Source organism: Aeromonas sp. 602658, from assembly GCF_049173005.1.
GTDB classification, from domain to species: Bacteria; Pseudomonadota; Gammaproteobacteria; order Enterobacterales; family Aeromonadaceae; genus Aeromonas; species Aeromonas veronii_A.
In genome coordinates, this window is record NZ_JAAKRF010000007.1 from 1 (window position 1) to 55,754 (window position 55,754).

Below are 55,754 nucleotides of genomic sequence, written 5' to 3' on the forward strand. Positions count from 1 at the left end.
TATAGCTCAGCTGGGAGAGCGCTTGCATGGCATGCAAGAGGTCCGCGGTTCGATCCCGCGTAGCTCCACCAAATTCTTGTCACAAGAAGCAAAAAGGCCACCGCATCGCGGTGGCCTTTTTGTTTTCTCCATCATTTATTTTCTCCATACGTCCGCGCCTTTCATTTGTAAATCCAATGACCTGAATGAAAAAGCCCGCGAGAGTCGCGGGCTTTGCTTGCACTATTCAAATGCGCCTGTGGTTAACGGCGACGTCGCCAGGCCAGTGGCAACAGGGCCAGCAGGCCGAGTCCCAGTGCACCACCGCCTGAGGAGGTGTCCGGTTTGGTGGCATCGCTCTCCAGTCTCAGGTCGACGATGATGGGATCATGGTCGGAGGCACTGAAGGGGTTGTCAGACTTGAGCAATGTGCCGGTGTACTGGCTGCCGTATTCGAACAGGGAGCTCTCGAAGGAGTTGATGTGCCAGTCGGCGACACCTGCCACCTTGCTGGCCAGCGCCGGGTTGGCGAGGGCGTAGTCCAGGGTGCCCAGCTCCCCGTCGTAGCTGTAGGAGATGGCTTTCTCCTTGTTGAATTTGACGTTGAGATCGATCAGGCCGTAGCTGCGAGTCACTTCGCGACCGAGCTGTTCATAGGACTGATCACCGATAAAGGTGTGGGAGGCCGATACGATCTTCCGCTCGCTGGTGGCCGGGTTGTAGTCGGTCAGTACCCGGATCGGATCTTCCTTGGCGTAGGAGTTGAAGTCGCCCACCAGCAGCACCTGGCCCGGCAGTTTGCTGACTGCCTCACCCAGCACCTTGGTGGCAGAGACCCGGAACTCGGTGCACTTGCCCTGCAGGTCGGCCGGTTCTGTCTTGCCATCGCCATTTTCGTAGCAGCCTGACCCCTTGGATTTGAGGTGGTTGACCACCAGCGTCAGCGGCTCCTTGCTCTTGGCGAGGGTGAAGGTCTGAACCAGAGAATCGCGCTGACCGGCTGTCTTGGCCACACCACCTGTGGTGTAGCGCTGCTCCGGCAGCTTGATGACGCTGGCATCTCCGCTGGGGGTGAGCAGGGCAGGACGGTAGATCATCGCCACCATGATGGCGTCTCCGCCGAAGAACTTGCCATCGGTAAGGGCAGTGACCGGCAGACGCACATAGGCGTAGTGTTTGCTCGCATCCTTCTGCTGTTCGTTGAGGCGGGTCACCAGATTGTTGAGGGCCGAGTTATCCTCGAAGCCGTTGTTCTCCATCTCCATCAGGCCGAGCAGATCGGCATCCATTGCGGTGATGGCATTGACGATCTTGGTGCGCTGCTTCTCGAACTCGGGCTGGCTCTTGGCACCCCGGTTGCAACCTTTGGCGTTGTCGGCATCCGCCTGATCCTTGCACAGGATATTGAGTGCGCCGCCAATGCTGGAGTGACTGGTGAAGTAGTTGAGTACGTTGAAGCTGCCGATCCGCAGATCGCTGCCAGCGAGGCGAGCTGGCGCGTCTTGACGATCCTCTTCAGGGCTACGCAGCAGAGCACCGGCAGTCAGGGTGATATCGCTCGGTACTACCAGACGGAAGGCATCCTTGTTGTATACGATGACCCCCTCCAGCCCGGTCAGTTGATCACCGATGCGCAGATATCCCTGATCGGCATCCCAGCTCGGGAACCAGGGCAGTACGCCATCCGGTGCTTTGTAATCAGACTCAACCACCAGACGGTTGCTGCCATTTTGGGTGGCCAGTGCGACAGCGTCCGCACTGTTGGCAACATGAAGTTGGGTCGGTTTGATCAGCGGGGTTTTGTGGGCCAACTCTACGTTGTTGCGATAGACCTTGTAGTCGAAGCCATAGTTGCGGGTCAGGTGCAGGTCACTGCTGCTGTCGAGACGTACCCGCATCCCTTCGTGGCGATTGAGCGCTTGAGCCAGCGTCTCCCCTTCATTGACCTGCAGTACGCTGGTCGGCACATTCAGCCCTTGTGCGGTGACTTGCAAGTGGGCTTTTTTGGTGGCCTTGTCGACTAACGGGGTCAGCTGGGTGCCGCCGTAAAACTCTTGCACCTGTGCTTCCAGACAGACTTCGCTCCCCGGTTTGACGTCTTTATATTTGGTCGCGAAGTCCTTGTCGTTCAGATAGACAAAGATGCCATCAGAGGTGGCTGGATTGCCATCGCCCACCGGGTCGGTCAGATAGAACCCCTTGGTCAGACTTTGGCCCAGCGTCGTCACGATACCGCGAACGTTGAAGGTGCCCGGGCTGATTTTACCGGTCACGTTACCGTTTTTGTCGGTCACGGTCTGGGTGGCCAGCGCGCTGGCGGAGCCTGTGCCCTGAATGGTCGGGATGGGAGTGAGTTGAGCCGGATCGGACGGGCAGACAAATGCCGCATGGGCGCCTGAGGATGCAAGTGCCAGCCCCACGGCCAGCGACAGCAGGGTACGAGTACCTTTCATAGGTGTTCCTTTTTTATTTTTGCCAGTGATTCCATAGCCTTGGCTCGTTGACCAAGGGCGCGCATTGTCACATTTCTGGCATGTCATACCAGTGAGCCAACGCACATTCCAGGGATACAAACGAGCGCAAAGCAGCTTTTTTTGACTTGGCTAACATCTTGAAGTTACTGATAAAAGACCTATCAAGTGCGTCGGTGAGAAAGTGTGATCCTGCCGGCAACCACATATTTTTCTTCGAGAATGAAGATTGAGACTCAGCTGGTTGATTCCTATACTCGGCTTGTTCCTCACGGAACCCAGGTAAAGGGCAAACCGGTCGAGATGCCGGGACGCAATGCCTCCGGTCTTCAGAGCGTGCGATCCAGATAGCGGGGCTTCCCAGGGTGAGGGTGACGTTTGTGGCAGGTCCATTGCCAGTTGTCTGCGCCCATCACGCAGGTTGCGCTTGTTCTTTGCCTTGGTGACCAATGCCAAGACAAAACAAGGAAGATAACAATATGCAACAGACCCTAAGGCCCAGCAGGCTTGCCATGCTGGTGGCTTTGGCTGCCATGCCCGCCTGGGCACAGGCCGCCTATCCCGCCTATCCCGCCTATCAGGCCGGTACTGCCTACAAGGCCGGCGACATCGTCAGCAACGTCGGCAATCTCTATGAGTGCAAAGAATTTCCCTACTCCGGCTGGTGCGGGGCCTCGCCCTATCACTACGCTCCCGGAGTGGGTGTGGTCTGGGCCGATGCCTGGAAGCTGTATGGCGGGGACGTGCCGCCACCGGCACTCGGCGTAGCCGTCAGCTCGCCAGCTGCCGGCGCCAGTTTCAACGAGGGGGCCAGCGTCGCGCTGGCGGTGACCCTGAGCGGCCCGGTGACGGCGCTGGTTCGGGTGGAATACCTCATCAACGGCAAGCTGGTCGCCACGGCGAGCGCCTCGCCCTGGAACGGCAGCTGGAGTGCCGCCGGTGTCGGCGCCCATGCCCTCAAGGCACGGGCACTGGATAAAGATGGCAAGGTGCTGAGCGAGGCGGATTCGAGCTTCAACGTCGCCGCCGTGGTGGCGCCGGAGGCGCCCAAGGTGAGCATCAGCAGTCCGGCCAGCGGCGCCAAGGTTACCCTGGGTCGCAGCGTGGCGGTGAGCGGCAACGTCACCGATGCCAACAACGACGTCGCCAAGGTCGAGCTGTTCGTCGATGGCAAGAAGGTGGGCGAAGACACCAGTGCCCCCTGGCAGGTGAACTGGACGCCCCAGAGCAAGGGGCTGGCCGGCCTCAAGCTGGTGGCGACCGACAAGGAGAACCTGAGCGGCGAATCGAGCCAGGTCGACGTACAGGTGGAAGAGGCAGCCCTGCCGCCCACCGGCGGCAACCTCTCCTGCGACATTCGCCAGATCTACCGCCCGGACGGCTACGAGTGCATGGGGGATGACCACGCCCGTCGGGTCATCGGTTATTTCACCTCCTGGCGTACCGGCAAGAACGGCTTGCCCTCCTATCTGGTGAGCGACATTCCCTGGGACAAGATCACCCACATCAACTATGCCTTCGCGGCGGTGGACGAGCAGAGCCACACCATCAAGGTGGACGACTCGGCGACCAAGATGACCTGGGACGGCGTGCCGGGTGCCGAGATGGATCCGGAGTTTGCCTACAAGGGCCACTTCAACCTGCTGTCGAAGTACAAGAAGCAGTATCCGGACGTGAAGACCCTGATCTCGGTGGGGGGCTGGGCCGATACCCGCGGCTTCTATACCGCTACCACCAAGGGTGACTGCTCTGTCAACAATGACGGCATCAACGCCTTTGCCAACTCGGCGGTGAGCTTCATCCGTCAGTACGGCTTTGACGGGGTCGACGTCGACTACGAATACCCCACCTCCATGAAGGATGCGGGCAACCCCAACGACTTCCCGCTCTCCAACCAGTGCCGTGGCAAGCTGTTTGCCAACTACAAGGTGCTGATGCAGACCCTGCGCAGCAAGCTCGACAGCGCCGGCAGCGAGGATGGTCGCAAGTACATGCTGACCATCGCCTCGCCGGCCTCGGCCTACCTGCTGCGCGGCATGGAGAACTTCCAGGTCACCCAGTACCTCGACTACGTCAACCTGATGACTTACGACTTCCACGGCGCTTGGAACAACTTCGTCGGTCACAACGCCGCCCTGTTTGACAACAAGGCGGATGCCGAACTTGCCCACTGGGGCGTCTATACCCAGAGCCAGTTTGGCGGTATCGGCTACCTCAACGCGGCCTGGTCTGCCCACTACTTCCGTGGCGCCCTGGCGGCCGGCAAGATCAACGTGGGCGTGCCTTACTACACCCGCGGCTGGCAAGGGGTCAGCGGTGGCACCCACGGCCTAGCCGGCAAGGCAGCCCTGCCGAGCCAGAGCGATTGTCAGCCGGGCACCGGTGGCAGCACCATTCCGTGCGGCAACGGGGCGGTCGGCATCGACAACATCTGGCACGATCTCGACAAGAACGGCAAGGAGATCGGCGGTGGCGCCGTGCCCATGTGGCATGCCAAGAACCTGGAGAACGCCGCCAGCCTGGGTATCACCACCATGCCGAGCTACGGCCAGGCCTGGGGGCTGGATCCCAACAACCCGGCCCACGTGATGCAGGGCAAGTACGTGCGTTACTACGATGACAAGGCCCACGCGCCCTGGCTGTGGAATGAAGAGAAGAAGGTGTTCCTCTCAACCGAAGATGAAGAGTCCATGGGCCACAAGCTCGACTACATCATCAAGCGCGGTCTGGGTGGCGTGATGTTCTGGGAGATGGCGGGTGATTACGCCTTCGATCCGGCCAAGAACGAGTACGGCATGGGCAGTACCCTGACCACCCTTGCTTATGAGAAGTTTGCCAAGGCAACCCCGTACAACACCAAGCAGAATGATCTGGCCACGCCGAGTGCCCAGCTCGATATCCAGGTCAGCCTCTCCGGCTTCAAGGAAGGGGACTCCAACTACCCGATCAACCCGAAACTCAAGCTGGTCAACAAGTCGACCCAGACCATTCCGGGCGGCGCGCGCATCGAGTTTCTGGTGCCCACTTCCACCTCTGACACCATCACGGATCAGAGTGGCATGGGCCTGAAAGTGGTGGAGAGCGGTGGCAACGACAATTCGGAAGGCATTGCCAATGAGAAGGACTTCCACAAGGTCGCCATGAACCTGCCGGGCTGGCAGACTCTGGCGCCGGGGGCCGAGATTGAAGTCGCCATGACCTACTACCTGCCCGCCGCTGGCGTGCCGAGCGGTATGCGCATCATCAGCGGCAGCCAGACCATTGGTCTCAAGGCCGAGTTCCCGACCCTGCCGGAGGCTGTGCTGGGCTCGGGTGGCGGTGAGAATCCGGGCACCAGCTGCAGCAGCCAGAACGTCAATCCGGCGGCCTACAAGGCCTATCCGAGCTGGCCGCAGGGGGATCATGCCAATGGCGGTGATCGCATCACCCATAACAAGGTGGTGTGGCAGGCCAACTGGTGGACCAGCAGCGAGCCCAAGGCAACCGATGGCAGCTGGAAGTCTGTCTGTAGCTATTGATTTTAAAATCAATGAGATAAGTGAGGCTTCGGCCTCACTTTTTTTATCTGGTTGGTCACTCTGGTTGAAAATGCGCCTGCCTTTCCTGGCGGGCAGCCTCTATACTAGAGTCGATTAATAATCAGATGGATATCAGCGTATGGCGAGTATATTGGATTCCGTTGATCAACGAACTCAACTGGTGGGTGAAAACCGCCTCGAGTTGTTGATGTTTCGTCTCGGCACCCGTCAGATGTTCGCCATCAACGTCTTCAAGGTGAGGGAAGTGGTGAAGTTGCCCCATCTCAGCAAGATGCCGGGCTCCCATCACAATATCAGCGGGGTGGCCAATATCCGCGGCACCTCGATCCCGGTGATCAACCTGCGCAGTGCCATTGGTATGCGCCCCATGCCCATCGACAGTGAATCAAACCTCATCATCACCGAATACAACCGCACCATTCAGGGCTTTCTGGTGGGGCAGGTGGCCAATATCGTCAACATGACCTGGAAGGATATCTTGCCACCGCCGCGCTCCGCCGGGCGCGCCAATTACCTCACCGCCATCACCCGCATTCCGGAAGATGGCGTCGATCAGATTGTCGAGATCATCGATGTGGAGAAGGTGTTGGCGGAGATCATCACCTATGACATCCGCATCTCCGAAGAGGTGCTGGATCGGGAGATCCTGCCCGAGATGCACGGCCGCAAGGTGCTGATCGTCGATGACTCCAGCACCGCCCGCACCCAGGTGCGTGAGACTCTTGGCCAGCTGGGACTCGAGGTTATCGAGTGTCAGGATGGCTTGCAGGCGCTGACCCTGCTCAAGGGGTGGTGCGATGCTGGCAAGAAGGTGACCAACGAGATCCTGCTGATGATCACCGATGCCGAGATGCCTGAGATGGACGGCTACCGGCTGACCCACGAGGTGCGCAGTGATCCGCGCATGTCCGATCTCTTTATCACCCTCAATACCTCCCTGAGCGGCAACTTCAACGAAGCCATGGTCAAGAAGGTGGGTTGTGATCGCTTTATCTCCAAGTTCCAGCCCGACCTGCTGGTGGGCGTTGCGCAGGAGAGGTTGCGTCAGGTGTTGGGAAACTGACCGATACCAATCCACTGGTGAACCATAACAACGGGAAGCTCGGGAGATGCCGTAAGCGCCGGTAACTCTCTGGCACCTATTCCAATACTGCCAAATCCCCATTCTGGATGTTAAACGGCGAATATTTGTTCTGGCTGCTGATGATGGCGCCATCGTCGAATACCTGCACCACTTCGAACAGGCCGTCGGCTGGGTTGCGCATCATGCGGGACTTGCCGTAGGGGTCGATGAAGTCGGCGTTGTGCTGGATCCTGAACTGGTCGCCGAGTTTGACGCCGTTGCGCCGCCCCAGATTGATGTAGGGGCCACGTTCGTTCTGGCCTACCACCCGGGCGGTGACCGGGGCGCAGGTGAGCTGGGCTACCAGATCTTGAGCCGCCTGCTGCAACTGGTAGTTGACCTCCTGGCCATAGCTCGATTGCCAGAACTGGCCGCTGCTGCTGCCCACCTGTTCCCGCTTGCCAAAGGTCCAGGTGGCACGTCCTTCGTAGACCTTGCGGTTGATCAGACTGCCGTTAATACCGTCGAACAGGTAGAGCTGCATGCGAAAGTTGCGCACCGGATCCTCATACCAGCTGGTCAGCTGGTTGCCCTGCGGCTCTATGGAGAGATCGTCGATGCTGCCGAGCACCAGATACTGGCTGTCGGTACGCAGGCTGAGCGCCTTGATCTCCTCGAGGGCGCTGCGATCCCCCTGTTGCAGATGGAGCGGATCGATGCGCAGGTTTTCATCCAGCCACTGGCGCACCGCGACCCCTTGCGGCGCATTGGCGAGGGTCTCGAACAGTCGTCGCGAGAGGTTTTCCGGCATGTCGTCCATGGCGCCGTAGCTGGCTTGGTCCGGATAGCGCATTCGCAGCCTGACCAGTGTCAAATCCTTGGCGAAGTGCTGGGTCTGGCAGATCTGGCGTTCGGCCTGAATGTCGGCCACTAGCGTGATGTACATGCGGCCGTTGCGCACCTCTTCCCGCTTGAGCCGGTATTGGCGAATGTCGCCGCCGGAGCGGATCTGGATCTGCTCGGATCGCAGGCTGCCATTTTCCAGACGCTGGACGCTGGAAACGGCCGCGCCGCTGGCCAGCAGCGCCTGACGCAGGGCGTCGCGGGTCGCCTGCTCGCGGGCATAGACCTCATCGCCCCCCAGAATGGCGGCGCTGCCCTGCGCTTCGATAAGCTCGGCTCGGGCGCTCAGGCTGGCCAGCAGCAGGGTCAACAGCAGCGGTAATTTCATAGCAGATACCTTGAGTTGGCGGGCAGCCGCGCCATTTTGAGGAAATGGCGCCTGCTGGCCGACATGGATCACAACACGTTCCAAGTGGCAGCGCACGTTGGCGCTGACGATGTTCATTAAAAAAGCAAGAATCATGCCTCATTCCCGGCTCAAGCTTTGTCCGGCGCGTCCGATAACAAATCAGGTGCAGATACAGGAAAGGTATCCATGAACAAACTCATCACGGCGTTGGCGCTCGCCCTGGCATTGACCGGATGCGGCTCCGACCCTATCAATCGAGATCAGGGTGACCCCCGCCAGGCGGCGCAGGGGATGGAGCTCAACTGGCTGGTGGCGCGCATGACCGATCAGTTGATGGAGCGCAAATCACTGACCACCCTGACCGAGCCCATCGCGGTGGCCTCTTTCGTCGATCTCGATACCCTGCAGGATACCAACTGGATGGGGCAGCAGATTGAGGAGAGCTTTATCTACGAGCTCAACCGCCGCGGCGAGGTGGTGGTGGACTTCAAGCTGACCGGTAGCATCAAGGTGACGCCGCAGGGGGACTTCGTGCTGAGCCGCAACTATAAGGAGCTCTCTTCCCGTTTGCCGATCTCCCGCATTCTGGTCGGCACCTTCAGCCGCAATAGCAAGGGGATCCTGGTCAACGCCCGCGTTATCGACATGCGCACCAAGATGGTGGAGACCACAGCCCAGAGCCTGATCCCGCAAAAATATCTGTTCGGTGCCAACAACTCGTTTGGTCGGGCATCGATCAATCGCGGTTATTTGATGCGTGACAGTCAGGCTAGGCCGGGCGGTCATCTAGTCAACCTGACCCCGTGAGGAGCGAGTCATGAAGATCCTGTTTGGTTGCCTGTTGGCTCTCTTGCTCACCGGTTGCAGCGGTAACCGGGTGGTGGATTACACCCAGGGTGGCAAGCCCGATGATTTTCCGGTGCTCAAGGCGGTGGGTTATGCGGTGATCGACATCCAGCCCGGCCCCTCCCAGCCGGAGAAGATGCTGCAAGCCATTCGCGCCTCCAAGATGGATGCCTATCGCGAGCTGGCCGAGCAGCTCAATGGTCAGCAGGTGCGCGGCCAGAGCAGCTACCGCGACTTGACCCAGACCTCCAACTCGCTGGATGTGTCGGTCGCCGGTGTGGTGCGTGGTGCCCGGGTGGTTGCCTCCTATCCGCGCGGCAACACCTATGCCACCGAGATGGAGCTCGATACCCGTGCCCTCTACAACATCAACCAGCTGATGGCCGGTCAGTTCTGAGTTGATGGGCTTGCCGTGAAAACCGGCATCAAAACAAAAGGCGAGCAGGATGCTCGCCTTTTGTCGTTGTGGGCTGGTTAGCTCCCCATCAGCACCGGCGGCACTGCGGTGGGTTTCACATCCTCACTCGGGTAGCAGCCAAGCACCTTGATATAGCGGGTGATCTTGGTCAGCTCCACCAGTGCGGCCTGCATCGCCGGGGTCTGCAGGTTGGCGGAGACGTCGAGGTAGAACATCTCTTCCCACGGGTTGCCCTGCACTGGACGGGACTCCAGTTTGGTCATGTTGATCTCGTGGTTGCGCAGCACCAGCAGCGCCTCGACCAGCGAACCTGGTTTCTGGGAGGTGGACATGATGAGGGTGGTCTTGGCCGGGATCTGCGGCGCCACGTCGATGGGCTTGCGCGCCACCACGATGAAGCGGCTGTAGTTCTCTTTCTGGTTGGCGAGCTGCTCGGCCAGCACGTCCAGGCCATAAAGCTCGCCACCGGCGGCGCTGCCGATGGCGGCGGCCTCCGGGCTGGCCAGTTCTTTCACCTTCATCATGGCACTGGAGGAGGAGTCGCAGATCTCGTGGCGTGCCCCTTCCAATTTGCTCAGATAGTGGGAGCACTGCTGGAACACCTGCGGGTGGGCATAGAAGGTTTTGATGCGACTCAGCTCGGTCGGCACGGCGGTGAGGATGCAGTGCTCGATGGGGTAGGTGAGCTCGCCGACGATGGAGAGGCTGGTGTGTTGCATCACGTCATAGACTTCGTTGATAGAGCCAGAGCTGGTGTTTTCGATGGGCAGCACGCCGAAGGCGGCGCGACCCGACTCCACCGCATCCAGTACTTCACGGAAGTTCTGGCAGTTTACTTCGATCACCTGATCCTTGTAGCGCGCCAGATATTTGCGGGCGGCCAGGCTGGAGTAGGAACCGCGCGGCCCAAGATAGGCGACGCTGGTCATCGGCTCCTGCTGCTCCGGATTGAGCAGGCTTTGCAGATAGGCCTGCTGGGAGAGCACAGAGTCTTCGATGATGGTGTGGTAGATGCGGGTGATGTACTGAGCATCAAGCCCCAGCACGCGCCCTTGCTGGATCAGGGCGACCAGCAGCTCCTGCTCCCGCTGATGGTCACGGATGGGGCGTGGGTTGGCTTGCTTGGCTCGGGCAACCTCGATGCTGAGGGTCTTGCGTTTTGCCAGCAGGGCAAGCAGCTCCTGATCCAACCGGGTGATGTCTTGTCTGATCTCGTCGAGCGTTGCCATGATTGTTCCCTATCCAAGTAATCGATTGATATTAATGCAAAAAAAAGCCTCCGCTAGGGGAGGCTCGATTCGTCTTTGCTTTCTGTTCACACGACGACAGGCCTTCCCTCAAGCGGGCCGGATAAACGAGAAAGCAAAGAAGAATGGTGCGTGCATAGGTGTGTCCTTGAAGTAACGTCATAACCATTAAGGGATTTGCCGGTCTGATGCAAGTAAAACTTGCCCGCGGGCGGGGATGGGGGCAGGGTATCCGGTTAAGAAAATGGCGTATGAGCGATCTTCTATTGACTCTGTTTTGATGACTGACACCCAGTGGGGGAGGTAAAGACGATGGCGATTATTTTCGATCTGGGACGGGTGGTGGTGAGCTGGGATCCGGTAGGCATAGTGCATTCGGTGCGTGGCCCGCAAGGAGCCGAACAGTTGGCTGAGCTGCTCTTTAACCACCCGGACTGGCTGGAGGTGGACAGAGGCACCATGTCGCTCCACACCATGGCCCGGGAAGCGCAAGCGCGCACTGGCCTCTCGATGGCGGAGAATCTGGCCATTTTACAGGCAGTTCCCGCTTCCCTGCTGCCAGATCCCGCTATGCTAACCCTGATAGCCGAGCTGCACGGGGCGGGGCACACCCTGTATGCCCTCTCCAACATGGGTCATGCCAGCATCGACTGGCTGGAGCAGCATCAGGATTTCTGGCGCTTCTTCAGCGGCAAGGTGGTCTCGGCACGGGTGCGGATGATGAAGCCGGAGCCGGATATCTACCGCTATCTGCTGGTGTCGTTCGATCTGAAACCGGCAGAGTGCATCTTCATCGATGACAGTCCCGCCAACATCGCGGCCGCCGAGGCCCTCGGTATCAGGGGGATCGTCTTTACCGACGCGGCGAGTTGCCGTCAGCAACTGGGTGAGTTGGGCTGTTTGCCTGTCACCGACAAGGGGTGATATCCCTCCAGGAGTACTATGGAGCATGGCCGGTTTCGCAATTGGCTCAGTCACTATCCCGAGGCAACCCTGATTATCGCCTGCAAGGATGGCAGCGGTTATCAGCTCTGTATCGAAGCAGAAGGGGAGTATCTCTGTCTGACCGACAGCGAGGGGGAGCACCTGACCTTCACCTCGCTGGATCAGGCGCAGGGCTTTTTGCGAGCCCATCGGGTACATCAGGCCAGATTGCGAGTGTATGACGCTCAAGGTGTTGATTTTACGGATGAATCACGCGAAATAATCATCAAGTTTTAATTTTAACCTGACTCTGTAAGGGCCTATTCAGCTTGTTTCCCGCACAATAAGCCACCTGTTTATCATCCGGAGCTGTTTAATGGATGCCAATGTTGTTGTCTTGAATCAGGGATATGATCACTCTTTTCAAGCCAGGGAGCTGCAGCTGATTGAGCGACTGGCAAATTTTGACGAGCTGATAGTCTCTTTTTCGGGGCGGTTGGAATCCTGTTACAGCATCGATTTGTGCCGTGCCAGCGGGATCAAGATCCGCGCCATCACCCTCGATAATCCGACCCGCAGCCGCAGTGAGGTGGCTCGGGCCCGCCGTTATTGCCAGCGTTATGGCATCGATCACTGGGTCATCAAGAGTGACGAAATCATCTTTTGCGATCGCCTGCCGAATATGGAGGGGTTGATCGATCCGGTTCGCCGCATTGGTGAGTATGTGCAGGCTCGTCCGGAATGGGCTCATCTGCCGTTGCTGGTTCCGGCCGCGGTGGAGGAGCGTGATGACTATCTTGCCCAGTTCGGCTCACTGCCTGTCAACACCATCTGGTTTTTTGCCGATAACGGGGTGATGAGCCGTGATTTTCGCTATGGCTTCAACAAGCGTCAGCTCGGTCGTTGGGGCAAAGGGAGCAACGGTTGTCTCAGCAATCGCTTCACCAATCCACGGCAGTTGAAGCAACGTTATCTACGAATGGTGGATCAGGCCGAACAGATGCTGGCCGACATGGGGCTGGATGAGGCGCAGGTCTTTTTCCATACCCTGTGCGACTGCTCTACCACCCTGGCCCGGGTGCGTCTGCCCGAGCATCAGCGTGCTCAGGCCTTTGATATGCAATCGGATATTCTCTCTGCCCTCAAGAGGACCGAGTTCGATCTGGTGACTCTGGATATGGCGCACAAAGAGCGGCACGATCTTGCCATCTAGCCCGTGGGCAAGCGACGCCGGAGCCAGAACGTGAGTGCTGTCATAGGCAAGGGGTGGCGGGACTGTTTATACTGTCGCCCTTTCACCTGTTGCCGAGCTTCGCCCTATGAAACCCTTCTCCCGTCTGCTGATTGCCCTGTGCCTCTCCCCCGTGTTGGCGCAGGCTGCCCCTCTTTCTCAGGTGACGCTGCCCGATGGTCGGCAGGTTCAGCTCAACGATGACTTTACCTGGGAGTATCTGGTGGTCAAACCGGCCGAGTCCGTACAGGGCGTGGCTGCTGATGGGAAGGCTGGGGCCGTGGTGGCCGTTGCTGCTCCGGTGCTGACCGATCAGGCCAAGGCCAACCCCGAATTGCTGTCACAAGCAGCACGCGACGGTGTGGTGGTCAAGCTGGACAAGATCGAGGGATCTGACCCGCTGGTGCTGACCTTTATGGTGAGCAATACCGGCACCCGCAATGTGGTCGGGGTGCGTGGCATGGTGACCCTGTTCAGTGCTGACGGAGTGCAGCTGAGCCGTCAGGAGGCCCGTTTCTGGGTTGCCGAGAACCGCCTGCCGGAAACCTATCTGCGCAAGGGGCAAGTCCGTCCGTCGTTGGCCCTCGAGATCCCCCGTCCTGCCGGATTGACCGGGCAGCCCTTGGTCAGGGTCGAAATTGATGAGGTGGTCTTCCGCTGATTTGGTGTTGTCCGGCCCATGCAAACCGATTGGGCCGGCAATTTGTTACCCCTGACATCTCGGGAAATATCTGCTTACATCTGACATGGTTTTGCAACAGCTTGCCGCTCGGCAAGCCGGGATGCTGACCGCACAATGACTCCATACCAGCTCGCTAGCAACGGGCCCAATCACATGGAGTTATCATCATGAAAAAAGCAACTGTATCTCTTCTGGTTCTGGCCGGTTTCGCCTCTACTTCCGCTCTGGCACAGGATGCGTTCAGCTACGCAAAGGGCGGTTTGACCTGGGCGCACACCAAGTCTGATTACCTTAGCCAAGACAGCGCTGCATTTCCCCGTGATGCTGCCAGCAAAGGTACCCGTGATTTTGGTGGTCTGAGCCTGGACCTCTCAAAGAGCTTTGGCTCCAACTTCTACGGTCGTGCCGGAACCGAATTCACCTCCCGCAACGACGGCAATGACAGCATGTCCATCTCCAGCCTGGGTATCGGTGTCTTTACCCCGCTGAGCACAGGACTCAATCTCTATGGCGAAACCGGTTTGATGGGCTATCAACTTGAGCGTGAGCTGGCCAAGAACAACAAGGGATGGGACGAAGTGGCTCGCAAGGATAGTGGCAGCATGTACGGTGAAGTGGGTCTGCGCTACGACATCGGCGACATCGAGCTTTCCACGGCTTACCGTTACGCCAACATGACCGACGATATGCATGACTTCAAGGTAGGCGGTGCTTACAAGCTCAACCAGAACTGGGCGCTGACTGCCGACTACACCTATCGCAGCTGGGATCTGCAGAAAGGCTCCATCTCCAGCCTGGGTGTGAAGTACAGCTTCTGATCCTCCTTCCAGTAGTCCGTAGTGTCTTGATTTTTACCCATGGCGTTCGCCATGGGTTTTTTCGTTTTCCGGTGATCTCTTTTTTCTCCTTGTGTCGTATCAGTCGGCAATAGTTATACAACTTCCATTTTTTTGTATAACTGCTATAACTGAATCAAGACTTATACAAGGAGTGCCATCATGTACAAGATTAAAGTCGGTATCAGTGCTTGCCTGCTGGGACAAGAGGTGCGTTTCGACGGGGGCCATAAGCGCTCCAGCTTCTGCGAACGGGATCTTGGCGCTCACTTTGACTATCACCCCGTCTGCCCCGAGATGGCTATCGGTCTGGGGGCGCCCCGTGCCGCCATCCGGCTGGTCAAGCGCAACGGCGAGATCCGTGCCGAGGCGAGCAACGGTAGTTTCGATGTCACCCAAAAGCTGATTGCCTTCAGCGAGCAGAAGGCCCGTCAGCTCGACTTCATCTCCGGTTATATCCTCTGTGCCAAATCACCCAGCTGCGGTATGGAGCGGGTCAAGGTCTATGGCGCCAACAACGAGGGGAGCGCCAAGGAGGGGATCGGCCTCTTTGCCAAGGCGTTGATGGAGGCCAACCCCCTGCTGCCGGTGGAAGAGGATGGTCGGCTCTGTGATCCCATCCTGCGGGAGAACTTTGTGCTGCGGGTCTTCGCCTACCACGACTGGCAGCAACTCTGTGCCCGCGGTATCACCGCCTCTGCGCTGATCCGCTTCCACTCCCGCTACAAGTATCTGGTGCTCTCCCACGCAACCACCCACTACCGGGCGCTCGGCAAGCTGCTCGGCAATCTGGGCAAGTCCACCAATTTGCAGGAGGTGGCTGACAACTACATCAAGGGATTGATGACCGCGCTGACCCTGCGGGCCAACCGTCGCAGCCACACCAATGTGCTGATGCACCTGCAGGGCTACTTCAAGCGGGTGCTGACCCCGGCCCAGAAGCAGGAGCTTGCCGATACCATCGACAAGTACCGCACCGGCATCTTCCCCTTGCTGGTGCCGCTCACCCTGATCCGCCACTACCTGCGCGAGTACCCCAATCCCTATCTCGCCGAGCAGGTTTATCTCAATCCGCACCCCGATACGCTCAAATTGCGTTACGGACTCTGAATCCGTTCTGTTGCCCCGGTGCATGATTTGCACCGGGCGCTTTACACCTCTGTTTGATGGACGTTGTATGTCTGATTTATCGCAAGAAGTTGCTCATCTCGCTGATGAGGGGATCTACCCCATTCGCGAGGTCTCCCGTCTCACCGGCGTCAACGCCGTGACCCTGCGCGCTTGGCAGCGCCGCTATGGTCTGGTGCAACCGGCCCGCACCGAAAAGGGCCACCGCCTCTACAGCGAGCAGGATATCCGCCAAATCGGCGAGATCCTGAGCTGGCTGGAGCGGGGAGTGAGTATCGGGCAGGTGAAGGGGCTCCTGAGCGAACCCCATTCCGAGCCGGTGAGCGATCACTGGCAGCAGACTCTGGAGCAGTTCAGTCAGGCGTTACTCGCCTTCAACCAGCGCAAGGCGGAGGCTGAGCTCAACGATTTGCTGGCTAGCTACCCGTTCGAGCTGGTGCGCAGCCGGGTACTGCAACCGCTGGTGGAGCGGCTGCTGGGGTTGTGGCGCGAGCGGCCCGATGGCGAGCTGCTGCAACAGGTGTGGCTGGGCTGGTTCCATACCCGCTTCGCCCGCCACCTGATCGAGCAGGAGAAGGGCGTGCCGATCACCTTGGTGAGCTGGGGACAGGTCGGCCCCCTCGATCTGGTGTGGGCCGCTTACGAGCTGATCGGTCAAGGCTATGAGGTGCAACTGCTGGGAGCGGTAGAGCCTCGCCATGCCAGCTTGCTGGAGGGGCGTGCCGTTACCCCCTGGCTGGTACTGCTGGGAGCTGGTCTTGGCAAACCGGAGCTGGCCGCCGGGTGGCCTGCAGGCACGTGCCTGTTTGGCGAACTGGGCCGTCTCTACGATGATGAGTGGCTTAAAGCACACGGCTGGCAGGCGAGCCTTGCCGAGCTGATGGCGAACGCGCCTGCTGCGGCTGGCGCCAGCGGACGCGGGAGGAAAACGTCATGAGACTGGTCTGGTTGCGCAACGATCTGCGCCTTGCCGACAACCCGGCGCTACGCCATGCCTGCGCCGGTGATGAACCGGTCGCCGCGCTCTTTATCATCTCTCCTGCCCAGTGGCGGCAGCACAAAATGGCCCCCGTCCGTCAGCGCTTTGTGTTGGCGCAGGTGGATGAGTTGGGGCGCGAGCTGGCGGCCCTTGGCATTCCGCTTCATCTGCTGCGAGTGGAAACCTTTGCCGAGGCGCCCGCTGCGCTGGCAGACCTCTGCCGCGAGCTGGGGGTGACCCAGCTCTACGCCAATCAGGCTATCGAGATCGATGAGCAGCGCCGCGATCACGCCGTCAGCGCCGTGCTGGCAGAGCAGGCGGTGAGTTGTCACTGGCTCAACGGCTGCTGCATGTTGCCACCGGGGCGGGTGCTGACCGGGTCGGGTGAGATGTTCAAGGTCTTCACTCCTTTTAGCCGTGCCTGGCTCAAGGCCCTCGACGAAGAGGGGTTTGTCATTCATCGCGCGCCCACTGCTCGTGGTGAGCCGCTGCCGTGGCAGCCGCTGGCCGAGCGGGACTTCGTCGATGCCGCCCTTGGCGAACTGACGGCAGACCCCCGCTGGCCTGTGGGCGAGGTGGAAGCTCTGCGTCGTTTGAACATTTTTCTGGAGCAGGCAGTGCTCGACTATGGCGAGACCCGGGATTTTCCTGCCATCGCGGGCACGTCCGTGCTTTCCCCCTATCTGGCGGCGGGCATCATCAGTCCTCGTCAGTGTGTGGCGGCGCTTCAGCAGCGGCTTGGCTATCGGCCCCAGTCCAAGGCCCAGCCCGGCTTTGTCTGGCTCAACGAACTTATCTGGCGCGAGTTCTATCGCCACCTGCTGGTGCTGATCCCGACTCTCTCCATGAATCGCCCCTTCAAGCCCGAGACGGCGGACTTGCCGTGGAGCTGGGATCCGGATGCCTTCGCCGCCTGGTGTGAGGGACGAACCGGCTACCCCATCGTCGATGCGGCGATGCGCTGTCTCAACACCACCGGCTGGATGCACAACCGGCTGCGGATGATAGTGGCGAGCTTTCTCACCAAGGATCTCCATATCCACTGGCGGCTCGGGGAGGATTACTTCATGAGTCGGCTCATCGATGGGGATCTGGCGGCCAACAACGGCGGCTGGCAGTGGGCGGCGGGCACCGGCGCCGATGCGGCGCCCTACTTTCGGGTCTTCAACCCCACCACTCAGGGGCAACGATTTGATCCACAAGGGGAGTTTATCCGTACCTGGGTAACTGAACTTGCCGATATTCCCGCCGCTTATGTGCATCAGCCCCACGACTGGCTGCGACTCAAGGGGCGACAGGATTATCCGGCACCCATGGTGGATCACGCCGTTGCCCGGGTGAGAGCCATCGAGATGTTTCGTTCTCTGGAGAAATAGCATGAACGAGCCGCTGGCCCGCTTTATTGGCCTCTATCAGCAACTGGACAAACAGCAGTTGCATCGATTGCCCGAGGTCTATGCCGAACAGGTGGTCTTTACCGATCCGGCCCACCGCATTGAGGGGCTGGCGGCCCTTGGCGACTATTTTGCCGCCCTCTATCAGCGCCTCGCCTACTGTCGTTTCGTCATCACCAGTCAGCAGCAGCAAGGGCCGCAGGCCTGGCTCGGCTGGACCATGACCTTCTCTCACCCCAGATTGCGTGGTGGTGAGCCGGTGACGGTGGAGGGGGCCACCCGCCTCGAATTCGACGAGGCGGGCAAGGTGTGCCAGCACCGGGACTATTTTGACCTGGGCGCCATGCTCTACGAGCAGTTGCCGCTGCTTGGGCCCGTGGTGCGCACCATCAAGATGAGGCTTGGCGCATGAGCGGCCGGGTGCTTATTACAGGCGCGACTTCCGGCATCGGTCGCCAGTTGGCGCTGGATTACCGGCGGGCAGGCTGGCAGGTTTGGGGTTGTGGCCGCGATGGCGAACGGCTGCAGGCGCTGGGGCTGGATGGCGTCACACCGTTACAATTTGATGCCCGGGATCTGGCCGCTATGAGCGGGGTGGCTGCTACGCTGCCATTCCTCGATCTGCTGATCCTCAACGCAGGCAACTGCGAGTACATGGATGTGGCTGAGGGGTTTGACAGCGAGCTGTTTGCCCGGGTGATCGACACCAATCTGACCGCCACCGGTCATGCACTGGCCGCCTTCTTGCCGCTGCTCGGGGCGGGATCGCGCCTTGCCATCGTCAGCTCGTCGGTGAGCTGGCTGCCGCTGCCGCGGGCCGAGGCTTATGGCGCTTCCAAGGCAGCCCTCGACTATCTGGCGGATACCTTGCGCCTCGATTTGGCCAGCAAAGGGATCGGGGTGACCCTGATCCGCCCCGGCTTTGTCCAGACGCCGCTCACCGCTAAAAATGATTTTCCCATGCCCTGTCTGGTGACGGTGGAGCAGGCCTCCCGCGTCATCATGGACGGGCTGACCGCTGGTCGTCACCAGATCCACTTTCCCCGCCGTTTCATCTGGTTGTTGCGCCTGCTCGGTGCGCTGCCGGTGGAGCTCTGGCTGCGCCTTGGCCGCGCACTCGTATCGAAAGGAAGCCATTCATGAAGAAAAAGATCGCCATCGTCGGTTCAGGGATCTCGGGGCTCACCGCCGGTTTTCTGCTCCACAAACTCCATGACATAACCCTGTTCGAGGCGGCGCCGACTCTGGGGGGGCACACAGCCACTGTCGATGTGAATCAGGCTGGCCGCAGCTATGCCATCGACACCGGCTTTATCGTCTTCAACGATCGCACCTACCCCAACTTCTTGAAGTTGCTGGCACGGATCGGCATGGCGCGGCAACCGGCCGAGATGAGCTTCTCGGTGAAGAGCCCGGAGGGGCTGGAGTATAACGGCCATAACCTCGACACCCTGTTTGCCCAGCGCAGCAATCTGTTGAGCCCCCGTTTCTACGGTTTTGTTGGCGAGATTTTGCGCTTCAACCGGGAGGCACGGGCCTGGCTGGCGGATGGTCAGCATCAGGGGGCTGGCCCCGAGCTGACCCTGGGGGACTTTCTGCTGGCGGGGGAGTTTAGCGACTACTTCGCCCGCCACTACATCTTGCCGATGGGAGCGGCGATCTGGTCATCGACCCTGGCCGATATGCGCGCCTTCCCCCTTGGCTTCTTCCTGCGCTTTTTTGCCAACCACGGCCTGCTGGATGTGGCCAATCGCCCCCAGTGGTACGTGATCCCGGGTGGCTCGCGGGAATATATCGGCCCCCTTACCGCGGGTTGGCAGTCGCAAATCCGCCTCGCCTGTCCGGTGCAGAGCGTACGGCGGGACGCGGATGGCGTGGTGATCCAGAGCAGTTACGGCGAGGAGCGGTTTGACGAGGTGATCTTCGCCTGCCACAGCGATCAGGCGCTGGCACTGCTGGCGGATCCCTGCGAGCGGGAGCAGGCCATCCTCGGCGACATGCCCTATCAGGCCAACGATGTCTGGCTCCACACCGATGCTAGCTGCCTGCCCACCCGCCGCAAGGCATGGGCCAGCTGGAACTATCAGCTCGATGGCAATGACGAGGCGCGGCCACTGGTGAGCTACAACATGAACATCCTGCAGGGGGTGAACTCGCCGGAGCCCTTCTGCGTCAGCCTCAACCCCAAGGGCAAGGTGGATGAGAGCAAGGTGCTGCGCCGCTTCGTCTACCACCATCCGGTGTTCAATCAGGCCTCTATTGCCGCCCAGCAACGGCGTGCGGAGATCTGCGGCCAACAGCACACCCACTTCTGCGGTGCCTACTGGTACAACGGCTTCCACGAGGATGGGGTGCGCAGCGCGCTGGATGTCGCCAGGCGCTTCGGGGCCGAGCTATGAATGGCGCCACCGTGGCCACCGAACATGAGGGAGCCGACGAACTGGCTGGTGTTACCAGCGCCATCTGGCAGGGTTCGGTGCGCCACCGCCGTTTCGCGCCGCGGCCCCACGCCTTCTCCTACAGCCTCTTTATGCTGGGACTGGATCTCGACGAGCTGCCGCAGCTCGATCAGGGGCGCTGGTTCGGGGTGGAGCGCTCGGGGCTGCTCTCGTTTCACCGCCATGACTATCTCAAGGGCAGCGAGGGGAGCCTCAAGCAGGCGGTGTGGCAGAAGGTGAGCGAGCTGGGTGGTGATGCCGAGCCCGAGGGGCGGGTACTGCTGCTCGGCAATGTGCGCTGTCTCGGGTTCTACTTCAGCCCGGTCAACTTCTACTTCTGCTACCGGCAGGGAGACGCCCGCTATCTGCTGGCAGAGGTCTCCAACACCCCCTGGAACGAGCGTCACTACTACCTGCTGGATCTGGCGGCGCTGGCACCCCATGACAAGGATTTTCACGTCTCCCCTTTCATGGGGCTGGCGATGCGTTATCACTGGCGGATCAGGCCGCCCGCGCAGGAGACGCTGATCCATATCGAGAGTCATCCCGTATCCGGTGAAGCCAAGTTGTTTGACGCCACCCTGGCGCTCACTCGCGAACCCTTGTCGCGCAAGGGGCTGGTGGCCCTGCTGGCCCGCTGGCCATGGATGACCATGAAGGTGCTGCTCGGGATCTACTGGCAGGCCCTGCGTCTTTTTATCAAACGAACCCCGATATTTACCCATCCGGAGAGCCGCTAATGGAACTTGCTCAATCAACCCTCTCTGCCTCTTTCATCGACAAGGGGGCAAGGCAACTGCTGCTCAATCTGCTGGGGCGCCTAGAACATGGCCAGCTGCTGCTGCGGGATGGCGGTAAGCGCCACAGCTTTGGCGTGGCGGGCACCGATCTGCATGCCGAACTGGTGGTGCAGGATCCCGCCTTCTATCGCCGCCTGTTGCTGGGGGGCAGCATTGCCGCCGGGGAGACCTGGGTGGAGGGGCTCTGGACCAGCCCGGATCCGGTGGCGTTGGTACGGCTGCTGGCTCGCAACCTGACTCTGCTCGACTCCCTCGAGCGGCGCTTAGGCTGGCTCAGTTTCCCCTTCAACAAGGTGCGCCACTGGCTCAACCGCAATACTCTAACCGGTTCGCGCTCCAACATCGCCGCCCACTACGATCTCGGCAATACCCTCTATCAGGGTTTTCTCGACAGCCATATGCAGTACTCGAGCGCCATCTATCCGAGCGCCGAGGCTACTTTGGAAGAGGGGCAGCAGGCCAAGTTGCGCACCATCTGCGAACGACTGGAGCTGGGGCCTGACGATCATCTGCTGGAGATCGGCACCGGCTGGGGCGGCCTCGCCGTCTATGCCGCCCGCCACTATGGCTGCCGGGTGACCACCACGACTATCTCCCGGGCCCAGCATGACTATGCCAAGGAGTGGATTGCGCGGGAGGGGCTGGGGGATCGCATCACCTTGCTGCTGGAGGATTACCGCAAGCTTGAGGGCACCTATGACAAGCTGGTCTCCATCGAGATGATCGAGGCGGTGGGCCACGCCTTCCTGCCCGACTATTTCCGCCAGCTGTCGCGGCTGCTCAAACCCGGTGGTCGCCTGCTCATTCAGGCCATCACCATCGCCGATCAGCGCCACGCCCAGTATCTGCGAGGGGTCGATTTTATCCAGCGCTATATCTTCCCCGGTGGCTGCCTGCCCAGCGTTTCCCAGATGGCGGGGTTGCTGGCGCGGGAGACCGACATGCAGCTGGTGCGGTTGCACGATCACGGTCATCACTATGCCCGTACACTGGCTCACTGGTGCGAGCGGTTTCTGGCGTTGGCACCCGAGATGCCCAAGCTCGGTTACAGCCAGGATTTCATCCGGCTGTGGCACTTCTACTTTGCCTATTGCGAGGGGGGATTCTGGGAGCGCACCATCAGTCTGGTGCAGCTGGAGGCCGCCAAGCCGGGGCCCGCTGGCTGGTCGGGTGATGTGCCAGTAAGCGGTCACTGACCATGTGGCAGTGGGCTCACCTGCTGGGGTTCAACCTCTACTGGTTGCTGGCGGTGAAGTGGCAGCAGCCGGGCCCGCTGCTGGCAATGTTGCTGCTGCACTTTCTCTTCTCACCCAGCCGCCAGCGTGACTGGCGGCTGCTTCCCATCGCGGTCGTCGGCTGTCTGCTGGATGCCCTGCTCTGGCAGCTCGGCCTGTTCCGGTTCCCGTCCGGTTTTCCCCTCTGGCTGGTGCTGCTCTGGCTAGGTTTTGCCCTGACGCTGGCCCACGGTATGCGCTGGCTGCTGCGCTTGCCTCGCTGGCAGCAGGCACTATTTGGCGTGTTTGGCGGTGCCTCCTCCTATGTGGCGGGGGCCGCCATGGGGGCAGTAAACTTACCCTGGGGCATCTGGATCAGCACGGCGCTGCTGGCTGTGATCTGGATGTGGTGGTTACCCGTACTCCTGTGGGTAATGGTCAAGCTGGAGGGTGAGTCATGACAAACACCTTTTCGACCGACTCGTTGCTTTTTTCCAAATGGACCAAAGAGAGCCAGCATGAGCTGACTGATCGCTTCTATCTGGTGGTTGCCTGCCAGCGGGATGCGCAGGGGCAGCTGGTGCAGGTGGTGATGCAGGATATCAATACCCTGCAGGAACAGGAGATGGACTGGCATGAACTGGAAGACCCCAACCACTGGCATATGGGGTGGAATTAACCCGCTGCTGCTGGCGTTTACGCTCTTGGCTGCAACCGCGGTGCAGGCTTCTGCCGCCCCCTGGCAGCAGTTGCGCCCGGTCGGGCAGGGGGAGATGAACTGGCTCTGGTTCAAGCTCTACGATGCCACCCTCTACAGTGCGAGCGGGCACTATCAGCCCGGTCACTATCCGCAGGCCCTGACCCTCACCTATGCCAGACCCATCGAGCGGGAAGATCTGCTGAGCGCCACCGCCGCCGAGTGGCAGCGGCTAGGTCTTGGCACTGACGCCGAGCGTCAGCGCTGGCTCGGCCAGCTCGCTGCACTCTGGCCTGATGTGCAGGCGGGCGACAAGCTCACCTTTTATGTCGACAAGGGCGGTGTAGGCCACTTCTGGTGGCAGGAAAAACCCCTCGGCATTCTTGCCGATCCACATTTTTCGGCCGCTTTTCTCGCCATCTGGCTGGCTGACAATAGCCGCGATCCTGCCCTGACCCGCCGCCTGCGTGGCCAACCCTGAACATGGAGCTCCTGATGTCTTTCTATCGTGCATATCGCTGGTTACTGTTGATCCCTTTTTTGTTGCTGAGCGGCTGTGGTGCCAGTCTCGATGACTATCGGGGGCAGGGGCCAAACTGGGATCTCGCCCGTTTCTTCAACGGCAAGCTGGTGGCTCACGGCCTGGTGACCGACCGCAGCGGCGAAGTGACCAGTCGCTTTCGGGTGGAGATGGTGGGGCGCTGGCAGAACGGTAAGGGAGAGCTGTTCGAGCAGTTCTACTTTGACGATGGCCGCCAGCAGACCCGAACCTGGTATCTGAGCAAGGGGGCTGATGGTCACTGGCGCGGTACCGCTTCCGATGTGGTGGGAGAGGCGGTAGGTAAAAGCCAAGGGTTTGCCCTCAACTGGCGTTATCAGCTCGATCTGGCGCTGCCGGATGGCGAGGTGGTGCGGGTGAGCTTCGATGACTGGATGTATCTGCTGGATGAGGATCGACTGATCAATCGCGCCGCTATCAGCAAGTTCGGCATCCATTTGGGGGAGGTGATCCTCTATATCGAGCGAAAATTATGACCGGCCTACACTGCATGAAAGCCAATAAAAAAGCGCGCCACCAGCGCGCTTTTGTTTATCGAAAAATCAGGGTCATCAGATGATGCGGTTCTCTTCCAGCATCTTGCGACGGGCCTCTTCCTTGGCCATCTTCTTCTTGCGATTGTCGCAGGGTTCCGGGCAATCGCACTCTTTCTCGATGCCAACGCTCCCCAGACCGCCACAGGAGCCGGAGATGGATTTTTTCTGGAAGATATAGCCGATAGCCATGGCGGCTATCACCAGCATGAATACCCCGAAGGTGATCAGAAAAACCTGCATCTATCCTCCCTATTTCCTGACCAGATACTGTTTGAACGCATCGGAGTAGGCCTCTTCAAAGCCGTTGTCCGTCTTGGTGATCACGAAGATCGCCAGGCCGCGCTCTTTGGCATAGGCCAGGCTTTTCTCCGGTCCCATTACCATGAATACGGTCGCCAGCCCGTCTGCGGTCATGCAGGAGGGGTGGATCACGGTGACCGACACCATGCGGTGCTGGATTGGCTTGCCGGTGCGTGGATCTATGGTGTGGGAGAAGCGCTGGCCATCCATCTCATAGTAGTTGCGATATTCGCCCGAAGTGGCCACTCCGTTGTCACCCGGAACGATCACCTCCTGCACCGAACCGGCATTGGCTGTCGGCTTTTCGATGGCAACGCGCCAGGGGTGTCCCTTGCCGTTGACGCCATTGATCCGCAGCTCGCCGCCGATCTCCACCAGATAGTTGCGCGCACCCAGAGACTCCAGATACTCGGCCACCTTGTCGACACCAAAGCCCTTGGCAATGGCGGAGAGATCAACGTAAAGATCCGGGATGTCCTTTTGCAGGGTGTCGGCATCGACCGAAGTGATGACGTGCAGGTTGCCCAGGCCGGTCTTCTGACGGGTCTGGGTGATCAGCTCCTCTGATGGCATCTTGGTCGGCCGTTTGTCCGGACCGAAGCCCCACAGATTGACCAAGGGGCCGACGGTGACGTCCAGCGCCCCCTGGCTCTCACGGCCAATATGAATGGCTTCTGTAATGACCCGCGCGGTGTCCCGCGATACCACTACCGGTGTCGAACTGTGGTGCTGATTGAAGCGCGACAGTTCGGAATCGGGGCGATAGGTGGACATCTGATCGTTGACTCGCTCCAGCAGTACATCGACCTCGGCCTGAAACTTGGCTGCATCGCTGATGACGTTGTCCGCCACCTTGATGGAGTAGTAAGTGCCCATGGTGCTGCCGGTGATATGGATCTCCGGTTTCGACTGGACCGTGCTTTCCTGACCGCACCCTGTCAAGAAAAAGGCTAGCCCGAAGGCTAGCCAGGTCTTTACAACGCTGTTCATGGATTAACCACCAAAGTCATCCAGCAGGATGTTTTCGTCCTCAACGCCCAGATCTTTGAGCATGTTGATGACGGCTGCGTTCATCACGGGAGGTCCACACATGTAGAACTCGCAATCTTCCGGCGCTTCGTGGTTCTTGAGATAGTTCTCGTAGAGCACGTTGTGGATGAAGCCGGTGTAGCCATCCCAGTTGTCTTCCGGTTGCGGATCGGACAGGGCTACGTTCCAGGTGAAGTTCTCGTTCTCGGCCGCCAGCATGTCGAAGTCTTCGACATAGAACATCTCGCGTTTGGAACGGGCACCGTACCAGAAGCTCATCTTGCGCTTGGACTTCAGGCGACGCAGCTGGTCGAAGATATGGGAACGCATCGGCGCCATACCTGCACCACCACCGATGAATACCATTTCGGCATCGGTATCCTTGGCGAAGAACTCACCGAACGGACCGGAGATAGTCACCTTGTCGCCAGCCTTCAGGCTGAAGATGTAGGAGGACATCTGTCCCGGAGGGGCAGTCCAGTTGCTCGGGGGCGGGGTCGCGATACGCACGTTCAGCATGATGATGCCGAACTCTTCCGGATAGTTTGCCATGGAGTAGGCACGGATGATCGGCTCATCGACCTTGGACTCCAGCTCAAAAATCTTGAAGCGATCCCAGTCACCGCGATACTCCTCGGGAATATCGAAGTTCTTGTAGTACACATGGTGAGCCGGCGCTTCGATCTGGATATAACCACCGGCGCGGAACGGTACGCTCTCGCCATCGGGGATCTGCAGCTTGAGCTCCTTGATGAAGGTGGCCTTGTTATCGTTGGAGATAACAGTACATTCCCACTTCTTCACCCCGAAGATCTCTTCCGGCAGTTCGATGTCCATGTCGCCACGCACGGTGACCTGGCAGGCCAGACGCTCGCCGTGACGGGCTTCACCCTTGCTGATGTGATCCAGTTCGGTCGGCAGGATGTCGCCGCCACCGGATTTCACCCGTACCTTGCACTGGCCGCAGGAGCCACCGCCGCCACAGGCGGAAGAGACGAAGATACCGTTGCCGGCGAGTACGCCGAGCAGCTTGCCACCGGCCGGGCTGGTCACAGCCTTGGCCGGGTCACCATTGATGCTGATTGTCACGTCGCCCGCGGTCACCAGCTTGGACTTGGCAAACAGAATGACTGCCACCAGTGCCAGCAGGATCACGGTAAACATGACCACACCCAAAATAATTTCCATCTATCGTTCCTTTCTGATTGCAGGAAAGCCGATTACAGGGAGATACCAGAGAAGGACATGAAGCCCAGCGCCATCAGACCGGCGGTGATGAAGGTGATGCCCAGACCACGCAGGCCTTCCGGAACATCGGAGTACTTCATCTTCTCGCGGATACCCGCCAGCGCAACGATCGCCAGCATCCAGCCTGCCCCTGAGCCCACGCCGTAGACCACAGACTCCACGAAGGTGTAGTCACGCTGCACCATGAAGGAAACGCCACCGAAGATGGCGCAGTTCACGGTGATGAGCGGCAGGAAGATGCCCAGCGCGTTGTAGAGAGCCGGGAAGTACTTGTCCAGCGCCATCTCCAGGATCTGTACCAGCGCTGCGATCACCCCGATAAAGGTGATGAAGCTCAGGAAGCTCAGATCCAGGTCAGGGGAGAGAGCTCCGGCCTTCAGCACATAGTTGTAGATCAGGTTGTTGACCGGTACGGCGATGGTTTGCACCACGATAACGGCAATACCCAGACCCATGGAGGTCTTGACCTTCTTGGATACCGCCAGGAAGGTACACATCCCCAGGAAGAAGGAGAGTGCCAGGTTTTCGATGAAGATCGATTTAATCAACAGACTCAGATAGTGTTCCATACCTTAATCCTTCGCCTCCACCTGCTTGGGATCCTTGGTGCGCACGCCCCAGATGATCAGACCAATGATGAAGAATGCACTCGGCGGCAACAGCAGCAGGCCGTTGGGTACATACCAGCCACCGTTGTTCACTAGCGGCAGCAGCTCGATGCCAAACCAGGTGCCGGAGCCCAGCAGTTCACGCACGGTCGCGACACTCAGCAGAATGGCGCCATAGCCCAGACCGTTACCGATACCATCCAGGAAGGAGGGGAGCGGCGCGCTCTTCATGGCGTAGGCTTCGGCGCGGCCCATCACGATACAGTTGGTAATGATGAGACCGACGAAGACTGACAGCTGCTTGGAGATGTCATAGGCATACGCCTTGAGCACCTGGTCAACCACGATAACCAGCGAGGCGATGATCGCCATCTGGGCAATGATCCGCACGCTGTTCGGGATCTGGTTGCGGATCAGGGAGATGAACAGGTTTGAGAAGGCGGTGACCGCCATGACCGCAAGGGTCATTACAAACGCTGTCTTCATCTGGCTGGTAACCGCCAGTGCGGAACAGACACCCAGCACCTGCAAGGCGATGGGGTTGTTGCCCAGCACTGGAGTCAACAGCAACTTCTTCATTTCGCTCTTGTCAGCCATTGTTGATTTCTCCTGCACGAACCTTGGCCAGGAAAGGACCGAAGCCCTTGGGACCCATCCAGAAGTCAAAGGTATGCTGTACACCGTTACCGGTCAGGGTGGCGCCGGAGAGACCGTCGATCTCGTGCTCGGAGCCCGCCGGAGCGTGACCCTTGATGACGCGCAGCGCCGGCATGCCATCCTGATCGAACAGCTTCTTGCCGACAAACAGCTCGCGCCAGGCCGGATTTTCGATTTCACCGCCCAGACCAGGGGTTTCACCGTGGTCATAGTAGGTGATGCCCTTGATAGTCTGGCCATCAGCGGCAACCGCGACGAAGGCATACATGGTAGACCACAGACCCTGACCGTAGATGGGCAGGATGATGTTGTCGATCTTGCCATCGGCATCCTTGGCGAAGAACACCGGAACCAGCTTGGAGATCTGGCGCAGGCCAGCTTTGTCCTCGGCAGCAGCCAGACGGATGTTTTGCGCCGGATCTTTGGCCGCCTGTTTGGTATCGAAGTTGTCGGCATCGCCGTCAACAAAGTTACCGGTGGCGAGATCCACCAGACGGGCTTCGATCTTGTCGCCATACAGCTTGGCCAGATCGCGCTTGGCTACATCGCTGATGTCCACGCCGGCTACGGAGAGAATATTGCTCTGTTTATCCAGCGCCTTGTTCTCCTCTTGGGTAGAACGCAGGCCAACGGCAGCAACGGATACCACGATGGAACAGGCCAGACAGAGGCCGGTGACCACGCTGATGGTGCCGAAGGTTGAGTCTTTATTAAACGCCACGAGCAATCCTCCGCTTGATGTTTGCCTGAGCGACGAAGTGGTCAAACAGGGGAGCAAACAGGTTTGCAAACAGAATGGCCAGCATCATGCCTTCCGGGAACGCAGGGTTGACCACGCGAACCAGCACGACCATCACGCCGATCAGGGCGCCGTACCACCACTTGCCCTTGTTGGTAAAGGCGGCGGAGACAGGGTCGGTCGCCATGAAGGCCATACCGAAGGCGAAGCCACCCAGTACCAGATGCCAGTGCCACGGCATGTTGAACATGGGGTTGGTATCGGAACCGATGACGTTGAACAGCAGGGAAGTGGCGATCATACCGACCATCACGCCGGCGATGATGCGCCAGGAGGCGATGCGCATATAGACGATCATGGCCGCACCCAGCAGGATCATCAGGGTGGAGACTTCACCGATGGAACCCGGCAGGTTGCCAAGGAAAGCGTCCATCCAGCTGATAGCCTGACCGGTGGCACCGTTGATCAGCGCCATCTGGCCGCCCTGAGCCCACTGGCTCAGCGCGGTTGCACCGGAGTAGCCATCAACGGCAACCCAGACTGCGTCACCGGAGATTTGGCCTGGGTAGGCGAAGAACAGGAAGGCACGACCAGCGAGCGCCGGGTTCAGGAAGTTCTTGCCGGTACCACCGAACACTTCCTTGGCCATTACCACACCGAAGGTGATGCCCAGCGCAGCTTGCCACAGGGGCAGCTCGGGCGGCACGATCAGGGCAAACAGGATGGAGGTCACGAAGAAGCCTTCGTTGATCTCGTGCTTGCGCACCATGGCAAACAGCACTTCCCAGAAACCACCGACAAAGAAGACGGTGATGTAGATCGGGAAGAAGTGGGTGGCGCCAATCAGCATCTTGCTGCCGATACCGGCAACAGACGGATCGAGGGAGGCACCCAGCATGGTGGCCAGGGCATATTGCCAGCTGCTGGCACCGGCTGCCGAGCCCATGTGGGCAATGGCGGCGATGGCCTGGTTGCCAACGTTGTACATGCCCCAGAACATGGCCGGGAACACGGCCAGCCACACCATGATCATCATGCGCTTCAGATCGAGCGCATCACGGACGTGGGCGGCATTGCGGGTAACGCTACCCGGGGTATAGAACAGGGTATACGCCGCTTCGAACAGGGCGTAGTACTTGGCGTACTTTCCACCCGGTTCGAAGTGATGTTCCATATTTTCAAGAAGTTGCTTGAAACTCATCGCTTAACCTTCCAGTTCAATCTTGGTCAGGCACTCACGCAAGATAGGGCCGTACTCGGTCTTGCCGGGGCAAACGAAAGTACAGAGGGCCAAATCTTCCTCATCCAGCTCCAGGCAGCCCAGTGCTTGCGCACCGTCGGTATCGCCGGAGACCATGTCCCGCAGCAGCAGGGTAGGCAGGATGTCGAGTGGCATCACCCGTTCATAGTTGCCGATAGGCACCATGGAACGGTCACTACCGTTGGTAGTGGTGGTGAAGTTGATAAGGCGACCCTTCATCAGATGAGAGAGGGTGGTGCGGGTGATGGAGAACTTGTTGGCACTGGGGTTGATCCAGCCCAGGAACTCTTTCTCGCGACCCTCGCCCAGTGCACAGACCTGATTGTGGTAACGACCCAGATAGTCGTGAACACCCTCAGCCTTGGCGCCGCTCAGCAGGGAACCGGAGATGACGCGGTTTTCATCGGCACGCAGCTCATTGTTGGTGAGTTGGCTGATGCAGGCCCCCAGACGGGTACGCAGCAGACGCGGCTTGAGCACATTCGGGCCGGCCAGGGCGATCACCTTGTCGGTGCAGATCTGACCGGTGGTGAACAGCTTGCCGAATGCGATCACATCCTGATAGTTGATGTGCCACTGCACCTTGGTGCTGCTGACCGGATCCAGGAAGTGGATATGGGTACCCGGCAGACCGGCAGGGTGCGGACCGACGAAGATCTCTTCCTTGACCTGAGCCAAAGAGGAGTGAGGCAGACTGCCTTCGCCTTTACAGACATAGACGGTGCCGTCGGTCAGGCGGGTCAATACGGCAAGACCATCGAGGAAGGCCTGCGGCTGTTCCTTGATAATCAGCTCGGCATCGGCAGCCAGCGGGTTGGTGTCCATCGCGGTCACGAAGATGGCGCGCGGGGCTGAGCCAACCGCAGGGACTTTGCTGAACGGGCGAGTGCGCAGTGCTATCCACTGACCTGATGCAACCAGGATCTCTTGCACCTTGCTGCGCTCGAGCTTGGCCAGCTCGGAAGAGGCAAAATGCTCGAAGGTCACCTGCTCATCGGAGCCGTCGAGGTCGATGACCACTGACTGGAGCAGACGTTTGGCTCCACGGTTGATCTCTGAAACTACGCCGGTGGCGGGGGCCGTGAATTTAACGCCGGGATTCTTCTTGTCTTCGAAGAGCTCCTGACCTTTGATGACGCGATCACCTACTTTGACGAACATAGTAGGTCGCATCCCCACGAACTCCTCGCCCAGTGTAGCAACACGGGTGATGGCGGGGCCATCGTAGATTACTTGCTCTGGCGCACCCAGCACGGGGATGTCCAGTCCTCTTTTGATTGTAATCATACTTAATTGCACTACCGTTACGGGAAGAGAGGTTGGTTAGCGCCGAGAAATACATCACGACGGGTGGTTGAATGAGTCGCTGTTGTGGCTGCGCCGGGTGGTCAGGCTCAGCAATTATTCAACATGCGAGGTCACTCAAAAGCGCTTGAGTCTACCACTTAAGGCCCATTTTCTGCCATGCCAAATAGGCAAAATCCCTGCGTCATCACAAAATTAACCTGCAATGAATAACCCCTGAATTCCTTGTAAGCTGTGGTTTTAAAGGTTTTTTTAGCTTAATACCTCTATGGGGGTATGTTTGTGTAAGGCTGTGACTAAGCTGCCAGGGAAAACTGAATTAAATACCTATTTATGGTTGTCAGGATCAGCAGGCTGGCGGCTTTTTGTTTAATTTTTGTTTGTTTGTCACCCATAGGGCGGTGGGTCAGAGCAATGGGTGACAGCTAGCCGTTCAGGAGTGCGATGGGTTGCCAACACAAGCTGGTGTGCGTGGTGCCTTACCCTTCTCCTGCCACTCGCTTGCCGTGTAGGTATGCAGTGCAAGTGCATGGACAGCGCCGGCCAGCTCATCGGCCAGGATGGCGTTGACCTGACGATGGCGAGAGAGAAGGCGCTGACCCGCAAACTGTTCGCTGACGATCACCACCTTGAAGTGGCTCTCTGAGCCCGGCTCCACTCGGTGCATGTGGCTCTCGTTGGTCACTTCCAGCAGAGTGGGGGAGAGGGCTGCCGTCAGCTTGGCTTCAATCAGTTGTTGGATGGTCATAGGATCAGCTTCCAGAGTGAATGTCGGACCATTCTATCGGCAGTCGCGGGATGGAATAAGCCCCCGTAAGAGGGAAGTCACCCGTCAGTTGCCCCCTTGATGCGCATCGAACTGGTGAAATTCCTGCTCCTCGCTAGAATAGCGCCACTTTGCGTCGCCCCTGGCGCCTGTATCCATGAATCAAGCCGAGGTTGGACTCTTCCTATGCAAACCCTTCTCGACACTCCCCATTGCCAGCTCACGCTCTACCGCTATCCGCGCCAGAGTCAGGAGACCCTGCAAGCCTGGGATGCGGCTGACGAATACCTGATCAACACCCTGGCGGAGTCTCCTCTCGAGCAGGCGGGCCCCGTCATCATCATGAATGACGGTTTTGGCGCGCTGGCCGCCTATCTGCATCCGCACTCCCCCTGCTGTGTCACCGACTCCTACATCAGTGAGCGGGCTACCATGGCCAATTTGGCTGAAAACGGGCTGGATACGAGCAGGATTACCTTGCAGGATGCGCTGGCACCGCTGCCCGATGCTCCTGCGCTGGTGGTGATCAAGGTCTCCAAATATCAGGCACTGCTGGAGCAGCAACTGCTGGCGCTGCGGGAGGTGGTGACGCCGACGACCCGCGTTATCGCAGCCGGCAAGGCGAAGGATATTCATACCTCCACCCTCAAGTTGTTCGAGAAGTATCTGGGGCCTACCCGTACCTCGCTGGCCTGGAAGAAGGCGCGCCTCATTCACTGCGAGCCGCAGGCAGAGCGTCCCGCGCTGGCCAATCCCTTCCCGACCGTGTGGCCGCTGGAGGGAGCTGACATGCTCATCCACAACCACGCCAATGTCTTCTCGCGCACCAGTCTCGATATCGGCGCCCGCTTTATGCTGGACAACCTGCCCATCCACAGTGCCCGCAAGGTGATCGATCTGGGCTGTGGCAACGGGGTGCTGGGTCTGTCGCTGCTAGCCAAAGACAGTGAAGTGGAGGTGACCTTTATCGATGAATCCTATATGGCGGTTGCCTCGGCACAGCTCAACGTCGAGCACAATCTGCCTGATGCTCTGCCGCGAGCCCGCTTTATGGTCAACAACTGTCTCGACGGGGTGGCGGTCGGTTCGGCGGATCGGATCCTCTGCAATCCCCCCTTCCATCAGTTGCAGGCGATCACCGATCATATCGCCTGGCAGATGTTCAGCGATGCGCACCGGGTGTTGCCTCGCGGAGGGGAACTCTGGATAGTAGGCAACCGTCATCTGGACTATCACAACAAACTCAAGCGCTTGTTTGCCAACGCACAAGTCGTTGCGTCGAACAGCAAATTCGTTATTTTGAAAGCCATCAAACGCTAAAGCCAAAGGAAACCATGATGAAAAAGTCACTCTTGCTGCTGGCCGCCCTGATGCTGGGCGGGTGTGCCACTCATTGGCCGGAGACAGCGCTGCTCAATCCGCAGGTGATCCCCGCCAACCAGCAATACTACTCTGGCAATCGCATCACCATGGAAGGGGTAGACAAGCGTGAGGCTGCCTACGTCTTCTCCATCAAACATAAAGAGAAAGCCCCCGTGCTGGTCAACAGCGAGCGTCCGCTCAATCTGCTGATGGCAGAACGGCTGGCGGAAGGACTGCGTAGTCAGGGTCTCGAAGTGGGCAACAGTGGCACCACCAACCTGACGCTGGTGATCTCCAACGCCGCAGTCAATGTGGAAGAGAAGACCTTTACCTATGTCACCAAGTCCCGCGTCAGTCTGCAGGTGATCGCCGATTTCCAGGGCAACCGTCTGACCAAGCAGTTCAACATGTCTTCCAGCAAGGAGAGCCCGAGCGAGCCAAGCATGGCCGATCTCGAGTCTACACTGAACCTGCAACTGGGTAGCGTGCTGCAGCAGATCATGGCCGATGAGGCGCTGCGCGGTTACCTTAAAGGTCAACCGAACGGCGCAGGTGTCTGATGATGAAAAAACTCTGGTTGCTGGCCATGTTGATCGCCCCGCTGGCGTTCGCGGGCCCGAAAGTGAGAATGGAGACCAACCACGGCAATATCGTGGTGGAGCTGGCGTCCAAGCAGGCGCCCCAGACGGTGAAAAACTTTTTGCGCTACGTGGCTGATGGCAGCTATGACGGCAGCATCTTCCACCGGGTGATCCAGGATTTTGTGGTGCAGGGGGGGGGGTATAACCAGCAGTTCCAGCAACTGCCAACTTATGAGCCGGTGGTCAACGAGTCGCGTGGCGGTCTGCCCAACAAGCGTGGCTCCATCGCCATGGCTCGCACCCAGGCGGTCGACAGCGCTACTCGCCAGTTCTACTTCAATCTGGTCGACAACAATAACCTCAACGCCGGTGGCTCTGCGGGTTATACCGTGTTCGGTCAGGTGGTTCAGGGGATGGAGGTGCTGGACAAACTGGCTCAGGTACAGACCGGTTACAGCCCCATTTTGCGTGCCAACGATGTGCCGACCAGCCCTGTCATCCTGAAGAAGGTAGTGTTGCTGGCGGAAACCCCGGCGGACAAGAAAGCCGGCAAGTAACCCATCGCCGGATGCGGTATGTCACCGTGATCCCGTCGCGCCACCATGCAAGGCTCATCCCGTTCGGGATGGGCCTTTTCTCTGGCCGTGCTTCTTGTGTCTATCTCCTTACCCGCCTTGGCTATCTGCCATCAACCTGCCAAAATGACGCACTTTTCCAAAGTCGTCAGGTAGTTGAATATGATCCGCACACCGAGTTGGCGGGAATCGCTCGCTGTTTATCTCGAAGCCCGAGTACTCATTCTCTTTGCCATGGGCTTTTCATCGGGTCTGCCGCTGTTGCTGGTATTTGGCACCCTCTCATTCTGGTTGCGCGAGGCCGATGTCAGCCTGACCGATATCGGTTACATGAGCTGGGTGGCGCTGGCCTACGGCTTTAAATGGTTGTGGTCGCCGCTGGTGGATCGTATGCCATTGCCACTGCTCTCTACCCTGTTGGGGCGTCGTCGTAGCTGGATGTTCTTCTCCCAGCTATTGATCGCGGCTGCGTTGGTAGGGATGGCGTTTTGTGATCCCAAGAGCGGGTTGACTCATTTGGCCTTGTTCGCCCTGCTGGTGGCCTTTGCCTCGGCGACTCAGGATATCGTGATCGACGCCTATCGCATCGAATCCGCGCCCGAGCGACTGCAGGCTGCGATGGCGGCCTCCTACATGACTGGCTACCGGTTGGCGATGATCATCGCCGGTGCCGGCGCATTGGCGCTGGCAGCCTGGTTTGGCAGCAACAGCGGCTATGACTATCGTGGCTGGCAGATCACCTATCTGGTGATGGCCGGTCTGATGTCACTCGGGGTGATTACCACGCTGTTCTGCCATGAACCTGATATCGATCTGGCCGGTCAGGGCAGACAACAGGCAGAGCGCAAGGCACTGCTGCAGGAAAAGGGGTGGCCCGCCCCCTTGGCAAGTGCCGGAGCCTGGGGTTATGAGGCGGTCTGGAGTCCGTTTGCCGACTTCTTTCGCCGTTATGGTCGCTCGGCGCTGCTTATCCTGTTGCTTATCGCCTGTTACAGGATTGCGGATGTGGTGATGGGGGTGATGTCCAACAGCTTCTATGTGGATATGCAGTTCAGCAAGACCGAAGTCGCCACTATCACCAAGGTGTTTGGCGTTATCATGACGCTGGTAGGGGCGGCACTGGGGGGCGTGCTGGTGATGCGCTTTGGCACGCTGCGGATCCTGTTTCTCGGGGCGCTGCTCACCGCCAGCACCAATCTGCTGTTTGCCCTGCTCCATCAGGTTGGTCACAACCTGGAGCTGCTGACCCTGATCATTTCGCTCGATAACCTCAGCGCCGGCATCGCCACTGCGGCATTTGTCACCTATTTGTCCAGCCTGACCAATGTGGCATTTTCGGCGACTCAGTACGCACTGTTCAGCTCGGTGATGTTGCTGCTGCCCAAGTTGCTAGCCGGTTTTTCGGGACAGGTGGTGGAGCAGATTGGCTACAGTGCTTTCTTCGTCGGCACCAGTCTGTTGGGCTTGCCTGTGTTGTTGTTGATTGTGCTGGTCGCCCGCAAGGGGGGTGAGTTGTTCTCAGATGCTGACAAATAGCAAGCGTTTGCGTAGAATCGGGGGTGATTAGATTCACACTTCCGGATAAAGTTCCCGAGAAGTTGTTTCACCCCCAATTTTATTTGATTAGAATTCCTCTCGCTCCTTGTGGGCAGGCTACGGAAAACCTCAACTAACGCACAAGAGACCAATAAAATGGCCAAATTTACCAAGACTCTGATCGCTGCCGGTCTGCTGGCTGCCGCCGCTACTCCGGCCTTTGCTGCTGACTACAGCGGTGACATCCACAAGAATGACTACAAGTGGATGCAGTTCAACGTCATGCACACCATCGACCAGCGTCCTTTCACTACCGGTGAAGAGGACTACAACGATACCTATTTTGAAATGGAGTTCGGTGGTCGCTCCGGCCTGTTTGACCTGTACGGTTACGTCGACGTATTCGATATTTTCGACTCCCGTCACAGCAATAAACACCATGGTCAGAACCTGTTCATGAAGTTTGCACCGCGTATGTCTCTGGATGCGCTGACAGGTAAAGATCTCTCCTTTGGTCCTGTGCAAGAGCTTTACATTGCCAACCTGAACAACGTTGGTGACAAGCAGATGGAAAACCAGCTGGGTCTGGGTGCCGATGTGATGGTTCCCTGGTTTGGCAAGGTTGGCATGAACCTGTATGCACGTCACGCCACCGAGAACCAGTTCTTCACCGAAGAAGAAGGTGAGTGGAACGGTTATCAGTTCTCCATGAACTGGTTCAAGCCTTTCTATACCTTCGGCAATGGCAGCTTTGTCTCCTACCAGGGTTATCTGGATTATCAATTCGGCCTGGATACCCATGACCGTGCTGACCGTACCAGCGACAACCTGGCCACCTTCCACGGTATCTACTGGCACTCCGATCGCTACGCGGTTGGTTATGGCCTGAAGTATTTCATGGATGCCTACGGTACCAAAGATGGCTCCAAAGCCTACGACGGTACCCCGTGGAAGAGCACCGGCTTCAGCCACTACTTCTCTGTTACCTACAAGTTCTAATAAAACTTGGGGAACAAAAAACCGGAGCATTTGCTCCGGTTTTTTTATGCTCGGACGATTAAAGAAGAGGAGAAGGGAGAGCCCTTCTCTCCCATCATCAGTCGCGGAAATTCTGAAACTGCATCGGTTGGCCCAGGTCGGCGCCACGGACCAGTGCCATGGTCTCTTGCAGATCGTCACGCTTCTTGCCGGTGACACGTACTTCATCACCCTGGATGGCGACCTGTACCTTGATCTTGGAGTCCTTGATCAGCTTGACCAGCTTCTTGGCGATCTCTTTCTCGATCCCCTGTTTGAACTTGACGGTCAGGTGGAAGCGTTTGCCGGAGTGAACGGAGTCACCCACTTCCATGGAGCTGTTTTCGATGTTGCGCTTGAGCAGGGCACCGCGCAGGATTTCGACCATCTGCTTGAGCTGGAAATCGGCATCGGCTTCCAGCTTTACCTCTTCTTTGTTCAACTCGAAGCTGGCTTCTACCCCACGAAAATCGAAACGGGTGGCCAGTTCACGATTGGCGTTGTCGACTGCGTTCAACACCTCGTTCATTTTGACTTCAGAGACAATATCGAATGACGGCATAGCCGAAGCTCCTCATGTTGCGTTATCGGGGGCCAAATCTACCAGAAATACGGCAAATTTGCTGATTTTGATGGGAGTGCTCTGCTAGAATCCCCTGCGCACAGGAAGGTTGGACCCGTTAGTGTCCGTTCGCGCTATTTTTCATTTATTCCCGGTAACAGGTTGAGAGGATTGCAACCCTTACCCTGACAGAGTCACATCATGCCAAGCGGATTAAAAAATTCCCGACAACCCGTTATGCCACCTGTAGCGCCCAAGTGGACACTGCTCGGGTGCGGAGCTCTCGGCGGCGTTTTTGCCTCCCTGCTGACCCAGAGCGGTCAATCCACCCGAGTCTTGTTGCGTGAGCATCATCAATCTACCCTGCACCCCGGATTTGACTTTACTTCGTTGGAGGGGCAGGTACAGCTGCTCAATATCGAACGTGCATTTGCCGGCCAGCCGGGAAAAATCCAGCGTCTGTTGGTGATGACCAAGGCCAGTCAGGTGGTTGGCGCCCTGGCTCCACTGGTTGGCCATCTGGATGCTGGCGTGCCGATCGTACTGCTGCACAACGGGATGGGGATTGCCGAGAAGGTGGTCCAGATGTTTCCGCATAACCCGGTGATTGCAGGGGTGACCAGCCATGGTGCCATGAAAGCGGGCCATTTCGTGTTCCGTCATACCGGCAAGGGGGAAACCTGGTTGGGGCCATTTAACGAGGCAGCCAAGGCTCATGCATCACTGGCAGATGAGTTGGCGCAGGCATTGGGTCAGGCGGGTTGGGATGAGCAGATAGTGGCACGCCAGTGGCAAAAGCTGGCCATCAACTGTGCCATCAATCCCCTGACGGCCCTCTACAAGCTGAAAAACGGCGAGCTGGCTGGCCCCCGTTTTGCCGATGCCCTGCAGCAGATCTGTGTGGAGGTGGCGGATGTGATGTGCGCCGAAGGGATTGCAACCACGGCCGAAGAGTTGCAGCGCCGGGTGATGACAGTGGTGGAATTGACCGCTGACAATTACTCCTCCATGTATCAGGATATGGAGCTGGGACGCGAGACCGAGATCGAGGCCATCACCGGCTTCTTGTTGGTCAAGGCTGCCCGGCATGGCATTGCCGTACCAGTCAATCAGGGTCTCTATCAGGCGATCAAAGAGAAGAGTCAGGCCGTCTGATCTTTTACATGGCAGAGCAAGCAGCAAGGAGGCGAACGTGAGTGTACTGGTGCTGGTGGCCCCCGGGTCGGAAGAGATAGAGACGGTCGCGATTGTCGATACCCTGGTGCGCGCCAGTATCGAGGTGGTGCTGGCCTCTTGCTGCCCTGCCGGGTCTCGGCAGGTGAAGGCATCGCGCGGGGTGCAGCTGGTGGCTGATTGTCATATCGACGAGCTGATCCGTCGGGACTTTGAAGCCATCGTGGTGCCTGGTGGTCTGCCCGGCAGCGAAGTGATCCGCGATACCCCGCTGGCCATCGATCTGCTCAAAGAGCAGGCCGCTCTTGGTCGCTGGCGCGCTGCCATCTGCGCCGCCCCTGTGGTGGTGTTGCAACATCACGCTCTGTTGGGTGATGCCATCGTCACCTGTCATCCCGGCTTTCAGTCCCGACTGTCAACATCGCAACTGTCACATGAGCGGGTCGTCAGGGATGAGGCTCATCGCCTTATCACCAGTCAGGGGCCGGGCAGCGCCATCGAGTTTGCGCTTGAACTGGTCCGGGTACTGCGTGGGGATGAGGTGGCGGCCACTGTCGCTGGCTCTATGGTGCTGCCTTGAGCGCACTCTGCTGCAGAATCAAGCTGGTCATGCTTTGAAAAATGGGCCCCGGTCATCTTGATCGGGGCCCGTTTGTTATCTGCCGTTGTCGGTCACGCCATCTTGTCCTGCTCAGTAGTCGTACTGTTTGCACTTCTTCTTGCGAAACTCTTCACGCCAGCGTGACAACTCTTGCTCTGTGCCGAGTGTGTCCCCTTTCTTGATGGCCTGTTCCAGTATCTCAATCCGGTCGTACAGCCAGCGGCACTCTGCCGTCGGGTTGTTCTTGCCGATGCCGGTCAACGGTAGCAAACAGAGTCCCAACCAAAGATATTTCATCCCGAACGCTCCTTGTCATTGTGGTAGTAAAGGTCTCCTTGGAGTCTACTATTTTAGCCGCAACGAGAGAGATAGAGCTGCGGTTATCCTTGGGGTAAGATGATGCCATGTCTGTTTATTTATACAGTGGTATGCGCAAGATCATCCATATCGACATGGACTGTTTTTTTGCCGCGGTGGAGATGCGGGACAATCCGGCGTTGCGGGAGGTGCCGCTCGCCATCGGTGGGGCCTCCGAGCGGCGCGGTGTCATCTCGACCTGCAACTATGTGGCGCGCCGGTTCGGGGTGCGCTCCGCCATGCCGAGCGCGCTGGCGAAAAAACTCTGCCCACCGCTGGTACTGATCCCGGGGCGAATGGCGGTGTACAAGGATATCTCCCGTCAGCTCAGGGCCATTTTCCTGCGCTATACCGATCAGGTTGAACCGCTGTCGCTGGATGAGGCTTACCTCGACGTGACCCACAGTCGCTGTTGTGGTGGCAGCGCCACCCTGATGGCGCAAGAGATCCGGCAAGCCATCGTCACCGAACTGGGATTGACCGCTTCGGCCGGGGTCGCCCCCAACAAGTTTCTCGCCAAGCTCGCCTCGGAGCAGCGCAAGCCTGATGGTCTGTTTGTCATTCGTCCCGACGAAGTGGCCGAATTTGTCTGTCAGCTGCCACTCGGCAAACTGCCCGGGGTGGGGCGCAAGACTGCCGAGCGGCTGGAGGCTCAGGGGCTCTACACCTGTGAGGATGCGCGGGCCTTGTCGGCACAAGAGCTGTGCAGCCGTTTTGGCAAGCTGGGGGAGATGCTGACGACCCGGATCTGGGGGCTGGATGAACAGCCGGTGCAGGCGCACCGGATCCGCAAAACCATCGGGGTGGAGACCACCCTGGCAAGCGATCTCTGTGACGAAGAGGCCTGTCTGACGGTATTGCAGCAACTGCTGCCTGAGCTGGAACGGCGATTTCAGCTGGCGTGTCCTGCCGAGCAGGTGATGGGGCAGGGGATCAAGCTCAAGTTTGCCGACTTCCACCAGACCACCGTCTATCGCAGCCAGGGGGGCTATCAGGCCGCATTGTTCACACCACTGCTCAAGGAAGGGCTGCTGCGGGCGCAAGGGCGTTCGATACGTCTGCTGGGACTGGTAGTCGGGCTACCGAAGGAGGGAGAAGTAAACCAACTCTCGCTGGATTTGCTATGAGATGGTTAAGTTTTTGTTTATAAAGTCGATAATCTACCTGTATCTGCATGAAGTAGGAATATTGGCATGAATGCTCTTTCTGTCCAGGGACGGATTACCCTGATCGCCGGTTGCTGTCTGCTGGTCACGGCCGCTGCGCTGGTCACCTCCTCTATTTATAACGCGAGCAAGATGCAGTCCCAGGTGCGGCAAGCCACCATGCATGAGGCACAGCTGTCAGCCGAAAACAGGATGAAAGCGATGGGGTCAGAGCAGGCCGCCAAGGTGACCAGCTATCTTGATGAAGCCTATTTTCGTGCCAGTCTGCTGGCCGAGAGCGTGCTGTTCCAGCGCAAGAATGCGGCCGACAACTTCGTTCATTCGGAGGCGCTGCGCGGGGCTATCAATCAGCAATTGCACGATGCGGCAGCCTCATCGACCAACCTGCTCGGCGTCTATGCGGTATTTGAGCCCGATCAGCTGGATGGGGAGGACAGCAACTATCAGGGCTCTACGGAACTGGGCTCAAATGACAAGGGGCGTTTTTCCAGTTACTGGGCCTATGACAACGGCAAGATAGAGCCGGAAGTGCAGAATGAGGATGTACTGGCCGATGAGAGCCCGACCGAGGCTGGTGGCATCGAAAACGAGTGGTATCGCTGCAGCATTCGCACCCGTGCCCTCTGCCTGCTGGAGCCCTATCTGGACGATGTGGGCGATAAACAGATATTGATGACCTCGGTGACGGTCCCGCTACTGGAGCAGGAGACCTTGCTGGGGATGGTCGGGGTCGATATCTCGCTGGCCACTTTGCAGAGTCTGGTCAGTACCATGGACAAGGAGCTCTATGACGGCAAGGGCAGAATCTTGCTGGTCAGTCACGAGGGGCGTGTGGCGGGAGCCGATGAGTTCGATGTGACCATGGGGCGTGGGCTGGATCAGAAGTATCAGGGGCTGGCCAGCGAGCTGAAAGGCTGGCTCAGTCAGGGTCAGGAGCTGACTCGCTGGAGCAGCGATGGCACCTTGTTGCAGACCTTTGTCCCGGTATCCATGCGTGGCACCGACCGTAAATGGGGCATCTACATTGAATTGCCACGGGCCGTAGTGCTGGCCTCGGCCCAGCAATTGCAAGATGAGCTGGCCAGTGAAGCCAATCGCAGCGTGGTCTCGCAGCTGTCGATCGGAGTGCTGATCTCGCTGGTTGCCCTGAGTTTTATCTGGTTGATGGCGCGCCAGATTGTGGCACCCATCCGCGCTGTAGTTGCCCGCCTCAAGGATATCGCCAGTGGTGAGGGGGATTTGACCCAGCGTATCGAGATCCAGCGGCAAGACGAGATCGGCGAGCTGGCCAAGTGGTTCAACAGCTTCCTCAACAAGTTGCAATCCACCATCAGTCAGGTGATTGATACCGTCTCCGGTACGCGCAACAGTGCCGAGCGAGCCGCGCAAGTGGCCGAGCGCACCAGCAGTGGCATGCAGGCCCAGTATCAGGAGATCGATCTGGTGGCGACGGCATTTGAGGAGCTGAGCGCCACCGCGTTGCAGGTCTCCGGTAATGCCGGCTCGGCGGTGGCGGCTGCCAACACCACTGATGCCGCGGCGCAAGAGGGCAAATATGTCGTTGCCGACACCCAGGAGGCGATGCGCAAGCTGATGACCATTATCAACGATGCCCAGCCGGTGGTGGAGCGGCTCTCCGCCAACAGCGACAACATCAATGACATTCTTATCGTGATCCAGGGAATTGCCGAGCAGACCAACTTGCTGGCGCTGAATGCGGCTATTGAAGCGGCGCGGGCCGGTGAGCAGGGCCGTGGCTTTGCCGTGGTGGCCGATGAGGTGCGCAATCTGGCGGGTCGTACCCAGAATGCCATCGTCGAGATCCAGACCCTGATCAGCCAACTGCAATCCGGTACCGGCGCCGTGGTCAAGGCGATCCGCGATGGTCATGGACAGGCTGACGAGACGCTTGCCAAGGTGGATCTCTCGGTGCAGGTGCTGGAGCAGATTATCCAGTCGGTCTCCACCATCCATCAGATGAACGAGCAGATTGCCCGGGCGGCGCAGGAGCAGAGTCGGGTAGCAGACGAGATCAACCGCAACGTCAGCAACATTCGAGATGTGAGCCACACCATCCGGGCCGAGGCGGCGACCTCCGCCGAAAATGGTCGCGAGCTCTCTGCGCTGGCGGACAAGCAGCAGCAGCTGGTGGGGCAGTTCAAGGTATAGAAGGGATGAAAAAAGGCGCCATCCAGCTGGAGGCGCCAAACACATTCAGATGACAGACTGGGTCAAACCGGTGAGATTTGAGCCCCTCTTCCCGCAGAGGAAGAAACACAACACCACAATCACAGTCGAAAGACTCACTAAAAACACATGTAAACCAACACGTAGTAGAAAATGTGAGCCATATGACGACTGATTGCTGGGCGAATTATGTTTATTCACTGGTCGACCCGCAACCGACAAATTATAATGCGCCCCATTAGAAAAACTCATCGTCGGCTGGTGTCATGTCTCGTCGTTTACCCCCGCTCAATGCCCTCAAGGCGTTTGAAGCTGCGGCTCGTCACTTAAGCTTTACCCGCGCAGCAGAAGAGTTGTTTGTGACTCAGGCTGCCATCAGTCACCAGATCAAGGCGCTGGAGGAGTATCTTGGCATCAAGCTGTTCCGCCGCAAAAACCGCTCCTTGTTGCTGACCGAAGAGGGACAGGGCTATTTCCTGGATATCAAGGACATCTTTGCCTCCATCTCAGAGGCGACCGACAAGCTGCTGGCCCGCAGTGCCAAGGGGGCGTTGACTGTCAGTTTGCAGCCGAGTTTTGCCATCCAGTGGCTGGTGCCGCGGCTGGTCAAGTTCAGCGAGCGTCACCCCGATATCGATGTGCGGATCAAGGCGGTCGATCTCGATGAAGGGTCGCTCACCGATGATGTGGATGTGGCCATCTACTACGGGCGCGGCAACTGGCCTGGTCTGCGTAGTGACAAGCTGCATACCGAATACCTGATCCCCGTCTGTTCCCCCTTGCTGCTGACGGGATCCAAGCCACTGCGTACACCGCAAGATTTGACTCTTCATACCCTGCTGCACGATACCTCTCGCCGCGATTGGAAAGCCTGGTTCCGCCAGCTCGATATCGATGCACCCAACGTCAATCAGGGGCCCATCTTCAGCCACTCCACCATGGTGATCCAGGCGGCGATCCACGGCCAGGGGGTGGCGCTCGGCCACAGCGTGCTGGCACAACCGGAGATTGAGGCCGGCCGCCTTATCTGCCCGTTCGAGCAGGTGCTGGTGAGCAAAAATGCCTTCTATCTGGTGTGCCAGGAGCAACAGTCGGATCAGGGCAAGATCGTTGCCTTCCGCGACTGGATGCTGGAGCTGGTGGAGCAGGAAGAGGCGCGTCGCAGGGCAAGGCTCGCCGATGCCTGATGTGATCCGCGAGGGGGCAGTTGATGCCCCCGTTCGCATTTTGCTGGCCCACGGGGCAGGTGCAGGGATGGATCACCCCTTTCTTGCCGAGTTGTCACGCCTGCTGGCCGGGCCGGATATCGAAGTGGTGCGCTTCAACTTTCCCTACATAACCAAGCGAGCACAGGATGGCAAGCGCCGCCCGCCTGACAGGGCGCCTGTGCTGCTCGCTCATTGGCGCGACATGATCCGCGAGTTTGCCCATCCACGGCTGTTTCTGGCGGGCAAGTCGATGGGTGGGCGGATGGCGGCGGAACTGTATCGTGAAGGCGAGGGTGAGATGAATGCTGCAGGATTGCTCATTCTCGGGTATCCTTTCCACCCTCCGGCCAAGCCCGACAGTTGGCGAGGCGAGGTACTCAAGCACATTGCAGTGCCAACCCTGCTGTTGCAGGGGGAGCGCGATACCTTCGGTAGTCGCGCCGAACTGGCCGATTTCCCCTTCTCACCCGCCGTATCGGTCCATTGGTTGACCGATGGTGATCATGGGTTCAAACCGCGTAAAGCCAGTGGCGTGAGTGAGCAGGATAATATGCAGCATGCAGCGGCGGCCATCAGCCATTTTGTGGCCCGACATGGATAGCACGAGAGGGTTGGTTTGATTGCCAGCCGTGATGAGAGAGGGAGAGTGAGGATGCAGATCCATCGACATTGGTTGATACTGGCCGGTCTCTTCGGGTTGACGGCCACCATGCTGGGGGCTTATGGCGCCCATGGATTGGCGGCGACCGGCATTACGCCCGAGCGTCTGGCGGCATTCAATACCGCCGTGCAATATCAGTTTTTTCACGCATTGGCCCTGCTGGTTCTGGGCTGGTGTGGTGTGCGCAGCAGGGTGATCCAGCTGGCTGGCACCGCTTTTGTGCTGGGGATCATCGGATTTTCCGGCAGTATTTACGCCATGGTGCTGCTTGGCAGCAAGGGGCTGGGGTTGATTACCCCGGCCGGTGGCCTCTGTTTTATGTTGGGATGGGCGGCCCTGATCTGGGCTGGCTGTCGTCTTGGAGGAAAAAATGAATAATCTGCTGCTTTATTGCCGCCCCGGTTTTGAGAAAGAGGCGGCTGCAGAGATCACCGAGCGTGCCGGTAACATGCAGTGCTACGGTTTCGCCCGGGTCAAGGACGACAGCGGTTATGTGATCTTCGAACTGTATGACGAGGAGCAGGCGGACCTGCTGGCTCGCAAGCTGCCATTCCGGGAGCTCATCTTCATCCGCCAGATGCTGGTGGTCACCCATGAGCTTAAGGAGCTGGATATCGCGGACAGGATCTCCCCCATCCTTGAGGCGGTGAGTGACTACACCATTTGCGGTGATCTGCGGGTCGAAACCGCGGACACCAACGAAGCGAAAGAGCTGTCGGCCTTCTGCCGCAAGTTCACCGTGCCGCTTCGTCAGGCGCTGCGCAGCAACGAGATCCTGACCAAGAAGGAGACGCCAAACCGTCCGGTGTTCCACGCCTTCTTCATGGCCAATGATCATGTCTTGCTGGGCTACTCTTATTCGTTCAACAACTCCGGATTCCACATGGGGATCCCGCGCCTGCGCTTCCCGGCCGATGCACCGAGCCGCTCCAGCCTCAAGCTGGAGGAGGCGTTTTACGTGTTCGTGCCGCGGGAAGAGTGGGATGTGCGTCTCTGTTCAGGCATGAAGGCGGTGGATCTGGGTGCCTGCCCGGGTGGCTGGACCTATCAGCTGGTGCGTCGTGGCATGATGGTGACTGCGGTCGACAACGGCATGATGGCCCAATCCCTGATGGATACCGGTCAGGTCAAGCATATCCGGGATGACGGTTTCGTCTGGCGTCCGAGCAAGAAGAACACCTACTGGCTGGTGTGCGACATGGTCGATAAACCGGCGCGGGTCGTTCACATGATTGCGGACTGGTTCCGTGAGGGCGACTGCCAGGAGGCGATGTTCAACCTCAAGCTGCCGATGAAGAAGCGTTATGCTGAATCGGTACACAATATCGAGGTGTTGCGCGAGATGCTCAAGGAGATCGACAACGCGTTCGTGATCCAGGCCAAGCAGCTCTATCACGATCGAGAAGAGATCACCGTGCATGTTTACAACAAGTACTGGGTCTCCAAACTCGAGCCCAAGGCGTGATGTAGCCGTTCAGCCCGTACGATAAATACCAAGACCGACAGGGAACCCTGCCGGTCTTTTGCTATTCAGGGCTCGAAAAATCAGAAACGGTAATCGAGGCGCAGGGAAGATTCGTCGTCGGTCACCTTGATCTCTATCTGCAGCGGGATGGTTTTGTCGACCGGATTGAATTGCATCTTTATCCCATCTCCTCTCAGCCTGAGGGCGGTGTTCATTCCGCCAGCCTTGAACTTGACCTTGGGTCTGAAGCGTTCGACCGACAGACTGACGCTCTTTTCTGGGGTCAGATTAAGCTGCGGGTAGGAGGTGATCTTTTGATTACCAAAGTTGTCGGTGGAGACTTCAATACCAAACGACAGGGGTTTGGGTGCCTTGAGCAGGTCGTTGGTATCCAGGCTTGAACGCCATACCTCGGTGGCAGTCCGTTTTTCCTGCTGCGGCAGTTTGGCGGTTTGGGTTGATTGAGCCTGTTCGAAGGCACTTGCAGCACCACAAACCAGCATCAAACCCGAAACCAGATAGCACCCGTATCCCTTCATGAAAAACACTCCCTGTTCTTCTTCTCTATTGAACATAGTTGCTGTTTTGGGAGTGGCAAAGGATTCGGAAATATAAAAAAGGGAGCCTAGGCTCCCTTTTAAAATCAATTGGTTAGCTTACAGGCGATCGATGATGGCTTGGGTGAATTCGCTGGTGGAAGCCGTGCCACCCAGATCGCGGGTGACCCGATCACCGGATTCGATGGTGGCTCGCACCGCCTCGCGGATCCGCTCTGCTTTATCCTGCATGCCGAGGTACTCCAGCATCTGGATGGAGGCGAGGATCACCGAGGTCGGGTTGGCAATGTTCTTGCCAGCTATGTCAGGCGCAGAGCCGTGGACCGCTTCGAAGATGGCCGCACCATCGCCGATGTTGGCGCCGGGCGCCATGCCAAGGCCGCCGACCAGACCGGCGCAAAGATCCGAGAGGATGTCGCCGAACAGGTTGGTGGTGACCATGACATCGAAACGCTCCGGGTACATCACCAGATTCATGCAGGCGGCATCGACGATCATCTCTTCGCTCTGTATATCCGGGTAGTGGCTGGCGATTTCACGTGCCACTTCGAGGAATAGGCCGGAGGTCGATTTGAGGATGTTCGCCTTGTGGATGATGGTGACCTTCTTGCGCCCTTCCTGACGGGCCAGCTCGAAGGCGAACTTGACGATGCGTTCGGCCCCTTCGCGGGTGATGATGCTCATCGCCTCGGCACTCTTGTTGTCATCACTGCGCTTCTGACCTGCACCCGAGTACATCCCTTCGGTGTTTTCACGCACCGTGATGATGTCGATGTTGTCGTAACGGCTTCTGGTGCCCTTGAAGGAGATGACCGGACGCACGTTGGCGTAGAGGTTGAACTTCTTGCGCAGGGAGACGTTGATGGAGGTAAAACCGCCGCCGACCGGTGTGGTCAATGGCCCTTTCAGGCTCACCTTGTTCTTCTCAATCAGATCCAGGGTAGCCTGGGGCAGCAGCTCGCCATGCTTCTCGAGGGCAACCAGACCCGCATCAGCGTATTCGTACTCAAAATCACAGCCCGCATGGGTCAGGATCTGGATGGCTGATTCAATGATGCTGGGGCCGATGCCGTCGCCGGGGATCACGGTAATTTTTCTTTTGGACATGAGAGGGTTCCACTTCCAGGGTATAGGGGAGGATGGGGCTGCTTTATAGCATTTACTCAGCAAACCAACCACATTCCTTTACATTCTACTCACTTTCATCAACAGCGAGGGTGAGTCTCGTCATGGTTCGCGCCCTTGCCTGCATTTTTGTTCGGCCATTTAGTCCGGCTGGGGCGGGTAGCGGATGTCCCGCAGGTTGAATCCCAGTGGAATATCCCGCTGCAAGCGCACCAGCCGCTGGGCCAGCAGGGCCTCATCCTGATGCTGGCGCAGCTTGAGCAGTGGCTTGGCGGCATCCTCTTGCTGACAGGCTTCGAGCATGGCTGCCAGATTGCCGTATTGCTGCAACAGCTGGGTGGCTGTCTTGGGGCCGATCCCCGGAACCCCCTTGATATTGGAACCGCTGATACCGGTCAGGGCCCAGAAGTCGACCAGCTGAGCAGGGGCTACCCCATATTGCTGCTGGACGAAGGCGGCATCCAGCCAGCGTTTGTTGAAGTAGTCGCGCACCCGGATCTGCGGGCAGATCAGTTGGCAGAAGCCCTTGTCGGTGGAGATGATGGTCGCCTGATGGCCATGGCTGGCGATGCCGCTGGCCAGGGTGGCGATAAGGTCATCCGCTTCATCGGTCTCGGAGAGCAGGGCATCGACACCGCACTCCCAAAAGGCATCCTGCAGGGTCGCCAACCCCTCACGCAGTTCAGGGGGCATGGGGGTTCGCCCCTCCTTGTAGGCCGGATAGACCTCTTTGCGCCAGCTATGCACCTCGCCATCAAACACGGCAATGACATGGGTTGGCTCGCTATTGGCCAGCAGCTTGCGGCAGGTATTGATAAGGTTGGCGCGAGTTGCAACCAGCGCCTGGGCAGGGGTCAGTGCCTGCTGGGCCTGTACCGCGTGCAGACGGCGAATGAGATTGAGGGCATCGATGATGAGCAGGTGTGGCCGGATAGCTGACATGGGGCACTCTTGGCGGTAGGGACGCCCCATTGTAACAAACCGCTCGCCTTATGGGGGATTGATGGCAGTCGGGAAGGCATTGAGCCAATAAAGAGGGGCGCCGATGCGCCCCTCTGTCGATGATGTATCTGTACCCTAGCGGACGATTTCGTAGCAGGGCACATACTGGCTGCCCGGCAGCTTCATCCGCTGCTGCTTGACGAAACTCTCCAGCAGCTTGTCCATCAGGTGCATCAGCTCCTTGTCGCCGTGCAGCTTGAAGGGGCCTTTCTTCTCGATGGCGCGAATGCCCCCTTCCTTGACGTTGCCGGCGACGATACCGGAGAAGGCACGACGCAGGTTGGCTGCCAGCAACTGGGGCGGCTGGTTGCGGTGCAGATCCAGACTTGCCATGCTGGCGTGATCCGGCTCGAAGGGGAGCTGGAACTCCGGTTCAATCTTGAGGGACCAGTTGAAAGAGTAGGCATCGCCGACCGATTTGCGGTATTCGCGGATTTTCGGCATCGCCTCTTTCATCACCCGGGCCACTTCCGGTGCATCGCCGACAATGATCCGGTAGAGCTTGGTCGCCGGTTCACCTAGGGTCGCCTTGATGAAGTCGTCGATGGCACGGAAGTAGTCGGCACTCTCTTTCGGGCCGGTCAGGATGATGGGCATCGGCTGCCGCTCGTTGGCCGGATGCATCATGATGCCGAGCAGATAGAGCAGCTCTTCGGCGGTGCCGACTCCGCCCGGGAAGATGATGATGCCATGGCCGAGGCGCACGAAGGCTTCCAGCCGTTTCTCGATATCCGGCAGGATCACCAGCTCGTTGACGATGGGGTTGGGCGGTTCGGCCGCGATAATGGAGGGCTCGGTCAGGCCGATGTAGCGCCCGTTGCGTACCCGTTGTTTGGCATGGCCGACGGCGGCCCCCTTCATCGGACCCTCCATGGCGCCAGGGCCACAGCCGGTACAGATGTTCAGCTCACGCAAGCCCAGTTCGCTGCCCACGGCGCGGGTGTACTGGTACTCGATCTCGTTGATGGAGTGGCCACCCCAGCAGACGATCAGGTTGGGATCGGCGCCAGGCAGGATCACCTTGGCGTTGCGCAGGATGGCGAACACCACGTTGGAGATATGAGTCGAATTGGTGAGGTTGACCAGCCGGTTCGATTCAAGCTGGTTGGAGACATAGAGAATGTCGCGCAGCACCGAGAAGAGGTGCTCCTGAATACCACGAATGATCTCGCCATCGACGAACGCGTGCTCGGGGGCGTTGAACAGTTCCAGCTTGACCCCGCGCTCGCGCCGGATCACATGAATGTCGAATGATTTGAAGCGCTCCAGGATCTCCTTGGAGCTGTCGGTATGGCTACCGGAATTGAGCACTGCCAGCGAGCAGTTGCGAAACAGTTGATAGATATCGCTGGAGGCAGTCTGCTTGAGGCGATCCACCTCAAGCTGTGACAGCAAATCCATGCTGCCGACGGGATTGATGTGCGTAATCATAGGTTCCCCTTTACTCACTTGTTATCGTTGTGTTTTTTCCCTGGGGAGAAAAGGGATGCCATGTTGCATCCCCTGAGTTTGATAGTAGTGGCAACGGAGGGGGGAGGGAAATAGGGCGACGACTGTTCGCTGTTTTTTTAGTCACCACTCAGGCCAGTGTCACTTGATCCCGACCTGCGTTCTTGGAGTGGTAGAGCGCTCTGTCCGCCCGTTCGAACACATCGGAGGGGTTGTCACCATCCTTGAACAGGGTTGCGCCGATGGAGATGGTGATCTCCACCTTGGCATCGCGAAAACGGAACGGGATGCTCTTGATGGTCTGGCGCAGGGTTTCCAGCGGCTTCTGGAACTTGTCCGGGTTGATATTGGGCAGCAGCACCACGAACTCTTCGCCGCCGAAACGGGCGATGAAGTCAGTGTCACGCAGGGCGCTCTGCAGCGCTTTGGCAACAACCTTCAACGCCTTGTCGCCGGCCATGTGGCCATAATTGTCATTGATGTTCTTGAAGTGATCGATGTCGATGATCGCCATGCAGAGCGGAGTGCGGTAGCGAAGCCAGCGCTTGAACTCCTGCTCCAGCCGCTCGTCGAGGGCGGCCCGGTTGTGTACCTGAGTCAGGCTGTCGAGGAACAGCTTGTGCTTCTGAATGGTCAGCCGCTTCTTGTATTCGGCGGTCTCATCCTTCATCAAGCGCAGCTTGGACTCCATGGTGGAGAGGCGGGTGAGCAGGTGACGTTCCCGTGCTGCGGTACTTTCCCGTTCTTGCAGCAGCAGATTGATGGCGCCCATATGGCCGGAGATGGCACGCTTGAGCGCATCGATGGAGTTATGGCTGGCCAGGGAGTGGTCGATCGCCTGCAGTTCGCAGACCAGAGCTTCGCGGGTTTCACGGGTTTCATTTTGTAGCGCACGCCCCTCATCGAGGGATTCGGTAAAGCCGACATGCACTGCTGACAGGCTCTCGTTGAGGGAGCTGAGAAAGGCGCGGGAGGCTTTGCGCTCCTCGCGGGTGCCTTCGATGATAAGTTCGATGACCTGCATACAGGTCTCTGCCAGCATGGCAGGATTGATGCCGATCAGCAGTTGACGGCGGATATCCCCGAGGCTCTCGCCAATTGAACCGGCGAAATCAAGTTCGGTGATCAGCCGCTGCAGTTCGTCTGCGATACGCGCATGATCTTTGAGGTCAAACGGCTCAACATCAGGTTGGGGTTCACAACCGGGCTCGCTCTCTTGCTGTTGGGGCGCTGAAGAGCCGGACAGTGGCTGGCTTGGCAGCAGCTGGATCTTGATCGCCTGCTGATAGAATTCAAGCAGGCGGATCACCTTCTTTTGATGATCGGCAATACCATAGCCGGCGGGGCTTTTCAGAAATTCCTTGAGGGATTTTCGGGTCTCTTCCGGGAAGCCCTTGATGGTTTTTAGCTGTTTTGAGCCAAGATCAATGGCTGCCTGGGTCAGGGTGAGCGACTCTTCCAGTGCATTGCTGTGCTGCTGCAGCAACTTCTCGATGGCAAGTAGCTCTGCATCCAGCGAGGTGAATGCGGGATTGCTATCCAGTCTCTGCTTGAGCTTGGCGAAGCGATTGTCCAGCTCACGATCGAAGCCGCGGCAAGAGAGCATCAGCTTGTTGATAAACTGGATGCCACGAGCTCGCTCTGCATCGGAAAAGGAGAGAACGCCGTCGAGCTCCAGCTGTTTTTGCTGGAGGGATTCCCTGAGCCTGGCCAATTGTCCTGCTACGGCAGCGATGTCATTCATTATCAGGTCGCCCTGTTGTCATTATTGTTTTTGGTGTTGGATAGCAACAGTGGCCGAACCCGAGGTTGAGTGTCGTCTGTTATCTATTATTTGCCGGCTGGCCTTCAGCCGCTTGCATCCTTGCGAGGCTGGGCCAGTTAACCCATTGCTTTTCATGAGAAGAATTGACTTTTACCAGCCCCTTGTCAATTGCCATCAAGCCGCATTGCCACACATCCCCATTAAAAAATGCAGCCTGCTGGCAATCGATGGCGGCGAGCTCCAACCAGGCGTTTTGCCGGTATTTTTCACTGAGCTGAATGGCTCCCGACAGGGCGAGATAGCAGAGGTCGAACAGGCCATTGTGATCGAGCGCGGTCGCCGCCTTGGGCAGGAAGGGGTGGCTGACAATCCCCAGGCTTATCTGGCGATCAAGCTCGTATTGGCAAGGGAAGGCGGCGATGGCGGTTAGCAGGTCTCCCGCAAGTTGATGCAGGTTGGTCACGTGGCGCTGCGGCACAACGTACAGCATGTGCCCTTCCCGCAAGTCATAGATACGGCCATCTTGCGGGGTCAGGGTATCCATATAGATGCCGAACGCCTGCTCGATTTCACGGCTGGCCTGATAGCCGTGGCGCTCCAGCGTATTGACCAGGAAGGGTACCCGGAACAGCAGATAGTGCAGCTTGTCATCGAATTCACTGTGCTCTTCGCTCAGATACCAGCGCTCCGATTTCAGCTGGCGTTTTGCCATCTCCCGCGGCCAGCGATTCATCAGCCGCTGCCAGTTGGCAAGTCCGGAGCGGGGTTCGATCAGCAGGGCCTCGCCAGTGCGTTTCAGTTGCAGACGGGCGGTACGCAATTTTAGCCAGAGGGTGAAGAAGAGGTAGATGAAGAGCGCCAGCAGCAGGCTGGTGGTAATGCTCGACCAGAGATAGCGCTCCTGCTGGTGCTGGCTGTTGTTAAGCTGCTGCTCCAGCTCCTTGATGTGTTGTACCCGTTCAACCTGGACATAGTTGTCGCGGATCGCAGCCTGCTCCTGATCAATTTCCTGCTGGCGAACCTCTTCTCCCAAACGATGGAAGCGCTTGTAACTGTCGAGGGCCTGGTGCAGGTATCCCTTCTGCTCATACGCAAGTGACAACAGGCGGAATACTTCGTACTGGCGGCGAGTGTCGCCTACCTGATTGGCCAGTGCCCGGGCATTTTCCAGCTGCAGGATGGCGATGGCCGCCTCCTGCTTCTTCAGATAGAGCTCGCCGAGCAACAGCAGGGTATCGATCAGCGGCTCTTTGGCATCGCCCAACTCGTGGGACTGCCGGGCTGCATTGAGGTAGTTGCCGGCCAGCGAGAGGTTACCGCTTTGCAGATAGGTTTTGCCAATCTCGTACTTGAGCAGAGAGGCCTGCGGCCGACTGCTTCCCTCATCGAGCAAATCCAGCGCATTGAAGAAGTAGACCAGCGCCATATTGAGGTCGCCCTGATCACGGTTGAGTCGGGCCAGCACGATAAGTGAGTCGCATAGCAGTGACGGATTGCCGATGGAGTGAAAATAGTTGGCCGCTTCATTGGCATATTGCAGCGCTTTCTGGGGCTCCTGCTCTTGCTGATAGAGTTTGACTATCTGGTTGGAGAGCAAGCCGAGAAAGAGCGGGTCGTTGAGATTCTTGGCCTGCTGCTGGGCATCGATATATTCACCCAATGCCAGCTGGGGTTGTTGCAGCACACGATAAAGGTCGCCGCTGATGGCGCTGACCCAGGCGCTGGCAAGAGGATTGGCGGCTTTGGCAGCCCAGATCCTTGCATCCGCCAGATGGGTCTTGGCGTCTTCAAGATGCTGATTTTCAATCTCGTAGCTGGTGCGTTGCAGGCGGCTATAGATCTGTAACTGGCTCTGTTTGAGGTCGGGACGGGCCAGCTGTTCGTCCAATTGTTCCAGCAGGATACGGCTGTTGTTCTGGCCATCTTGCCTTAGCCCCTGGCTACGGATTTTGAGATAGAGGGCGTGGGCCTTGAGTTCGGGTTGGCGCTCTCTCTCCGCCAGCTCCATCGCCTTGTCGAGGGTTTGCTGGGTAGCTTGATATTGGCCAAGCTGGATTCGGCACTCCCCTTCAAGCAGGTGTGCTCCGATGGTTTGCGAAACGGTGCTGTAGCTGAGCAGAGGCTCGCGATAGCCGAACTCCTGACGATTACTGATGATTTGCTGGGGATTCTTGGCCGCACGCGTCAGAAAGGCGGAGGTGATCTGAACACATCTGGCAGGGTCGGTCAGCACCAGTGATTGGGCCTGTTGCAGATCCAGGGATAGTTGCTCCTTGTCCAGATCCAGATTTGGAGCGGACAGAGAAGACATCATCATAGCCAGAAAAAACAGTTGATTCATTGGATTAAGGACGGCGCAGAGGTGTTGGCATGTTATCCAAGCCCACCCCTGCGAGTCCAGCGTTTACTGATGGTGTGCTCAGGCTCCTTTGTAGCCGGATGCATCAAGGCGCCAGCAGGGTTGAGATAGCAGGGCGCTGTGGTGTGATACCGGGAAGCCCTTTATCAACGTCTGCTCTTATTGACGGATCAGACGCAGGTTGGTTGGCACGGCTTCGAAATCGGAGCGGAACGGGTTGATGTCGAGGCCGCCGCGGCGGGTATAGCGTGCATAGACGGTCAACTGCTCAGGCTGGCAATAGTGCTTGAGGTCGATAAAGATCCGCTCGATGCACTGCTCGTGGAACTCGTTGTGTTGGCGGAACGAGATGAGGTAGCGCAGCAGCTTCTCCCGATCGAGTTTCGGCCCCTTGTAGCGGATTACCACGGAGCCCCAGTCGGGCTGGCTGGTGACCAGGCAGTTGGATTTGAGCAGGTGGCTGTGCAGAGTCTCTTCAACCTGCTCGCTGCCGACCGCCCCTTGCAGCAGGGACGCATCAAACTCGTAATTGTCTACCTCGATATCCTGCTCATCAATGCACTCGCCGGGCAGCAGGGCAATCTGGTGCGGCGCCTTGTCGAGGGGGAACAGGGTCACCTTGACGGTCTCACCGGCACAGGCACTCAGATCCTTGGTCAGCATGGCGGCGACTGCCTCGATAGAGTCGCAACGGGTCTGGTTGAAGGAGTTGAGGTAGAGCTTGAAGGATTTGGATTCGATCAGGTTCGCACTGGTGGCCGGAATGGCCACTTCACCCACCGCCACCATCGGCTTGCCCTTGGCATTGAGCCAAGAGAGCTCATAGAGGGTCCAGACATCGCAACCGCTAAAGGGCAGGTCATCGCCCAGCTTGAGATCATCCCGGTTCAGGCTACGTGG

55 protein-coding genes, 1 riboswitch and 1 other annotated feature (1 of these 57 running past the window's edge) are annotated in these 55,754 nt (G+C 58.5%); of the genes, 34 read left to right on the forward strand and 21 right to left on the reverse strand.

Annotated features, from left to right (window positions below; all coding sequences use genetic code 11):
• Nucleotides 1-242: 242 nt before the first annotated feature.
• On the reverse strand, nt 243-2,432 hold the full coding sequence (locus G5253_RS07900) for an ExeM/NucH family extracellular endonuclease (RefSeq protein WP_266134149.1): 2,190 nt from the start codon (nt 2,430-2,432) through the stop codon (nt 243-245).
• Between the two features lie 296 nt (nt 2,433-2,728).
• A riboswitch (cyclic di-GMP riboswitch) is annotated at nt 2,729-2,814 on the forward strand.
• Nucleotides 2,815-2,929: 115 nt separating this feature from the next.
• Between G5253_RS07900 and G5253_RS07905 the strand changes: the two genes are divergently transcribed.
• Nucleotides 2,930-5,968 (forward strand): glycosyl hydrolase family 18 protein, encoded by a 3,039-nt coding sequence (locus G5253_RS07905; RefSeq protein ID WP_410170574.1) that lies wholly within the window; start codon nt 2,930-2,932, stop codon nt 5,966-5,968.
• 139 nt (nt 5,969-6,107) lie between these two features.
• Entirely contained in the window at nt 6,108-7,052 is a 945-nt protein-coding gene (locus tag G5253_RS07910) for a chemotaxis protein CheV (RefSeq protein WP_216951924.1), read from the forward strand.
• Between the two features lie 76 nt (nt 7,053-7,128).
• Here G5253_RS07910 and G5253_RS07915 read toward each other — a convergent pair whose 3' ends face one another.
• A complete protein-coding gene (locus tag G5253_RS07915; protein WP_103251879.1) occupies nt 7,129-8,283 on the reverse strand; it encodes a flagellar assembly protein FlgT in 1,155 nt (384 codons plus the stop codon).
• A 207-nt stretch (nt 8,284-8,490) separates the two neighbouring features.
• Between G5253_RS07915 and G5253_RS07920 the strand changes: the two genes are divergently transcribed.
• Together G5253_RS07920 and G5253_RS07925 are read left to right on the forward strand one after the other, a co-directional pair.
• A complete protein-coding gene (locus G5253_RS07920; RefSeq protein ID WP_005338718.1) occupies nt 8,491-9,111 on the forward strand; it encodes a FlgO family outer membrane protein in 621 nt (206 codons plus the stop codon).
• Nucleotides 9,112-9,121: 10 nt separating this feature from the next.
• Nucleotides 9,122-9,547 carry an LPP20 family lipoprotein gene (locus G5253_RS07925; RefSeq protein ID WP_064338605.1) on the forward strand — a complete coding sequence of 142 codons (426 nt, stop codon included), beginning with the start codon at nt 9,122-9,124 and terminating at the stop codon, nt 9,545-9,547.
• 77 nt (nt 9,548-9,624) lie between these two features.
• Here the strand turns inward: G5253_RS07925 and pheA are convergent, their stop codons facing one another.
• Complete coding sequence (pheA, locus tag G5253_RS07930) at nt 9,625-10,797, reverse strand: prephenate dehydratase (RefSeq protein ID WP_266134148.1); 1,173 nt, start codon at nt 10,795-10,797, stop codon at nt 9,625-9,627.
• Between the two features lie 38 nt (nt 10,798-10,835).
• Nucleotides 10,836-10,957: a sequence feature (Phe leader region), on the reverse strand.
• 170 nt (nt 10,958-11,127) lie between these two features.
• Here pheA and G5253_RS07935 point away from each other — a divergent pair.
• The 17 genes from G5253_RS07935 (at nt 11,128) to G5253_RS08015 (ending at nt 24,173) form a co-directional block, all read left to right on the forward strand.
• Nucleotides 11,128-11,739: an HAD family hydrolase gene (locus G5253_RS07935; RefSeq protein WP_266134147.1), complete on the forward strand. Its 612-nt coding sequence runs from the start codon at nt 11,128-11,130 to the stop codon at nt 11,737-11,739.
• Nucleotides 11,740-11,757: 18 nt separating this feature from the next.
• Nucleotides 11,758-12,036 carry a DUF6482 family protein gene (locus G5253_RS07940; protein ID WP_266134146.1) on the forward strand — a complete coding sequence of 93 codons (279 nt, stop codon included), beginning with the start codon at nt 11,758-11,760 and terminating at the stop codon, nt 12,034-12,036.
• 79 nt (nt 12,037-12,115) lie between these two features.
• Complete coding sequence (locus G5253_RS07945) at nt 12,116-12,952, forward strand: hypothetical protein (protein WP_266134145.1); 837 nt, start codon at nt 12,116-12,118, stop codon at nt 12,950-12,952.
• Between the two features lie 106 nt (nt 12,953-13,058).
• A complete protein-coding gene (locus G5253_RS07950; protein ID WP_266134144.1) occupies nt 13,059-13,631 on the forward strand; it encodes a DUF3157 family protein in 573 nt (190 codons plus the stop codon).
• A gap of 188 nt (nt 13,632-13,819) precedes the next feature.
• Nucleotides 13,820-14,470, forward strand: coding sequence for a porin family protein (locus tag G5253_RS07955; protein WP_216979351.1), 651 nt, complete (start codon nt 13,820-13,822; stop codon nt 14,468-14,470).
• Nucleotides 14,471-14,650: 180 nt separating this feature from the next.
• Entirely contained in the window at nt 14,651-15,598 is a 948-nt protein-coding gene (locus G5253_RS07960; protein WP_266134143.1) for a YbgA family protein, read from the forward strand.
• A gap of 67 nt (nt 15,599-15,665) precedes the next feature.
• Nucleotides 15,666-16,553, forward strand: coding sequence for a MerR family transcriptional regulator (locus G5253_RS07965; RefSeq protein ID WP_266134142.1), 888 nt, complete (start codon nt 15,666-15,668; stop codon nt 16,551-16,553).
• Nucleotides 16,550-17,971 carry a deoxyribodipyrimidine photo-lyase gene (phrB, locus tag G5253_RS07970; RefSeq protein ID WP_266134141.1) on the forward strand — a complete coding sequence of 474 codons (1,422 nt, stop codon included), beginning with the start codon at nt 16,550-16,552 and terminating at the stop codon, nt 17,969-17,971. Before G5253_RS07965 ends, phrB begins: the two co-directional genes overlap by 4 nt.
• A gap of 1 nt (nt 17,972) precedes the next feature.
• Nucleotides 17,973-18,401: a nuclear transport factor 2 family protein gene (locus G5253_RS07975; RefSeq protein WP_043819061.1), complete on the forward strand. Its 429-nt coding sequence runs from the start codon at nt 17,973-17,975 to the stop codon at nt 18,399-18,401.
• Nucleotides 18,398-19,132 carry an SDR family NAD(P)-dependent oxidoreductase gene (locus tag G5253_RS07980; RefSeq protein ID WP_236349757.1) on the forward strand — a complete coding sequence of 245 codons (735 nt, stop codon included), beginning with the start codon at nt 18,398-18,400 and terminating at the stop codon, nt 19,130-19,132. The genes G5253_RS07975 and G5253_RS07980 overlap by 4 nt, the downstream gene beginning before the upstream one ends.
• Nucleotides 19,129-20,388: an NAD(P)/FAD-dependent oxidoreductase gene (locus tag G5253_RS07985; protein ID WP_266134140.1), complete on the forward strand. Its 1,260-nt coding sequence runs from the start codon at nt 19,129-19,131 to the stop codon at nt 20,386-20,388. Before G5253_RS07980 ends, G5253_RS07985 begins: the two co-directional genes overlap by 4 nt.
• Complete coding sequence (locus G5253_RS07990; protein WP_216951913.1) at nt 20,385-21,167, forward strand: DUF1365 domain-containing protein; 783 nt, start codon at nt 20,385-20,387, stop codon at nt 21,165-21,167. Before G5253_RS07985 ends, G5253_RS07990 begins: the two co-directional genes overlap by 4 nt.
• Entirely contained in the window at nt 21,167-22,423 is a 1,257-nt protein-coding gene (locus G5253_RS07995) for an SAM-dependent methyltransferase (RefSeq protein ID WP_266134139.1), read from the forward strand. Before G5253_RS07990 ends, G5253_RS07995 begins: the two co-directional genes overlap by 1 nt.
• Nucleotides 22,424-22,425: 2 nt before the next feature.
• Nucleotides 22,426-22,902, forward strand: a complete 477-nt coding sequence (locus G5253_RS08000) for a DUF2878 domain-containing protein (RefSeq protein ID WP_159163039.1) — start codon at nt 22,426-22,428, stop codon at nt 22,900-22,902.
• Nucleotides 22,899-23,120: a TIGR02450 family Trp-rich protein gene (locus tag G5253_RS08005; protein WP_005338671.1), complete on the forward strand. Its 222-nt coding sequence runs from the start codon at nt 22,899-22,901 to the stop codon at nt 23,118-23,120. Before G5253_RS08000 ends, G5253_RS08005 begins: the two co-directional genes overlap by 4 nt.
• Nucleotides 23,077-23,619, forward strand: coding sequence for a chalcone isomerase family protein (locus G5253_RS08010; RefSeq protein WP_266134138.1), 543 nt, complete (start codon nt 23,077-23,079; stop codon nt 23,617-23,619). The genes G5253_RS08005 and G5253_RS08010 overlap by 44 nt, the downstream gene beginning before the upstream one ends.
• Before the next feature lie 14 nt (nt 23,620-23,633).
• Nucleotides 23,634-24,173, forward strand: a complete 540-nt coding sequence (locus G5253_RS08015; protein ID WP_227341216.1) for a DUF3833 domain-containing protein — start codon at nt 23,634-23,636, stop codon at nt 24,171-24,173.
• A 75-nt stretch (nt 24,174-24,248) separates the two neighbouring features.
• Here G5253_RS08015 and nqrM read toward each other — a convergent pair whose 3' ends face one another.
• The 9 genes from nqrM to G5253_RS08060 form a co-directional block, all read right to left on the reverse strand.
• Nucleotides 24,249-24,473 carry a (Na+)-NQR maturation NqrM gene (gene nqrM / locus G5253_RS08020; RefSeq protein ID WP_216951909.1) on the reverse strand — a complete coding sequence of 75 codons (225 nt, stop codon included), beginning with the start codon at nt 24,471-24,473 and terminating at the stop codon, nt 24,249-24,251.
• 9 nt (nt 24,474-24,482) lie between these two features.
• The gene (locus G5253_RS08025) at nt 24,483-25,523 is read right to left on the reverse strand and encodes an FAD:protein FMN transferase (protein ID WP_216951908.1); all 1,041 of its coding nucleotides are present in this window, start codon (nt 25,521-25,523) and stop codon (nt 24,483-24,485) included.
• A gap of 3 nt (nt 25,524-25,526) precedes the next feature.
• Entirely contained in the window at nt 25,527-26,750 is a 1,224-nt protein-coding gene (gene nqrF / locus G5253_RS08030) for an NADH:ubiquinone reductase (Na(+)-transporting) subunit F (protein WP_216951907.1), read from the reverse strand.
• 32 nt (nt 26,751-26,782) lie between these two features.
• Nucleotides 26,783-27,379 carry an NADH:ubiquinone reductase (Na(+)-transporting) subunit E gene (gene nqrE / locus G5253_RS08035; protein ID WP_227341212.1) on the reverse strand — a complete coding sequence of 199 codons (597 nt, stop codon included), beginning with the start codon at nt 27,377-27,379 and terminating at the stop codon, nt 26,783-26,785.
• 3 nt (nt 27,380-27,382) lie between these two features.
• Nucleotides 27,383-28,015, reverse strand: a complete 633-nt coding sequence (locus G5253_RS08040) for an NADH:ubiquinone reductase (Na(+)-transporting) subunit D (protein ID WP_033114212.1) — start codon at nt 28,013-28,015, stop codon at nt 27,383-27,385.
• A complete protein-coding gene (locus G5253_RS08045) occupies nt 28,008-28,796 on the reverse strand; it encodes a Na(+)-translocating NADH-quinone reductase subunit C (RefSeq protein ID WP_005343676.1) in 789 nt (262 codons plus the stop codon). Before G5253_RS08045 ends, G5253_RS08040 begins: the two co-directional genes overlap by 8 nt.
• On the reverse strand, nt 28,786-30,015 hold the full coding sequence (locus G5253_RS08050; protein WP_216951905.1) for an NADH:ubiquinone reductase (Na(+)-transporting) subunit B: 1,230 nt from the start codon (nt 30,013-30,015) through the stop codon (nt 28,786-28,788). The genes G5253_RS08045 and G5253_RS08050 overlap by 11 nt, the downstream gene beginning before the upstream one ends.
• Before the next feature lie 3 nt (nt 30,016-30,018).
• Complete coding sequence (locus G5253_RS08055) at nt 30,019-31,362, reverse strand: Na(+)-translocating NADH-quinone reductase subunit A (protein WP_266134137.1); 1,344 nt, start codon at nt 31,360-31,362, stop codon at nt 30,019-30,021.
• A 451-nt stretch (nt 31,363-31,813) separates the two neighbouring features.
• The gene (locus G5253_RS08060; RefSeq protein WP_266134136.1) at nt 31,814-32,128 is read right to left on the reverse strand and encodes a BolA family protein; all 315 of its coding nucleotides are present in this window, start codon (nt 32,126-32,128) and stop codon (nt 31,814-31,816) included.
• A 204-nt stretch (nt 32,129-32,332) separates the two neighbouring features.
• Between G5253_RS08060 and G5253_RS08065 the strand changes: the two genes are divergently transcribed.
• From G5253_RS08065 to G5253_RS08085, 5 genes are all read left to right on the forward strand, one after another.
• The gene (locus G5253_RS08065; protein ID WP_266134135.1) at nt 32,333-33,466 is read left to right on the forward strand and encodes a methyltransferase; all 1,134 of its coding nucleotides are present in this window, start codon (nt 32,333-32,335) and stop codon (nt 33,464-33,466) included.
• A 17-nt stretch (nt 33,467-33,483) separates the two neighbouring features.
• Nucleotides 33,484-34,068: a YajG family lipoprotein gene (locus G5253_RS08070; protein ID WP_047435490.1), complete on the forward strand. Its 585-nt coding sequence runs from the start codon at nt 33,484-33,486 to the stop codon at nt 34,066-34,068.
• Between the two features lie 2 nt (nt 34,069-34,070).
• Nucleotides 34,071-34,646 carry a peptidylprolyl isomerase gene (locus G5253_RS08075; RefSeq protein WP_216954445.1) on the forward strand — a complete coding sequence of 192 codons (576 nt, stop codon included), beginning with the start codon at nt 34,071-34,073 and terminating at the stop codon, nt 34,644-34,646.
• Between the two features lie 174 nt (nt 34,647-34,820).
• Nucleotides 34,821-36,200 (forward strand): AmpG family muropeptide MFS transporter, encoded by a 1,380-nt coding sequence (locus tag G5253_RS08080; protein WP_266134134.1) that lies wholly within the window; start codon nt 34,821-34,823, stop codon nt 36,198-36,200.
• A gap of 156 nt (nt 36,201-36,356) precedes the next feature.
• A complete protein-coding gene (locus G5253_RS08085; protein ID WP_204385165.1) occupies nt 36,357-37,199 on the forward strand; it encodes an outer membrane protein OmpK in 843 nt (280 codons plus the stop codon).
• A 97-nt stretch (nt 37,200-37,296) separates the two neighbouring features.
• On the opposite strand, the gene G5253_RS08090 is transcribed toward G5253_RS08085, so the two are convergent.
• Complete coding sequence (locus G5253_RS08090; RefSeq protein WP_216951900.1) at nt 37,297-37,779, reverse strand: YajQ family cyclic di-GMP-binding protein; 483 nt, start codon at nt 37,777-37,779, stop codon at nt 37,297-37,299.
• A 201-nt stretch (nt 37,780-37,980) separates the two neighbouring features.
• Here G5253_RS08090 and G5253_RS08095 point away from each other — a divergent pair, with 201 nt between their 5' ends.
• Both G5253_RS08095 and G5253_RS08100 read left to right on the forward strand, forming a co-directional pair.
• On the forward strand, nt 37,981-38,934 hold the full coding sequence (locus tag G5253_RS08095; RefSeq protein ID WP_266134133.1) for a ketopantoate reductase family protein: 954 nt from the start codon (nt 37,981-37,983) through the stop codon (nt 38,932-38,934).
• A gap of 37 nt (nt 38,935-38,971) precedes the next feature.
• Complete coding sequence (locus G5253_RS08100) at nt 38,972-39,532, forward strand: DJ-1 family glyoxalase III (RefSeq protein ID WP_266134132.1); 561 nt, start codon at nt 38,972-38,974, stop codon at nt 39,530-39,532.
• A 111-nt stretch (nt 39,533-39,643) separates the two neighbouring features.
• On the opposite strand, the gene G5253_RS08105 is transcribed toward G5253_RS08100, so the two are convergent.
• Nucleotides 39,644-39,850 (reverse strand): hypothetical protein, encoded by a 207-nt coding sequence (locus G5253_RS08105; RefSeq protein WP_019445898.1) that lies wholly within the window; start codon nt 39,848-39,850, stop codon nt 39,644-39,646.
• A 131-nt stretch (nt 39,851-39,981) separates the two neighbouring features.
• Here G5253_RS08105 and dinB point away from each other — a divergent pair, with 131 nt between their 5' ends.
• The 6 genes from dinB (at nt 39,982) to rlmM (ending at nt 46,597) form a co-directional block, all read left to right on the forward strand.
• A complete protein-coding gene (dinB, locus tag G5253_RS08110) occupies nt 39,982-41,037 on the forward strand; it encodes a DNA polymerase IV (RefSeq protein ID WP_266134198.1) in 1,056 nt (351 codons plus the stop codon).
• Between the two features lie 66 nt (nt 41,038-41,103).
• Nucleotides 41,104-43,245 (forward strand): methyl-accepting chemotaxis protein, encoded by a 2,142-nt coding sequence (locus tag G5253_RS08115; RefSeq protein ID WP_266134131.1) that lies wholly within the window; start codon nt 41,104-41,106, stop codon nt 43,243-43,245.
• 284 nt (nt 43,246-43,529) lie between these two features.
• Entirely contained in the window at nt 43,530-44,450 is a 921-nt protein-coding gene (locus G5253_RS08120; RefSeq protein ID WP_185227590.1) for a transcriptional regulator GcvA, read from the forward strand.
• Nucleotides 44,443-45,072 (forward strand): alpha/beta family hydrolase, encoded by a 630-nt coding sequence (locus G5253_RS08125; protein ID WP_266134130.1) that lies wholly within the window; start codon nt 44,443-44,445, stop codon nt 45,070-45,072. Before G5253_RS08120 ends, G5253_RS08125 begins: the two co-directional genes overlap by 8 nt.
• 51 nt (nt 45,073-45,123) lie before the next feature.
• Entirely contained in the window at nt 45,124-45,510 is a 387-nt protein-coding gene (locus G5253_RS08130; RefSeq protein WP_139741857.1) for a DUF423 domain-containing protein, read from the forward strand.
• The gene (gene rlmM, locus G5253_RS08135) at nt 45,503-46,597 is read left to right on the forward strand and encodes a 23S rRNA (cytidine(2498)-2'-O)-methyltransferase RlmM (protein WP_124930037.1); all 1,095 of its coding nucleotides are present in this window, start codon (nt 45,503-45,505) and stop codon (nt 46,595-46,597) included. Before G5253_RS08130 ends, rlmM begins: the two co-directional genes overlap by 8 nt.
• Nucleotides 46,598-46,677: 80 nt before the next feature.
• On the opposite strand, the gene G5253_RS08140 is transcribed toward rlmM, so the two are convergent.
• From G5253_RS08140 to queF, 7 genes are all read right to left on the reverse strand, one after another.
• A complete protein-coding gene (locus G5253_RS08140; RefSeq protein WP_128816320.1) occupies nt 46,678-47,136 on the reverse strand; it encodes a hypothetical protein in 459 nt (152 codons plus the stop codon).
• Nucleotides 47,137-47,253: 117 nt separating this feature from the next.
• Entirely contained in the window at nt 47,254-48,261 is a 1,008-nt protein-coding gene (locus G5253_RS08145) for an isocitrate dehydrogenase (RefSeq protein ID WP_005349723.1), read from the reverse strand.
• A 159-nt stretch (nt 48,262-48,420) separates the two neighbouring features.
• A complete protein-coding gene (gene xni, locus G5253_RS08150) occupies nt 48,421-49,221 on the reverse strand; it encodes a flap endonuclease Xni (protein ID WP_216958970.1) in 801 nt (266 codons plus the stop codon).
• A 135-nt stretch (nt 49,222-49,356) separates the two neighbouring features.
• Nucleotides 49,357-50,712, reverse strand: a complete 1,356-nt coding sequence (gene ppnN, locus G5253_RS08155) for a nucleotide 5'-monophosphate nucleosidase PpnN (protein ID WP_019445906.1) — start codon at nt 50,710-50,712, stop codon at nt 49,357-49,359.
• A 148-nt stretch (nt 50,713-50,860) separates the two neighbouring features.
• Complete coding sequence (locus G5253_RS08160; protein WP_216951894.1) at nt 50,861-52,474, reverse strand: GGDEF domain-containing protein; 1,614 nt, start codon at nt 52,472-52,474, stop codon at nt 50,861-50,863.
• A 79-nt stretch (nt 52,475-52,553) separates the two neighbouring features.
• Entirely contained in the window at nt 52,554-54,836 is a 2,283-nt protein-coding gene (locus G5253_RS08165) for a hypothetical protein (protein ID WP_266134129.1), read from the reverse strand.
• A 177-nt stretch (nt 54,837-55,013) separates the two neighbouring features.
• Nucleotides 55,014-55,754, reverse strand: partial view of an NADPH-dependent 7-cyano-7-deazaguanine reductase QueF gene (gene queF, locus G5253_RS08170; RefSeq protein WP_216951892.1) — the 3' portion only. 108 nt of this gene lie beyond the right edge of the window; the window shows 741 of its 849 coding nt (coding positions 109-849); its start codon lies off the right edge, out of view — the gene reads right to left on this strand; its stop codon occupies nt 55,014-55,016.

What these genes read in the sequence shown, in the direction of transcription:
- G5253_RS07900 (WP_266134149.1), bottom strand. Translation starts at nt 2,432, where the DNA reads ATGAAAGGTACTCGTACCCTGCTGTCGCTGGCCGTGGGGCTGGCACTT.
- G5253_RS07905 (WP_410170574.1), top strand. Translation starts at nt 2,930, where the DNA reads ATGCAACAGACCCTAAGGCCCAGCAGGCTTGCCATGCTGGTGGCTTTG.
- G5253_RS07910 (WP_216951924.1), top strand. Translation starts at nt 6,108, where the DNA reads ATGGCGAGTATATTGGATTCCGTTGATCAACGAACTCAACTGGTGGGT.
- G5253_RS07915 (WP_103251879.1), bottom strand. Translation starts at nt 8,283, where the DNA reads ATGAAATTACCGCTGCTGTTGACCCTGCTGCTGGCCAGCCTGAGCGCC.
- G5253_RS07920 (WP_005338718.1), top strand. Translation starts at nt 8,491, where the DNA reads ATGAACAAACTCATCACGGCGTTGGCGCTCGCCCTGGCATTGACCGGA.
- G5253_RS07925 (WP_064338605.1), top strand. Translation starts at nt 9,122, where the DNA reads ATGAAGATCCTGTTTGGTTGCCTGTTGGCTCTCTTGCTCACCGGTTGC.
- pheA (WP_266134148.1), bottom strand. Translation starts at nt 10,797, where the DNA reads ATGGCAACGCTCGACGAGATCAGACAAGACATCACCCGGTTGGATCAG.
- G5253_RS07935 (WP_266134147.1), top strand. Translation starts at nt 11,128, where the DNA reads ATGGCGATTATTTTCGATCTGGGACGGGTGGTGGTGAGCTGGGATCCG.
- G5253_RS07940 (WP_266134146.1), top strand. Translation starts at nt 11,758, where the DNA reads ATGGAGCATGGCCGGTTTCGCAATTGGCTCAGTCACTATCCCGAGGCA.
- G5253_RS07945 (WP_266134145.1), top strand. Translation starts at nt 12,116, where the DNA reads ATGGATGCCAATGTTGTTGTCTTGAATCAGGGATATGATCACTCTTTT.
- G5253_RS07950 (WP_266134144.1), top strand. Translation starts at nt 13,059, where the DNA reads ATGAAACCCTTCTCCCGTCTGCTGATTGCCCTGTGCCTCTCCCCCGTG.
- G5253_RS07955 (WP_216979351.1), top strand. Translation starts at nt 13,820, where the DNA reads ATGAAAAAAGCAACTGTATCTCTTCTGGTTCTGGCCGGTTTCGCCTCT.
- G5253_RS07960 (WP_266134143.1), top strand. Translation starts at nt 14,651, where the DNA reads ATGTACAAGATTAAAGTCGGTATCAGTGCTTGCCTGCTGGGACAAGAG.
- G5253_RS07965 (WP_266134142.1), top strand. Translation starts at nt 15,666, where the DNA reads ATGTCTGATTTATCGCAAGAAGTTGCTCATCTCGCTGATGAGGGGATC.
- phrB (WP_266134141.1), top strand. Translation starts at nt 16,550, where the DNA reads ATGAGACTGGTCTGGTTGCGCAACGATCTGCGCCTTGCCGACAACCCG.
- G5253_RS07975 (WP_043819061.1), top strand. Translation starts at nt 17,973, where the DNA reads ATGAACGAGCCGCTGGCCCGCTTTATTGGCCTCTATCAGCAACTGGAC.
- G5253_RS07980 (WP_236349757.1), top strand. Translation starts at nt 18,398, where the DNA reads ATGAGCGGCCGGGTGCTTATTACAGGCGCGACTTCCGGCATCGGTCGC.
- G5253_RS07985 (WP_266134140.1), top strand. Translation starts at nt 19,129, where the DNA reads ATGAAGAAAAAGATCGCCATCGTCGGTTCAGGGATCTCGGGGCTCACC.
- G5253_RS07990 (WP_216951913.1), top strand. Translation starts at nt 20,385, where the DNA reads ATGAATGGCGCCACCGTGGCCACCGAACATGAGGGAGCCGACGAACTG.
- G5253_RS07995 (WP_266134139.1), top strand. Translation starts at nt 21,167, where the DNA reads ATGGAACTTGCTCAATCAACCCTCTCTGCCTCTTTCATCGACAAGGGG.
- G5253_RS08000 (WP_159163039.1), top strand. Translation starts at nt 22,426, where the DNA reads ATGTGGCAGTGGGCTCACCTGCTGGGGTTCAACCTCTACTGGTTGCTG.
- G5253_RS08005 (WP_005338671.1), top strand. Translation starts at nt 22,899, where the DNA reads ATGACAAACACCTTTTCGACCGACTCGTTGCTTTTTTCCAAATGGACC.
- G5253_RS08010 (WP_266134138.1), top strand. Translation starts at nt 23,077, where the DNA reads ATGAACTGGAAGACCCCAACCACTGGCATATGGGGTGGAATTAACCCG.
- G5253_RS08015 (WP_227341216.1), top strand. Translation starts at nt 23,634, where the DNA reads ATGTCTTTCTATCGTGCATATCGCTGGTTACTGTTGATCCCTTTTTTG.
- nqrM (WP_216951909.1), bottom strand. Translation starts at nt 24,473, where the DNA reads ATGCAGGTTTTTCTGATCACCTTCGGGGTATTCATGCTGGTGATAGCC.
- G5253_RS08025 (WP_216951908.1), bottom strand. Translation starts at nt 25,523, where the DNA reads ATGAACAGCGTTGTAAAGACCTGGCTAGCCTTCGGGCTAGCCTTTTTC.
- nqrF (WP_216951907.1), bottom strand. Translation starts at nt 26,750, where the DNA reads ATGGAAATTATTTTGGGTGTGGTCATGTTTACCGTGATCCTGCTGGCA.
- nqrE (WP_227341212.1), bottom strand. Translation starts at nt 27,379, where the DNA reads ATGGAACACTATCTGAGTCTGTTGATTAAATCGATCTTCATCGAAAAC.
- G5253_RS08040 (WP_033114212.1), bottom strand. Translation starts at nt 28,015, where the DNA reads ATGGCTGACAAGAGCGAAATGAAGAAGTTGCTGTTGACTCCAGTGCTG.
- G5253_RS08050 (WP_216951905.1), bottom strand. Translation starts at nt 30,015, where the DNA reads ATGAGTTTCAAGCAACTTCTTGAAAATATGGAACATCACTTCGAACCG.
- G5253_RS08055 (WP_266134137.1), bottom strand. Translation starts at nt 31,362, where the DNA reads ATGATTACAATCAAAAGAGGACTGGACATCCCCGTGCTGGGTGCGCCA.
- G5253_RS08060 (WP_266134136.1), bottom strand. Translation starts at nt 32,128, where the DNA reads ATGACCATCCAACAACTGATTGAAGCCAAGCTGACGGCAGCCCTCTCC.
- G5253_RS08065 (WP_266134135.1), top strand. Translation starts at nt 32,333, where the DNA reads ATGCAAACCCTTCTCGACACTCCCCATTGCCAGCTCACGCTCTACCGC.
- G5253_RS08070 (WP_047435490.1), top strand. Translation starts at nt 33,484, where the DNA reads ATGAAAAAGTCACTCTTGCTGCTGGCCGCCCTGATGCTGGGCGGGTGT.
- G5253_RS08075 (WP_216954445.1), top strand. Translation starts at nt 34,071, where the DNA reads ATGAAAAAACTCTGGTTGCTGGCCATGTTGATCGCCCCGCTGGCGTTC.
- G5253_RS08085 (WP_204385165.1), top strand. Translation starts at nt 36,357, where the DNA reads ATGGCCAAATTTACCAAGACTCTGATCGCTGCCGGTCTGCTGGCTGCC.
- G5253_RS08090 (WP_216951900.1), bottom strand. Translation starts at nt 37,779, where the DNA reads ATGCCGTCATTCGATATTGTCTCTGAAGTCAAAATGAACGAGGTGTTG.
- G5253_RS08095 (WP_266134133.1), top strand. Translation starts at nt 37,981, where the DNA reads ATGCCAAGCGGATTAAAAAATTCCCGACAACCCGTTATGCCACCTGTA.
- G5253_RS08105 (WP_019445898.1), bottom strand. Translation starts at nt 39,850, where the DNA reads ATGAAATATCTTTGGTTGGGACTCTGTTTGCTACCGTTGACCGGCATC.
- dinB (WP_266134198.1), top strand. Translation starts at nt 39,982, where the DNA reads ATGCGCAAGATCATCCATATCGACATGGACTGTTTTTTTGCCGCGGTG.
- G5253_RS08115 (WP_266134131.1), top strand. Translation starts at nt 41,104, where the DNA reads ATGAATGCTCTTTCTGTCCAGGGACGGATTACCCTGATCGCCGGTTGC.
- G5253_RS08120 (WP_185227590.1), top strand. Translation starts at nt 43,530, where the DNA reads ATGTCTCGTCGTTTACCCCCGCTCAATGCCCTCAAGGCGTTTGAAGCT.
- G5253_RS08125 (WP_266134130.1), top strand. Translation starts at nt 44,443, where the DNA reads ATGCCTGATGTGATCCGCGAGGGGGCAGTTGATGCCCCCGTTCGCATT.
- G5253_RS08130 (WP_139741857.1), top strand. Translation starts at nt 45,124, where the DNA reads ATGCAGATCCATCGACATTGGTTGATACTGGCCGGTCTCTTCGGGTTG.
- rlmM (WP_124930037.1), top strand. Translation starts at nt 45,503, where the DNA reads ATGAATAATCTGCTGCTTTATTGCCGCCCCGGTTTTGAGAAAGAGGCG.
- G5253_RS08140 (WP_128816320.1), bottom strand. Translation starts at nt 47,136, where the DNA reads ATGAAGGGATACGGGTGCTATCTGGTTTCGGGTTTGATGCTGGTTTGT.
- G5253_RS08145 (WP_005349723.1), bottom strand. Translation starts at nt 48,261, where the DNA reads ATGTCCAAAAGAAAAATTACCGTGATCCCCGGCGACGGCATCGGCCCC.
- xni (WP_216958970.1), bottom strand. Translation starts at nt 49,221, where the DNA reads ATGTCAGCTATCCGGCCACACCTGCTCATCATCGATGCCCTCAATCTC.
- ppnN (WP_019445906.1), bottom strand. Translation starts at nt 50,712, where the DNA reads ATGATTACGCACATCAATCCCGTCGGCAGCATGGATTTGCTGTCACAG.
- G5253_RS08160 (WP_216951894.1), bottom strand. Translation starts at nt 52,474, where the DNA reads ATGAATGACATCGCTGCCGTAGCAGGACAATTGGCCAGGCTCAGGGAA.
- G5253_RS08165 (WP_266134129.1), bottom strand. Translation starts at nt 54,836, where the DNA reads ATGAATCAACTGTTTTTTCTGGCTATGATGATGTCTTCTCTGTCCGCT.